Source organism: Ramlibacter sp., assembly GCF_035554825.1.
GTDB lineage: Bacteria > Pseudomonadota > Gammaproteobacteria > Burkholderiales > Burkholderiaceae_C > Ramlibacter.
In genome coordinates this window covers 1-52,808 of sequence record NZ_DATMHS010000044.1, presented here as the reverse complement: position 1 = coordinate 52,808, position 52,808 = coordinate 1, and the positions used below count along the sequence as shown (strand labels likewise).

The 52,808-nt window shown below is 71.9% G+C and carries 59 protein-coding genes and 1 pseudogene; 31 read left to right on the top strand and 29 right to left on the bottom strand.

The genetic code is table 11. The annotated features are described in order from the left end of the window. The first annotated feature begins 15 nt into the window (after positions 1-15). Entirely contained in the window at positions 16-1,281 is a 1,266-nt protein-coding gene (locus VNT59_RS04850; protein ID WP_325497184.1) for an MFS transporter, read from the top strand. Between the two features lie 6 nt (positions 1,282-1,287). Here the strand turns inward: VNT59_RS04850 and VNT59_RS04845 are convergent, their stop codons facing one another. Continuing rightward, the gene (locus tag VNT59_RS04845; RefSeq protein ID WP_325497182.1) at positions 1,288-1,740 is read right to left on the bottom strand and encodes an FKBP-type peptidyl-prolyl cis-trans isomerase; all 453 of its coding nucleotides are present in this window, start codon (positions 1,738-1,740) and stop codon (positions 1,288-1,290) included. 29 nt (positions 1,741-1,769) lie between these two features. Continuing rightward, positions 1,770-2,024, bottom strand: a complete 255-nt coding sequence (locus VNT59_RS04840) for a hypothetical protein (protein WP_325497180.1) — start codon at positions 2,022-2,024, stop codon at positions 1,770-1,772. A gap of 198 nt (positions 2,025-2,222) precedes the next feature. Between VNT59_RS04840 and VNT59_RS04835 the strand changes: the two genes are divergently transcribed. Beyond that, a complete protein-coding gene (locus tag VNT59_RS04835) occupies positions 2,223-3,617 on the top strand; it encodes an amidase (protein WP_325497179.1) in 1,395 nt (464 codons plus the stop codon). An 85-nt stretch (positions 3,618-3,702) separates the two neighbouring features. Here the strand turns inward: VNT59_RS04835 and VNT59_RS04830 are convergent, their stop codons facing one another. Together VNT59_RS04830 and VNT59_RS04825 are read right to left on the bottom strand one after the other, a co-directional pair. Then, positions 3,703-4,965 (bottom strand): phospholipase D-like domain-containing protein, encoded by a 1,263-nt coding sequence (locus VNT59_RS04830; RefSeq protein WP_325497177.1) that lies wholly within the window; start codon positions 4,963-4,965, stop codon positions 3,703-3,705. A 94-nt stretch (positions 4,966-5,059) separates the two neighbouring features. Continuing rightward, complete coding sequence (locus VNT59_RS04825; RefSeq protein ID WP_414708338.1) at positions 5,060-5,503, bottom strand: VOC family protein; 444 nt, start codon at positions 5,501-5,503, stop codon at positions 5,060-5,062. Positions 5,504-5,701: 198 nt separating this feature from the next. Here VNT59_RS04825 and VNT59_RS04820 point away from each other — a divergent pair, with 198 nt between their 5' ends. Both VNT59_RS04820 and VNT59_RS04815 read left to right on the top strand, forming a co-directional pair. Further along, positions 5,702-6,097 (top strand): hypothetical protein, encoded by a 396-nt coding sequence (locus VNT59_RS04820; RefSeq protein ID WP_325497175.1) that lies wholly within the window; start codon positions 5,702-5,704, stop codon positions 6,095-6,097. Between the two features lie 94 nt (positions 6,098-6,191). After that, positions 6,192-6,560 carry a cytochrome C gene (locus tag VNT59_RS04815; RefSeq protein WP_325497173.1) on the top strand — a complete coding sequence of 123 codons (369 nt, stop codon included), beginning with the start codon at positions 6,192-6,194 and terminating at the stop codon, positions 6,558-6,560. 139 nt (positions 6,561-6,699) lie between these two features. Here VNT59_RS04815 and VNT59_RS04810 read toward each other — a convergent pair whose 3' ends face one another. Next, entirely contained in the window at positions 6,700-7,338 is a 639-nt protein-coding gene (locus tag VNT59_RS04810) for a class I SAM-dependent methyltransferase (protein ID WP_325497171.1), read from the bottom strand. 250 nt (positions 7,339-7,588) lie between these two features. Between VNT59_RS04810 and VNT59_RS04805 the strand changes: the two genes are divergently transcribed. The 10 genes from VNT59_RS04805 (at position 7,589) to VNT59_RS04760 (ending at position 16,398) form a co-directional block, all read left to right on the top strand. Then, a complete protein-coding gene (locus VNT59_RS04805; protein WP_325497169.1) occupies positions 7,589-9,628 on the top strand; it encodes a penicillin-binding protein 1A in 2,040 nt (679 codons plus the stop codon). Next, positions 9,625-10,317 (top strand): aspartate/glutamate racemase family protein, encoded by a 693-nt coding sequence (locus tag VNT59_RS04800; RefSeq protein ID WP_325497167.1) that lies wholly within the window; start codon positions 9,625-9,627, stop codon positions 10,315-10,317. The genes VNT59_RS04805 and VNT59_RS04800 overlap by 4 nt, the downstream gene beginning before the upstream one ends. 145 nt (positions 10,318-10,462) lie before the next feature. Continuing rightward, positions 10,463-11,314, top strand: a complete 852-nt coding sequence (locus VNT59_RS04795; protein ID WP_325497165.1) for a hypothetical protein — start codon at positions 10,463-10,465, stop codon at positions 11,312-11,314. Between the two features lie 78 nt (positions 11,315-11,392). Further along, positions 11,393-11,974, top strand: coding sequence for a DUF2889 domain-containing protein (locus VNT59_RS04790; protein ID WP_325497163.1), 582 nt, complete (start codon positions 11,393-11,395; stop codon positions 11,972-11,974). Positions 11,975-12,045: 71 nt separating this feature from the next. Further along, a complete protein-coding gene (locus VNT59_RS04785) occupies positions 12,046-12,693 on the top strand; it encodes a glutathione S-transferase (RefSeq protein ID WP_325497161.1) in 648 nt (215 codons plus the stop codon). A gap of 126 nt (positions 12,694-12,819) precedes the next feature. Further along, the gene (locus tag VNT59_RS04780; RefSeq protein WP_325497159.1) at positions 12,820-13,314 is read left to right on the top strand and encodes a J domain-containing protein; all 495 of its coding nucleotides are present in this window, start codon (positions 12,820-12,822) and stop codon (positions 13,312-13,314) included. Between the two features lie 40 nt (positions 13,315-13,354). Further along, positions 13,355-14,140, top strand: a complete 786-nt coding sequence (locus VNT59_RS04775) for an SDR family oxidoreductase (protein WP_325497157.1) — start codon at positions 13,355-13,357, stop codon at positions 14,138-14,140. 122 nt (positions 14,141-14,262) lie between these two features. After that, positions 14,263-14,802: a YidB family protein gene (locus tag VNT59_RS04770; protein ID WP_325497155.1), complete on the top strand. Its 540-nt coding sequence runs from the start codon at positions 14,263-14,265 to the stop codon at positions 14,800-14,802. Between the two features lie 329 nt (positions 14,803-15,131). Beyond that, a complete protein-coding gene (locus VNT59_RS04765) occupies positions 15,132-15,974 on the top strand; it encodes a hypothetical protein (protein ID WP_325497153.1) in 843 nt (280 codons plus the stop codon). Between the two features lie 67 nt (positions 15,975-16,041). Next, positions 16,042-16,398 (top strand): translation initiation factor Sui1, encoded by a 357-nt coding sequence (locus tag VNT59_RS04760; protein ID WP_325497151.1) that lies wholly within the window; start codon positions 16,042-16,044, stop codon positions 16,396-16,398. Between the two features lie 10 nt (positions 16,399-16,408). Here the strand turns inward: VNT59_RS04760 and VNT59_RS04755 are convergent, their stop codons facing one another. Continuing rightward, positions 16,409-17,125, bottom strand: coding sequence for a hypothetical protein (locus VNT59_RS04755; protein WP_325497149.1), 717 nt, complete (start codon positions 17,123-17,125; stop codon positions 16,409-16,411). A gap of 180 nt (positions 17,126-17,305) precedes the next feature. Between VNT59_RS04755 and VNT59_RS04750 the strand changes: the two genes are divergently transcribed. From VNT59_RS04750 to VNT59_RS04740, 3 genes are all read left to right on the top strand, one after another. Continuing rightward, a complete protein-coding gene (locus tag VNT59_RS04750; RefSeq protein ID WP_325497147.1) occupies positions 17,306-19,081 on the top strand; it encodes a sensor domain-containing diguanylate cyclase in 1,776 nt (591 codons plus the stop codon). A gap of 216 nt (positions 19,082-19,297) precedes the next feature. Beyond that, positions 19,298-20,935 carry a multicopper oxidase domain-containing protein gene (locus VNT59_RS04745; RefSeq protein WP_414708340.1) on the top strand — a complete coding sequence of 546 codons (1,638 nt, stop codon included), beginning with the start codon at positions 19,298-19,300 and terminating at the stop codon, positions 20,933-20,935. After that, a complete protein-coding gene (locus tag VNT59_RS04740) occupies positions 20,932-21,348 on the top strand; it encodes a hypothetical protein (protein ID WP_325497143.1) in 417 nt (138 codons plus the stop codon). Before VNT59_RS04745 ends, VNT59_RS04740 begins: the two co-directional genes overlap by 4 nt. Positions 21,349-21,401: 53 nt before the next feature. Here the strand turns inward: VNT59_RS04740 and VNT59_RS04735 are convergent, their stop codons facing one another. From VNT59_RS04735 to VNT59_RS04685, 11 genes are all read right to left on the bottom strand, one after another. Next, positions 21,402-22,223, bottom strand: coding sequence for an aldo/keto reductase (locus VNT59_RS04735; protein WP_325497141.1), 822 nt, complete (start codon positions 22,221-22,223; stop codon positions 21,402-21,404). 76 nt (positions 22,224-22,299) lie between these two features. Further along, positions 22,300-22,674 carry a RidA family protein gene (locus VNT59_RS04730; RefSeq protein WP_325497139.1) on the bottom strand — a complete coding sequence of 125 codons (375 nt, stop codon included), beginning with the start codon at positions 22,672-22,674 and terminating at the stop codon, positions 22,300-22,302. A 57-nt stretch (positions 22,675-22,731) separates the two neighbouring features. Further along, complete coding sequence (locus VNT59_RS04725) at positions 22,732-23,718, bottom strand: dipeptide ABC transporter ATP-binding protein (protein ID WP_325497137.1); 987 nt, start codon at positions 23,716-23,718, stop codon at positions 22,732-22,734. Continuing rightward, on the bottom strand, positions 23,715-24,743 hold the full coding sequence (locus tag VNT59_RS04720) for an ABC transporter ATP-binding protein (RefSeq protein WP_325497135.1): 1,029 nt from the start codon (positions 24,741-24,743) through the stop codon (positions 23,715-23,717). Before VNT59_RS04720 ends, VNT59_RS04725 begins: the two co-directional genes overlap by 4 nt. An 8-nt stretch (positions 24,744-24,751) precedes the next feature. Then, positions 24,752-25,639, bottom strand: coding sequence for an ABC transporter permease (locus tag VNT59_RS04715; RefSeq protein ID WP_325497133.1), 888 nt, complete (start codon positions 25,637-25,639; stop codon positions 24,752-24,754). 5 nt (positions 25,640-25,644) lie between these two features. Continuing rightward, complete coding sequence (locus tag VNT59_RS04710) at positions 25,645-26,580, bottom strand: ABC transporter permease (RefSeq protein ID WP_325497131.1); 936 nt, start codon at positions 26,578-26,580, stop codon at positions 25,645-25,647. A gap of 10 nt (positions 26,581-26,590) precedes the next feature. Next, complete coding sequence (locus tag VNT59_RS04705; protein WP_325497129.1) at positions 26,591-28,174, bottom strand: ABC transporter substrate-binding protein; 1,584 nt, start codon at positions 28,172-28,174, stop codon at positions 26,591-26,593. Positions 28,175-28,188: 14 nt separating this feature from the next. Continuing rightward, on the bottom strand, positions 28,189-29,673 hold the full coding sequence (locus VNT59_RS04700; protein ID WP_325497127.1) for a M81 family metallopeptidase: 1,485 nt from the start codon (positions 29,671-29,673) through the stop codon (positions 28,189-28,191). 11 nt (positions 29,674-29,684) lie between these two features. Then, positions 29,685-31,271 (bottom strand): ABC transporter substrate-binding protein, encoded by a 1,587-nt coding sequence (locus VNT59_RS04695; protein ID WP_414708339.1) that lies wholly within the window; start codon positions 31,269-31,271, stop codon positions 29,685-29,687. A gap of 32 nt (positions 31,272-31,303) precedes the next feature. Then, a complete protein-coding gene (locus tag VNT59_RS04690; RefSeq protein ID WP_325497123.1) occupies positions 31,304-32,773 on the bottom strand; it encodes a M81 family metallopeptidase in 1,470 nt (489 codons plus the stop codon). Between the two features lie 26 nt (positions 32,774-32,799). Continuing rightward, on the bottom strand, positions 32,800-33,942 hold the full coding sequence (locus VNT59_RS04685; RefSeq protein ID WP_325497121.1) for an FAD-binding oxidoreductase: 1,143 nt from the start codon (positions 33,940-33,942) through the stop codon (positions 32,800-32,802). Positions 33,943-34,168: 226 nt separating this feature from the next. Here VNT59_RS04685 and VNT59_RS04680 point away from each other — a divergent pair, with 226 nt between their 5' ends. Beyond that, positions 34,169-34,876 (top strand): XRE family transcriptional regulator, encoded by a 708-nt coding sequence (locus tag VNT59_RS04680; protein ID WP_325497119.1) that lies wholly within the window; start codon positions 34,169-34,171, stop codon positions 34,874-34,876. A gap of 152 nt (positions 34,877-35,028) precedes the next feature. Further along, positions 35,029-35,403, top strand: a complete 375-nt coding sequence (locus VNT59_RS04675) for a YXWGXW repeat-containing protein (RefSeq protein ID WP_325497117.1) — start codon at positions 35,029-35,031, stop codon at positions 35,401-35,403. Positions 35,404-35,424: 21 nt separating this feature from the next. On the opposite strand, the gene VNT59_RS04670 is transcribed toward VNT59_RS04675, so the two are convergent. The 3 genes from VNT59_RS04670 to VNT59_RS04660 form a co-directional block, all read right to left on the bottom strand. Next, positions 35,425-36,327, bottom strand: a complete 903-nt coding sequence (locus VNT59_RS04670; protein WP_325497115.1) for a dienelactone hydrolase family protein — start codon at positions 36,325-36,327, stop codon at positions 35,425-35,427. Positions 36,328-36,424: 97 nt separating this feature from the next. Then, entirely contained in the window at positions 36,425-37,669 is a 1,245-nt protein-coding gene (locus VNT59_RS04665) for an MFS transporter (RefSeq protein WP_325497113.1), read from the bottom strand. 10 nt (positions 37,670-37,679) lie between these two features. Beyond that, on the bottom strand, positions 37,680-38,678 hold the full coding sequence (locus VNT59_RS04660) for an LLM class flavin-dependent oxidoreductase (protein WP_325497111.1): 999 nt from the start codon (positions 38,676-38,678) through the stop codon (positions 37,680-37,682). Between the two features lie 60 nt (positions 38,679-38,738). Here VNT59_RS04660 and VNT59_RS04655 point away from each other — a divergent pair, with 60 nt between their 5' ends. Then, complete coding sequence (locus VNT59_RS04655) at positions 38,739-39,974, top strand: MFS transporter (protein ID WP_325497109.1); 1,236 nt, start codon at positions 38,739-38,741, stop codon at positions 39,972-39,974. Here the strand turns inward: VNT59_RS04655 and VNT59_RS04650 are convergent. Further along, positions 39,946-40,230 (bottom strand): DUF4389 domain-containing protein, encoded by a 285-nt coding sequence (locus VNT59_RS04650; RefSeq protein ID WP_325497107.1) that lies wholly within the window; start codon positions 40,228-40,230, stop codon positions 39,946-39,948. The two genes, VNT59_RS04655 and VNT59_RS04650, sit on opposite strands and share 29 nt — an antisense overlap. Before the next feature lie 33 nt (positions 40,231-40,263). Continuing rightward, positions 40,264-40,704: a universal stress protein gene (locus VNT59_RS04645; RefSeq protein WP_325497105.1), complete on the bottom strand. Its 441-nt coding sequence runs from the start codon at positions 40,702-40,704 to the stop codon at positions 40,264-40,266. Between the two features lie 151 nt (positions 40,705-40,855). On the opposite strand from VNT59_RS04645, the gene VNT59_RS04640 reads away from it, so the two are divergent. The 3 genes from VNT59_RS04640 (at position 40,856) to VNT59_RS04630 (ending at position 43,388) form a co-directional block, all read left to right on the top strand. Next, positions 40,856-41,407 carry a hemerythrin domain-containing protein gene (locus VNT59_RS04640; protein ID WP_325497103.1) on the top strand — a complete coding sequence of 184 codons (552 nt, stop codon included), beginning with the start codon at positions 40,856-40,858 and terminating at the stop codon, positions 41,405-41,407. Between the two features lie 110 nt (positions 41,408-41,517). After that, entirely contained in the window at positions 41,518-42,597 is a 1,080-nt protein-coding gene (locus VNT59_RS04635; protein WP_325497101.1) for a L,D-transpeptidase, read from the top strand. Positions 42,598-42,599: 2 nt separating this feature from the next. After that, a complete protein-coding gene (locus VNT59_RS04630; protein WP_325497099.1) occupies positions 42,600-43,388 on the top strand; it encodes a M23 family metallopeptidase in 789 nt (262 codons plus the stop codon). Here the strand turns inward: VNT59_RS04630 and VNT59_RS04625 are convergent. Beyond that, complete coding sequence (locus VNT59_RS04625) at positions 43,345-44,613, bottom strand: YbfB/YjiJ family MFS transporter (RefSeq protein WP_325497097.1); 1,269 nt, start codon at positions 44,611-44,613, stop codon at positions 43,345-43,347. The genes VNT59_RS04630 and VNT59_RS04625 overlap by 44 nt on opposite strands. Positions 44,614-44,841: 228 nt before the next feature. Between VNT59_RS04625 and VNT59_RS04620 the strand changes: the two genes are divergently transcribed. Next, entirely contained in the window at positions 44,842-45,156 is a 315-nt protein-coding gene (locus tag VNT59_RS04620; protein WP_325497095.1) for a hypothetical protein, read from the top strand. A gap of 10 nt (positions 45,157-45,166) precedes the next feature. Beyond that, positions 45,167-45,619 (top strand): thioredoxin TrxC, encoded by a 453-nt coding sequence (gene trxC, locus VNT59_RS04615; protein ID WP_325497093.1) that lies wholly within the window; start codon positions 45,167-45,169, stop codon positions 45,617-45,619. On the opposite strand, the gene thpR is transcribed toward trxC, so the two are convergent. Beyond that, complete coding sequence (gene thpR / locus VNT59_RS04610; RefSeq protein WP_325497091.1) at positions 45,612-46,139, bottom strand: RNA 2',3'-cyclic phosphodiesterase; 528 nt, start codon at positions 46,137-46,139, stop codon at positions 45,612-45,614. The two genes, trxC and thpR, sit on opposite strands and share 8 nt — an antisense overlap. Positions 46,140-46,197: 58 nt before the next feature. Between thpR and VNT59_RS04605 the strand changes: the two genes are divergently transcribed. From VNT59_RS04605 to VNT59_RS04595, 3 genes are read left to right on the top strand one after another with little or no spacing between them, the layout of a single operon-like run. After that, positions 46,198-46,587, top strand: coding sequence for a hypothetical protein (locus VNT59_RS04605; RefSeq protein WP_325497089.1), 390 nt, complete (start codon positions 46,198-46,200; stop codon positions 46,585-46,587). Continuing rightward, a complete protein-coding gene (locus VNT59_RS04600) occupies positions 46,584-46,847 on the top strand; it encodes a DUF5985 family protein (protein WP_325497087.1) in 264 nt (87 codons plus the stop codon). The genes VNT59_RS04605 and VNT59_RS04600 overlap by 4 nt, the downstream gene beginning before the upstream one ends. Positions 46,848-46,849: 2 nt before the next feature. Continuing rightward, a complete protein-coding gene (locus VNT59_RS04595; RefSeq protein WP_325497085.1) occupies positions 46,850-47,107 on the top strand; it encodes a DUF5985 family protein in 258 nt (85 codons plus the stop codon). Positions 47,108-47,113: 6 nt separating this feature from the next. Here VNT59_RS04595 and VNT59_RS04590 read toward each other — a convergent pair whose 3' ends face one another. Together VNT59_RS04590 and VNT59_RS04585 are read right to left on the bottom strand one after the other, a co-directional pair. Beyond that, positions 47,114-47,740: a CDP-alcohol phosphatidyltransferase family protein gene (locus tag VNT59_RS04590; RefSeq protein WP_325497083.1), complete on the bottom strand. Its 627-nt coding sequence runs from the start codon at positions 47,738-47,740 to the stop codon at positions 47,114-47,116. Between the two features lie 114 nt (positions 47,741-47,854). Beyond that, a complete protein-coding gene (locus VNT59_RS04585) occupies positions 47,855-48,298 on the bottom strand; it encodes a hypothetical protein (protein ID WP_325497081.1) in 444 nt (147 codons plus the stop codon). Between the two features lie 160 nt (positions 48,299-48,458). On the opposite strand from VNT59_RS04585, the gene VNT59_RS04580 reads away from it, so the two are divergent. Both VNT59_RS04580 and VNT59_RS04575 read left to right on the top strand, forming a co-directional pair. After that, complete coding sequence (locus tag VNT59_RS04580) at positions 48,459-48,899, top strand: signal peptide prediction (RefSeq protein ID WP_325497079.1); 441 nt, start codon at positions 48,459-48,461, stop codon at positions 48,897-48,899. 54 nt (positions 48,900-48,953) lie between these two features. Continuing rightward, positions 48,954-49,292 carry a hypothetical protein gene (locus VNT59_RS04575; protein ID WP_325497077.1) on the top strand — a complete coding sequence of 113 codons (339 nt, stop codon included), beginning with the start codon at positions 48,954-48,956 and terminating at the stop codon, positions 49,290-49,292. Positions 49,293-49,301: 9 nt separating this feature from the next. Here VNT59_RS04575 and VNT59_RS04570 read toward each other — a convergent pair whose 3' ends face one another. Continuing rightward, positions 49,302-50,429, bottom strand: coding sequence for an ABC transporter substrate-binding protein (locus VNT59_RS04570; RefSeq protein WP_325497075.1), 1,128 nt, complete (start codon positions 50,427-50,429; stop codon positions 49,302-49,304). Positions 50,430-50,554: 125 nt separating this feature from the next. Between VNT59_RS04570 and VNT59_RS04565 the strand changes: the two genes are divergently transcribed. Next, on the top strand, positions 50,555-51,811 hold the full coding sequence (locus tag VNT59_RS04565; RefSeq protein WP_325497073.1) for an MFS transporter: 1,257 nt from the start codon (positions 50,555-50,557) through the stop codon (positions 51,809-51,811). Between the two features lie 27 nt (positions 51,812-51,838). Here VNT59_RS04565 and serB read toward each other — a convergent pair whose 3' ends face one another. Together serB and VNT59_RS04555 are read right to left on the bottom strand one after the other, a co-directional pair. Continuing rightward, positions 51,839-52,549, bottom strand: coding sequence for a phosphoserine phosphatase SerB (serB, locus tag VNT59_RS04560; protein WP_325497071.1), 711 nt, complete (start codon positions 52,547-52,549; stop codon positions 51,839-51,841). Positions 52,550-52,574: 25 nt separating this feature from the next. Continuing rightward, positions 52,575-52,808 (bottom strand): annotated as a pseudogene (locus VNT59_RS04555) (hypothetical protein); the annotation flags it as partial.

The window sequence follows — 52,808 nt, the reverse complement described above, 5'->3', positions numbered from 1 at the left end:
GAGAAAGATTCCCACGTGTCCCGACTTCGACCCGGCAGCTGGTATTTCGGCTGGAACATCGTTGCCGCCGCCAGCTTCCTCACGCTGCTCACCGTGGGCATGCGCATGGGCATCGGCCCGTTCTTCCTGCCGATGGCGCGCGACCTCGGCTTCAGCCGCAGCCTGCTGGCCGGCATCGTGGCCGCGGGCATGCTGTGCTACGGGCTGGGCATGCCGCTGGCGGCGCACATCGCCGGGCGCTGGGGCACCCGCACGGTGCTGTTGCTGGGCACGGCGATCGTGGTCGGCTCGACGATCTGGACGGTGAACGCGCGCGGCCCGCTGTCCTTCCTGCTGGCGTTCGGGGTGCTGATGTCGGTCGGCCTTGCCTTCACCGGGCCGGTGGCCCTCACGCCCGTCATCAGCCACTGGTTCTCGCGCCGGCGCGGCATGGCGCTGTTCTTCCTGTCGACCGGTTCGATGGCCGGGATCGCCGTGATGACGCCGGTGCTGACCCAGTCGATCCAGGCCTTCGGCTGGCAGCACACCTTGCTGGGCTTCGCCGTCGCGTTCGCGCTGTTCACGGTGCCGATCGCCCTCCTGGTGATCCGCGACGAGGCGCCGCCCCACGCCGACCTGCTGCCCGAACAGATCGCGGCGATGGGGCACCCGCAGGCGCAGGCGGCGAGCGAGCCGCTGCACTTCGCGGCCGCCTTGCGCACCGGGCCGTTCTGGAAGATCTGTCTGGGGCTGTTCGCTTGCGGCTTCAGCATGAACCTGCTCGGCACCCACGGCATGCCGATGCTGATGGACCATGGCTACGACGCGACGACGAGTTCGCTGGGCATCGGCCTGATCGGGCTGGTCGCCATCTTCGGCACCATCGTGCTGGGGCGCTTTTCCGACCAGCTGCCGCGCCGCAACCTGCTGGCCTTGATCTACCTGATCCGTGGCCTGGGCTTCTTCGCGCTGCTGCTGGTCGGCTCGCACTGGGAGCTGTACCTGGCCGCCAGCATCGGCGGGCTGGTGTGGGCCGGCAGCATCGCGCTGTCGTCGGCGATCCTGGCCGACGTGTACGGCGTGCGGCTGGTGGGCATCCTCTACGGCTGGGCCTACCTCGGCCACCAGGTCGGCGCCACCGTCAGCTCATGGCTCGGCGGCTGGGGCTACGAGCGCTTCGGCACCCACTGGGTCGCGTTCGGCAGCGCCGGTGCGCTGCTGTTCGCGGCGGCGGCCATCTCGATGCGGCTGCCGCGCAAAGGCTTCACGCTGATGGCGCCGCGGCTGGCGCCCAGCCGCTGAGGCCCCTTACTTCGCGCCGATGGCCAGCAGCTCGACGTCGAAGACCAGCGTCGCGTTGGGCGGCACCAGGCCGCCACCGGCGCCGCGCGAGCCGTAGGCGGTCGCGGGCGGGCAGGTCAGCTGCGCGCTGCCACCCACCTTCATGCGTTGCAGGCCCTCGGTCCAGCACGCGATCACGCCGTTGAGCGGAAAGCTCGCCGGCTGGTTGCGCTTGTACGAACTGTCGAACTCGGTGCCGTTGACCAGCTTGCCGCGGTAATGGACCTGCACCGTGTCGCTGGCCTTGGGACTGGCGCCCGTGCCCGTCTTGGTGTGCTTGACGACGATGCCGGTCGGCAGCGTCTCGCTGGCGCCGCCCTTGGCGCCCGAAGCGGCGGGCGCGGCCGGCGCGGCCGCGAGGGCGAGGCCGGCGGCGAGCAGCGCGGCGGCGGACAGGAGGGCGGAAAAGGTGTGCTTCATCGATCGTTCCTGGGACAACAGGAACGATCTTACCGTCGCCGGATGCCGCCGCCGACCGGGGTCCAGCGCATGATGCTGCCCATGGTCTGGTGGCCGTGCGCCGCGCGCGCCACCAGCGCCGCGCCGATGAACGTGCCCAGCGTGCGCACCGACAGCGAGGGGTGCTTGCGCGTCGCCAGCCAGGCCGCCAGCCCGGCGCCGAGCGCCACCCAGTGCTCGCCGGGGAAGAGAGGCCGCGGGTTGTCGTAGCGCTCGATGGCTTCGGGTTTGGACGGGGTCTCCATGGTGTTCCTTCCGATCGCGACCGAGCGTAGCCGCAGCCGGCGCGGCCGCGCTTCGGACAACCGGTCGCCTTGCTGTCAGTCCCTGCGGATGGGCACTGCATCGGCTCGGCGGGCGAGGCGGCGCGGCGCCCCGGGTTACAGTCGCGGCAGCCCCGGGCCGCCGGCGCCCCGGGCGTCTTCACCGGCAAGGAACAACCCATGGCATCGAACGACCTCGCGCGGCTGCCCGTGCACCGGCTCTCCGAGGAACTCATGGCGCGCCGGCTCTCGCCGGTCGACGTGGTGGACTGGTATCTGGCCCGCATCGCGGCCCACGAGCCGAAGCTGCATGCGTATGTCGAGGTGTACGGCGACGACGCCCGCCTCGCCGCGCGGGGCGCCGAGGCGGCGATCCGCTCCGGCCATGCGGTCGGCCCGCTGCACGGCATCCCGGTCGCGCTGAAAGACCTGATCGAGCTGGAAGGGCGCATCGTCACCGGCGGCAGCGAAGCGTGGCGCGGGCGCCGGGCGACGCGCACGGCCACGCTCGCGCGCAAGCTGGTCGCGCAAGGGATGATCGTGCTGGGCAAGACGCACACGGTGGAATTCGCGATGGGCGGCTGGGGCACCAACACGCGGCGCGGCACGCCCTGGAATCCGTGGGACCCGGCGCGCCCGCGCACGCCCGGCGGCTCGAGCAGCGGCTCGGGCGTCGCGGTGGCCGCCGGGCTCGCGCCGTGGGCCGTCGGCACCGACACCGGCGGTTCGGTGCGGCTGCCTTCGTCCTGGTGCGGCATCGCGGGCCTGAAGACCACGGTGGGCCGCATCAGCACCCACGGCGTGCTGCCGCTCAGCCCCACCCTCGACACGCCCGGTCCGATGGCCCGCTGCGTCGAGGACGCCGCGCTGCTGTACGCCGCCATGCAGGGGGCAGACCCGCTCGACCCGCGCACGCAGGGCCTGCCGTTCACCGATCCGATGCCGCAGCTGCGGCGCGGGGTGCGCGGGCTGCGGCTGGCGCGCATGCCGGAGGTCGAGCGCGCCGTCGCGTCGGCCGAGGTGCTGGCGGCGTACGACGCGTCGCTGGCCGAGCTGGAGCGGCTGGGGGCGCAGATCGTGCCGGTCAAGCTGCCCTTCCTGTTTTCGGACGTGGCCGCGACCAACCTGCTGATCATGGCGGCCGAGAGCTACGCGCTGCTGCACGAACTCATCGACGACGAGCAGGCGCCGCTCGACCCGCACGTGCGGCCGCGCATCGCGGCCGGCCGCGCGATCACGGCGCGCGCCTACTACGAGGCCCTGCAGGCGCGCGAAGCGATGAAGCGCCAGTTCGCCGCCGCGCTGGACGGCGTCGATGCGCTGCTGACGCCGACGACGGCAACCACCGCTTTGCCGGTCGAGGAGGTCGACCAGACCACGGGCCCGGCGCACTACACCCGCTTCGGCAATTTCCTCGACCTGTGCGCGCTGGCACTGCCCAACGGCGCCGGCGCCGGCGGGCTGCCGACCTCGCTGCAGATCGTGTGCCGCGGCTACGACGAGGCCACCGCCCTGCGCATCGGCTGGGCCTACCAGGAGGCCACCGGCTGGCATCTGCGGCAGCCGCCGCAGTAGCGCCCCGGCAGCCGGATGGCGCGCGTCGCGCGCGGCGGGGCTCGGGTCGGCCGCCCTGCCAACGGCGCGCGGCGTCCGGCGCGCGTCACAGCAGCTCGTTGCCGAGGTAGAACACGTTGTCGATCAGCTTGTGCCACAGGCCGCGGCGGCGCCAGCGTTCCAGTTCGATCTCCTGCGCCCGCGCCACGTACCGCTCGAAGATGGCGTCGAACCGGCGCGCGAGCGGCGGGTCCATGATGCCCAGCGTGATCTCGTCGTTGGTCTCGAACGAGCGGTCGTCGAAATTGCTGGAGCCGATCGCGCTCCAGACGCCGTCGACGGTCATGATCTTCTGGTGCAGCAGCGTGTGCGGGTACTCGAACAGGCGCACGCCGCAGCGCAGCAGCTTCTCGAAATTGCGGTGCCCGGCGTGCTGCACCATCGGGTTGTCGGAGCCGCTGGTGGACGGCATCAGCACGCGCACGTCCACGCCGCGCTCGACGGCCGCGCCCAGCGCCTCGATCGCGTCGGGTTCGGGGATGAAGTAGGGGTTCTGGATCCAGATGCGCTTGCGGGCCAGGCAGATCGCCGTGTGGTGCAGGATCTTCACCGCCGGCGCCGAGTTCTCCGGCTTGAGGAAGGCGGCGTGGATCAGCACCTCGCCGGCCGGCGCCAGCGCCGGGAAGAAGTCCTCGCCGACGAACAGTTCGCCGGTCTCGCCGCACCAGTTCTCGCTGAACACGCCCTGGATGGTGTGCACGATCGGGCCGTGCAGATGCAGGCTCACGTCGGCGACGTGCTGCCCGTCCTCGGCGTTGCCGGCCCATTCGTCCTTGACGCAGTGGCCGCCGACGAAGGCCTCGCGGCCGTCGATCACGCACAGCTTGCGGTGGTCGCGGTCGTTGAGCACGCCCAGGTTGCGCAGCGAACGCTTGTGGAAGTACTCGACGCGGCACCCGGCGTCGCGCATCTTCTGCACGGCGGCCTTGCTGGCCCGCTTGGAGCCGGTGGCGTCCAGCAGCACCCGCACCTTGCAGCCGGCGCGGGCGCGCCCGGCGAGCGCGTCGGACACCCGCCGTTCGAGCTCGCCCGTGTCCCAGAGGAAGGTTTCGAAGTGGACCGACCTGGTCGCCGCGCCGATGCGCTGCGTCAGCACGTCGAAGAACGCGCCGTTCTCGATCACCGTCACGCCGTTGCCGGGCACGGGGGTGCCGAGCGTGAGCCCGGCCAGCGTCGGCACCAGCTGGTCGATGCCAGCGTCGCACTGGATGTGCAGGTCCGGGTCGCGGTGCCGGCGGATCGACCAGATCACCAGCCCCAGCAGGAGCGCGAGCCCGACGGCCAATCCGACCCAGAAAGACAGATTCATCGTTGCGGCCTCCCTCGCCGCGCGGCGTGGGCCGCGGCGAGGGACGAGCATACCGCCGGGTTGCGGCGCCCGGTGACGGGGGCGCCGGCGGCCGTCATTTCGCGAACAGCGAGTCCATGTTGGCGAACGCCTTGATCTCGATGGCGTTGCCCGACGGGTCCAGGAAGAACATCGTCGCCTGCTCGCCCACTTCGCCCTTGAAGCGGATGTAGGGCTCGATCACGAACCTGGTGCCGGCCGCCTTCAGGCGTTCGGCCAGCACTTCCCACTGGGGGATCGACAGCACCGCGCCGAAATGGCGCACCGGCACGTCGTGGTCGTCGACCTTGCTGGACTGGCGGTGGCCGCATTCGGCGGGCGCGAGGTGGGCGACGATCTGGTGGCCGTAGAAGTTGAAGTCGATCCACTCGGCGCTGCTGCGCCCCTCCGGGCAGCCGAGCAGCTCGCCGTAGAAGCGGCGGGCGGCGGCGAGGTCGTGGACCGGGAAGGCCAGGTGGAACGGGGGCATGGCGGCGGACTGGGGCAGGAGAGCGGACATCGGGGACGGCGGGAAGGGGTGGACGACACCGGACGGCGGGCGCCGCCGGCAAAAACCGCGAATTATCCCTGTCCCGCGGCGAGCGCGTCCGGCCGCGCGCCTGGGTGATGTAGGTATCTTCCCCATGCAGGATTTCACCTGTGGCGGCGGTTGACAATCCTCAAGCGTGGCGGCGCGGCGCTTCATAGCATTGCCCACATGACCTACCTGCTGATCCATCTGCTCGTGCTCGCTGCCGTGGCAGCGGCGGGGGTCCTGCTCTACGCGCAGTTGCTGAAATCCGGCTGGGGCGACGACTCCCTCGTGCCGGCGCCCGGCATCGATTACCACGCGCTGCAGGCGCACTGGCGCGGCGTGGGCCAGGCCCGCGACTGGGACAGCTTGCGGGCCCAGGTGCGGCGCTGGCAGGAGGCGGCCGGCGCGGCCGCCGCCGCCGAGGCCCAGGCGGAGCAGGTCGCCCGCAACCTGAACGCCGCGGTGTTCCGCTTCGCGGTGCCGGGCGAGCCGCTGGCCACGGGCGGCGTGCGACCGCCGGCCGTCGAGCACGCCGGCTGTCCAGCCCGCCGCCGGCTGCACGGCGGGCGCCTCGCCTGACGCGCGGGCGCTGGGCCGTGTCCGTGCTCGCGCGCGGGCGGCGGCGTTGATCCAGCGCATGGCCGCGTCGGCGGTGGCTGCCTAGCATCCGCGCATGTCCGATCGACGCAGTGGCCGCGGCAGGCGCCAGGCGCTGGCCGCGATGCTCGGTTCCTTCGCCTTCGCGCTGCCGGCCGCGGCGCTGGCGGCGGCCGGCGCGCCGGCCACGCCCTCGCGCGGGGAGCTGCTCTATTCCATCCATTGCATCGAGTGCCACAGCACCCAGGTGCACTGGCGCGAGCTGCGGCTGGCGAGCGACTGGCCGACGCTGAAGGCGCAGGTGCTGCGCTGGCAGGCCATCGGCCAGCTGGGGTGGAGCGAGGCGGAGGTCGGGGACGTCACCCAGTATCTGAACGAGACCATCTACCACTTCGTGCAGCCGCGGGCGCAGGCCCGAAGTGGCTCCCCCGCCGGCTCGCCCTAGGACGGACGGTATAGTCAGGCGGTGCCTTTCGACACCGAACCGCTTCGCTCCCGCCGCGTCTTCGCCGGCGAACCTGGCGGCGTGCAAGCGCGCCGGGACGCGCGGCCGAGTTCGCGCCGCGGCCCCAGGACCGGTCAGCTCAATGCGTGCGCTTGACCCAGGTGAACACCCGCACCGGCGGGACGTTCACCAGTTCCCATTGCTTGTCGGGCTCGCCGAGGTAGGGCGTGACGAAGCCCGCCACGTGGGCCCGCACCTGGTATGCCACGAAGCGGCCGCCGGGCCGCAGCACTTGGGCGATGGCGGCCGCGATGCGGTCCGACACCGCCGGCGGCATGGTGGAGAACGGAATCCCCGACACGATGGCGTCGGGCGGGGGCAGGTGATGGGCGTGCAGCGCCTCGGCGATGCGTTCGGCACTGCCGAGTTCGAGCAGCAGGCGCGGGTCGCGGATGGTCGCCTGCAGGTGCTGGTGGAAATCGCGGTCGAGTTCGATGGCCAGCAGGCGGGCGCCCGGGACCATCGCCTGGAGCATGGCGGCGGTGGTGCCGCCGGTGCCGGGCCCGAGTTCGACCACGGTCTGGGCCTCGCGGACGCCGGCCTGCCGCACCAGCCGCTGCTCCAGCCAGCGCGAGCTGGGGATCACGGAGCCGACCTGGGCCGGGTTGCGCACGAAGCCGCGCAGGAATTCGAAGCTGTCGCGCAGCTGGCCGGTGCCGAGCGCGTTCGGGGGCAGGGTTCCCTGGCCGATCGGCCGGCCGGCTGGTTGGTCGTTCATCGTTCTGGCGATCTTCTGTTCGTGAGACAGCCGCAAAGCCGCGGGCAAGCCCGCCCGGATCGCGGGCAGCGGCCATTCTGGTGGTGCCGCGACCGTGCGCCTGTCGGACAGTTTCGCTTGTGTCCCGGCGCTTGTCGACCTGGCTCCCGGCGGCGGACCGATCGCCGCGTCGTGCCGGCGACAGCGGCGTCCTCTGTTTCTGGCCGCAGTCCTACATCGGCTGCCGAGCCCCGGCCCTAGGCTCGCGGCCATGATTCCGGCCGTTCGCCGCGCCGCCGATGTCGCGCTCGAGCAGCTCGGGCGGCTGCGCGATCTGGTGCGGCGCCACCCGGTGCGCGCGGCACTCGCGCCTCCGGCGCTGTTGCTGCTCTACATCCTGATCCTGATTCCGCTGACGCCCGGCACCGCCGACCTGCGCAAGGCGAAGTCGGAGCTGCCGACGCAGGTGATGTCGGCCGAGGGGGTGGTGCTGGCCGTCTTCAAGCGCGTCAACCGCGAGTGGGTGCCGCTCAACCGGATCTCCCCGCATGTCGTGAACGCGCTGATCGCGACCGAGGACCATCGCTTCTACGAACACCACGGCATCGATCTGCGGCGCACCGGGGCGGCGCTGCTCAGCACGCTGGGCGGCGAACGCCAGGGCGGCTCGACGATCACGCAGCAGCTCGCGCGCAATCTCTATCCCGACGAGATCGGCCGCGCGGCGTCGCTGCACCGCAAGGCCAAGGAAGCGGTGACGGCGCTGAAGATCGAGGCCGTGTACACCAAGAGCGAGATCCTCGAGACCTACCTGAACACGGTGCCGTTCCTCTACAACGCGTTCGGCATCGAGATGGCCGCCCGCACCTACTTCGACAAGTCGGCGCGGCAGCTGGACGTGCTGGAAAGCGCCACGCTGATCGGCATGCTCAAGGGCACGAGCTATTACAACCCGGTGCTCAATCCGGAGCGGGCGCTCGATCGGCGCAACATCGTGCTGGCGCAGATGGCCAAGCGGGGCAAGCTCGACCCGGCCAGGCTCGCCGGCTTGCAGAAGCGGCCGCTGCGGGTCGACTTCGAGCGCCAGCCCGAGCCGCTCGGGCCGGCGCCGCACGTCGCGCGCATCGTGCGGCAGTGGCTGATCGGCTGGGCCGACCGCAACGGCTACAACATCTACGCCGACGGGCTGGTGGTGCGCACCACCGTCAGCATGCGCCTGCAGAAGGCGGCCAACCAGGCGGTGGCGCGCCAGACGGCGCAACTGCAGGCCCTGGCGAACGGCCGTACCAGGCGCGGCGAGGAAGCGCCGGTGCTGCAGGCCGGCTTTCTGGCCGTCGATCCCCGCACCGGGCAGGTGAAGGCCTGGGTGGGCAGCCGCGACTTCGACCAGGAGCAGTTCGACCACGTCTCGCAGGCCCGCCGGCAACCGGGCTCGACCTTCAAGCCCTTCGTCTACGGCGCGGCATTCGCGGCCGGCTTCAGCCCGGCCATGACCTTCGTCGACGAGCCGGTCTCGTTCGCCTCGGGCGGTGAGGTGTGGACGCCCGGCGACGTGGCGCCGCCGACGCACCAGCCGATGACGCTGCGCGACGGACTGGTCCACTCGAAGAACACCATCACGGCGCAGCTGATGGACAAGATCGGGCCGGTGAAAGTGGCGCAGCTCGCGCGCGCGCTGGGCGTGCGCCAGAGCAAGCTCGAGCTGGTGCCGTCGCTGGCGCTGGGCACCAGTCCGGTGACGCTGCGCGAGATGGTCGCCGCCTACGGCTCGATCGCCAACGGCGGCGAATACATCGAGCCGCAGCTGGTGGTGCGGGTCGAGGACCGCGAGGGCCGCACGCTGGAGGGCTTCATCGCGCGCCAGCCCGAGCGCGCCATGCCGCGCGCCAGCGCGCTCACGCTCGTGAACGTGATGCGCGGCGTCGTCGACGAGGGCACCGGCGTCGCCATCCGCCAGCGCTACGGGATCTCGGCGGACGTGGCCGGCAAGACCGGCACCACGCAGGACAACAGCGACGGCTGGTTCATCCTCATGCACCCGCAGCTGGTCGCCGGCGCGTGGGTCGGCTTCAACGACAACCGCGTCGCCATGGGGCCGTGGGGGCAGGGCGCCCGCAGCGCGCTGCCGATCGTCGCCGACGTGTTCCAGCAGTCGCTGCGCGCGCGCTGGATCGATCCGCGCGTCGAGTTCGACATCCCGCGGCCGCGGCCGAGGCCACCGCCGGAGCCGGCGCAGCCCGGTCGGGTCCACGACCCCGTGATGGACCTGGTGACGGACATCTTCCGCGGCATCCTCAAGCAGCTGCAATGACCCGGCACATCGGCATCGTGGCCTGCTCCGCGGAAGGCGCCGCGCTGTGCTACCGCACCATCTGCGCCGAAGGCGCGCAGCTGCTGGGGGCCCACCGCCATCCCGAAGTCTCCATGCACACGCCGCCGCTGTCGGCGTACCTGGAGCGGATCGAGGCGAACGACTGGCCCGGCGTCGGCGAACTGATGCTCGCCTCGGCGCGCAAGCTCGCGGCGGCCGGGGCCGACTTCCTGATCTGCCCCGACAACACCATCCACCAGGCGCTGCCGCTGGTGGCGGCGCGCTCGCCGCTGCCGTGGCTGCACATCGCGCAGGAGGTGGCGGCGCAGGCGATGCAGCGGGGTTTCCGGCGGCTGGCACTGACGGGCACCAGGTGGCTGGTCGAGAGCGAGGTCTATCCCTCCCAGCTGGCCCGGCACGGGATCCAGTACCTGCGACCCGACGCGGCCGAGCGCGAGGAGATCAACCGGATCATCATGGACGAGCTGGTGTACGGCGTGTGCACGCCCGAGGCGGTGGCCTGCCTGCAGGGCGTGCTCGGCCGCATGAAGGAAGCGGGCTGCGACGCCGTGGTGCTGGGCTGCACCGAGCTTCCGTTGATCATGAACGACGCCAATTCGCCGCTGCCGACGCTGGACTCGACGCGGCTGCTCGCGCGCGCCGCGCTGCGGCGCGCCGTCGGCGGCTGACGGCGCGGCCGCGGCCTTGATGTCGGTCAACGCGGGCGTCACCGCGCGGACCAGAATGGGCCGGTCGCCCGCCGGGCACGCAAGGCTTGCCATGACACATCGCCGCTCACATCTGACTTCTCTGGCCGCGTTATTGACCCTGTCGATGGTTGTTGCCGCCTGTGGCGGCGGCGGCGGCGCCCCGGCCGCGGCCGTGCCGGAGACCACGGCTGGCGCGGCGGTCACCGGCAACGCAGTCAAGGGCCCGGTGAGCGGGGCGACGATCCGGGCGTTCGGCCTGGCCGGCGGCCTCCAGGGGCCGCAGGTCGGCAGCGCCGTGACCGACGCCCAGGGCGCGTTCGCGATGCAGCTCGGCGCGCACGCCGGGCCGCTGCTGCTGCAGATGACCGGCGGCAGCTACATCGACGAGGCGAGCGGCGCCACGGTGACGCTGGCCCCGGGCGAGATGATGACGGCGGTCCTGTCGTCGCTGCCGCCCGGCACCACGGCCACCGTGCAGGTCACGCCGCTCACCGCCATGGCGCAGGCGATGGCGGCGCGCATGCCGGGCGGGATGACGCCGCCCAACATCGACGCGGCCAATGCGGCGATCGGCAACTACTTCATGGTCGGCGACGTCCTGCACACGCGGCCGATCAATCCGCTGGCGACCGGATCGGCCGTCGGCGCGTCCCCGGCGATGATCAACTACGGCATGGCGCTGGCCGGGATGTCGCAGTACGCCAGCAGCGCCGGCGTGCCGTCGTCGGGCTTCGTCGGCGCGATGATGCTGGACGCCGCCGACGGGGTGCTCGACGGGCGAGCCGGCACCACGGCGATCACCATTGGCCCGGGGATGATGGGCGGCGCCATGATGCAGTCCGGCGCCGGCGGCGCGGGGCTGGCCACGGCGATGGGCGCGTTCATGCATTCCGCCGGCAACCGCTCGGGCGCCGATCCGGCGGCCATGACGCAGCTGATGCAGCAGCTGGCGACGCAGGGCGGGCGCATCCGCTAGCAGGGTCGCCGCGGGCCGCCGGCGGGGCGGCGGGCGCCGTTCTGGGAAAATCGGACGCTTTGCGCCGTCCGCCTGCCCATGCCCCTGCCGCCCCCGCAACCCCGAACCCATCTGCACACCCGCCAGGTCGTCTACCGCGGCTACCACCGCGAAGACGGCCTGTGGGACATCGAGGCCGAACTCACCGACGCCAAGACCTACACCTTGCAGCGCACCGAACGCGGCGCCATGCCGCCGGGCACGCCGATTCACGGCATGGCGATCCGCGCCACCGTGGACGACCACCTGACGATCCGGGAGATCGCCACCTCGATGGACCACACGCCGTTCGACGAGTGCCAGCAGGGGCACGATCCGATGCAGGGCATGGTCGGCGCGACCATGGGGCCGGGCTGGCGGCAGGCAATCGAGAAGGCGCTGGGCAACAGCAAGGGCTGCACCCACCTGCGCGAGCTGCTGTTCAACATGGCGACGGCGGCCTACCAGACGATTCCCGGCTACCGGCATCACCTGCGGCGGCAGGCCGGCCTGCCCGAGCCCGAACTCGAGAAGCCGCCGTACCACGTCGGGCGCTGCATCGCCTGGGACGTCGACGGCGCGGTGGTGCAGCGCCATTACCCGAAGTTCGCCGGCTGGCAGCCGCTCAAGCGCCGCGGCTGACCGCTGTCGCCGCGGCGGCAGGGCCGGCGGCGAGCGCGCGACTACACTGCCGCGTTTTCAAGGAGACGACGATGATCAAGCTGCACGGTTTTGCGGTTTCGAACTACTACAACAAGGTCAAGCTGGCGCTGCTGGAAAAGGGCGTGCCTTTCACCGAGGTGCACCAGGGCACGCGCAGCACCGAGGAAGCCGTGCTGGCCGCCTCGCCGCTGGCCAAGATCCCCTTCATCACGACCGGGCAGGGCGCCCTGTGCGAGAGCCAGCCGATCCTCGAGTGGCTGGAAGACGCCTATCCGCAGCCGCCCCTGCTGCCGGCCGACCCGTTCGCCGCCGCCAAGGTGCGCGAGCTCACGATCTTCATCGACTGGCACCTGGAGATGACCGCGCGGCAGTTGTACGGCGCGGTGTTCTTCGGCGGAACGCCGCTGTCCGAGAGCAACAAGGCGCGCATCCGGCAGGAGCTGGAGAAGTCGATCGCCGGCTTCCGGCGGCTGGCGAAGTTCGCGCCCTACGTGGCCGGCGATGCCTTCACCCAGGCCGACTGCAGCGCGTTCAACAACCTGCCGCTGGTCGGCATGGCCACCAAGGCGGCCTATGGGGAGGACCTGCTGCTGGCGGGCGGCGTCGACTACAAGGGGTACGTCAAGCTGGTGGCGCAGCGGCCGTCGGCGCAGCGGGTGGCCGACGACCGCAAGGCGGCGCAGGCGAAGGCGGCCTGAGATCGTCGCGGCCGCCGCGCGTTCCTTCGGGGCCACACCGGCCCGCGCCGACGTCCGCGCGGGCGCCGCGGCGCTTGCCCGCGCGAGCGCCGCGCTGCTATCGTTCGCGTACCGCGCCGCGAGCGAATGACCAGACCGCGCCTCCACAGCCACTACGACACCCTGCGGGTGGAACGCGGCGCCTCCGCTGATGGCGTGCGTACCGCGTATCGCCGGCTGGCGCAGAAGTTCCATCCCGACAAGCACCAGGGCCGCAGCGCCGCGGCGCTGGTGATGGCCCAGATCAACCAGGCCTACGAGGTGCTCTCCGATCCGGCGCAGCGCAGCGCCTACGACGAATGGCTGGCGAGCGAGGACGCGCGGCTGGCCGGCCGCGGCGCGGACGCGGTGGTGTTCACGCCGGACCGTTTCGGCTGGGGCGCCTGGCTGGTGTGGGCGACGGCGTCGCTCGCCGTGCTGACCGTCGGCTATGTCGTGATCGCGACCTGGGCGCCGGCGCCCGCCGCGGTGCGCCCGGCCGCGCAGGCGCAGGTCCCGCAGCGCGCCCAGGCCCAGCCGGCGGCAGGCGATACTGCATCCGCCCAGCCAGCGCCGGCGCCCCGGCCGGCGAAGTCGCTTTGAACCACCGCGCCGGCCGCGTGCGGCGCCCACAGGAGGTCGCGTGAATCCATCATCCAGGGTCGCCATCGTCACCGGTTCCGGCACCGGCGTCGGCGCTGCCACCGCGCTGGGGCTTGCCCGGCGCGGCTGGAACGTCGTCATCAACTATTCCCGCAGCGCGGCCGAGGCGCGCGAGACGGAAGCGGCGTGCCGGGCCGCGGGCGCGCAGACGCTGCTGGTGCAAGGCGACGTCTCGCGCGACGCCGACTGCCGCGCCCTGGCGCAGGCGGCCGTCGACCGCTGGCAGCGCCTCGACGCGCTGGTGAACAACGCCGGCGTGTCGGTCTTCGGCAAGGACGCGGAGTGGGACGCGCTGGACGCCCGCGCCTTCGAGCGCGTGATGGGCGTGAACGCCGTCGGCACGTTCCAGATGGTGCGGGCCTGCGTGCCCCACCTGAAGGCGGCGCGGGGCGCCATCGTCAACGTGTCGTCGGTGGCCGGGTCGCTGGGCATCGGCTCGTCGGTGCCGTACGTCGCGTCCAAGGGCGCCATCAACGCGATGACGCTGCACTTCGCCCGCGCCCTGGCGCCGGAGATCCGGGTCAACGCGGTCTGCCCGGCGCTGATCACGTCGCGCTGGTTCAGCGACGCGATGGGGCCGGCCGCCTACGAGCAGATCAAGGCCCGGTCGGAGGCGGTCTCGCCGCTGCAGCGGGCCTCGAGTCCGCAGGACGTCGCCGAGGCGATCATCTGGCTGATCGAGGGCGCCCGCACCGTCACCGGCGAGCTGATCCAGCTCGATGCCGGGTTGCACCTGGGCGGCGCCCCCGCACTGCCGAAGGCCTGAGGGCGGCCGCGGCGCTGCGCGACGGCCGAGCCGCGGCGGCCCACAGCAAGGCCCGGCCGCCACCTACGTGCCGCGCCGGGCGCGCTCGGCTATGGTGTGCCTTTCCGCGCAGGAGCACAGGCATGGGCAACGATTTCATGGGACGGATTCTGGGCAACATCCTCGGCGGGTCGCGCGCGCATCAGCAGTCGCCGATGGCCGGCCCGGGCGGACTGGGCGACCTGCTCGGAGGCGTCCTGGGACGCGGCGGCCTGCCGATGGGCCGCGGTTCGCCGCTGGGTGGCAGCCGCGGCGCGTTGCTGGCGATGCTGCTGCCGCTGGCGATGCAGTGGGTGCAGCGCAACGGCGGGATCGGCGCGGTGGTCGACCGGTTCCGGCGCCAGGGGTACGGCGCCCAGGCGAACTCGTGGGTGTCGACCGGGCGCAACGAGCCGCTGGCGTCGCAGCAGGTGCGCGAGCTGGTCGGCGGCGAGGAGCTGTTGCAGCTGGCACAGCAGCTCGGCGTCGAGGAGCAGGAAGTGGCGAGCGGATTCGCCGAGATCCTGCCGCAGGTGGTCGACCACGCGACCCCGCAAGGCTACGTGGCGCCCGACGCCGACCAGGTGCTGGACCAGGGCCGCATGAGCCTCGAGCAGGCCCTGGACCAGTTGCGCATGCACTGAGCGCGCGCTCGGGCGTCCCCGATCCAGGGCCGTTGCACGCGCTGGCGCGGCCGTCGACGCCTCGACCGCGGCGCTGCGCTCGACAGGGCCATGCCGACCGGAGCGCGAACCGCGTCCCGGGACCCATCGCCCGCGACTTTCGTTCGACCCCATGACGGCGGTGCGGCAGCCCGCACGCGCAGCCCCCACGCTGGGGAACTGCTGAGGTTGCGGGCCGGTTGCGTGTGGAATGTTTCGCGCCGGCGCGCTCATCTGCCCAATCCATTGAAACAGCGCTGAACTTCACTGTTGACGGCCGCTCTCTTGGTCTTTTGTCGGAAAGGGACTACATGACCAGTCAGAGATGGGCCGCGTGTTCGGCTGTTGCCGGGGTCGCGACTGTCGGGCTCGCCTGTCTTCTCGCGCTGGGCTCGGGCCTGCGGCCCCCGCTGGCCGTGCCGCCGCTGCTGCGTGGTGCCGCGCCGCCGGTGCTGGCCATCGCGCCGGGCGCCAGCCCGATGCCGGCCCAGGCGCAGCAGCAGCCGGCGCCGCCATCGGCCGGCGACGGCTACTACGAGCAGCTGCGCAGCCGCCTGCGCTGGGTGCAGACGCGCATCGGCAGCGACACGCTGCTCACGCCCGACCTGCGCTCCCGGATGCTGCTGGCCAAGTCGGCCGCCAGGCGCGCCCGTCTCGACGAAGTGGGGCTGAGCTTCATGGACGTCTACGGCATCATCAATGCCGAGACCTCCTGGGTGCCGCGCCTGGGCGCGAGCAAGGACGGCACGCCCAACCTCGGCATCGCCCAGTTCGAGCCGGCAACCGCGCGCGCCCTCGGCCTGCGCAATCCCAACGATCCGGTGGAAGCGATCCACGCCGCCGCGCTGCACATGAAGGAGGCCGCGATCTGGAGCGAGAACCGCCTCGACGGCCTGAAGCTCAGCGCCGTGGAACGCGCGGAGAAGCTGCGCGAAGGGGTGTCGATCTACTACAACCTTTCCAGCCGCGGCCGCGCCGCCTGGAACGGCCGCAACACCCGCCAGCTGCCGCGCGAGACGCAGCTGCACATCCTCAACGCGCGCATCGGCGCGCGGGAAGCCGCGCTGGCGGAAGCGCAGCTGCGGGCGGCCAGCTTCCGCCGCGCCAACGACGACGCCGTGCTCACCGCCGGCGATCTGCATAGCGGCGGCTGAGCGGGCGGCCCCGGCGGCGCGCTACAGTGACGCATCAGGACGATCGGGGAACGGTTGGATGGCGGCGATGAAGCCCCGCGCGGGCGGGTTGGTGTATTCGACGGACGGCGGGCGCATGTGCCCCGCCTGTCGCCGACCGCAGGCGCAGTGCAGCTGCCGCCCGGCGGCGCGGCGGCCGGCGGGCGATGGCGTGGTGCGCGTGTCGCGCGAGACCAAGGGCCGCGGCGGCAAGACCGTGACCCTGGTGCGCGGGCTGGCGCTCGAGGAGGCGGCCCTCGTGGCCCTCGGCCAGAAACTCAAGGGCGCCTGCGGCTCCGGCGGCACCGTCAAGGATGGCGTGATCGAGGTGCAGGGCGAGCACCGCGACCGCATCGTGCAGCTGCTGCTGGTCCAGGGATTCCAGGCGAAGCTGGCCGGCGGTTGAAGCCGGCGTTTCAGGCAGGGCGGCGCACCGAACCCAGCGGCGCCGGCTGGGTCTTCAGGTACATCGGTTCGGTGACCTCCGTGCCGCCGGGTCCAGCGGCATGCCGCTTGAGTTCGGCATCGCGCACCGCCAGCAGCCTGTCGAGGTCCGAGCGTACCGAATCGGGCGCGTCGGCCGGCGACGGTTCCGGCTTCGGGGGGACGATGCGGACCGGACCGGCGATGACCTCGGCGCTCACCGGCACCGCTGGGGCCGCCGGTGACGGCGGCGCGGCCGGCCGCGAATCGGCCGTCCAGAACCCGGCTTGCGGCAACGGCGGGCAGTCGGCCTCATCGGGCAGGTCGAACTGCCAGGAGATCCCCAGCAACCAGTCCACCGCCGTCGGGTCGTAGCCGAGCAGGCGCACGACCAGGCTGTTCTGCAGGGCGACCGCGTGGGTCAGCAGCCGCGGGTCCCAGTGCTTGACCACCAGGCGCCAGTGCATGCCGGGCTCGCGCCCGCGCGAGGTCGCCATCAGCATTTCGGAGCCCAGCCAGGCTGCCGGGATGCCGTGGCGGGTCAGCGTCTTGGAAAGCGCGGCGCGCATCATGTCGCGTCGGATCCCGGCCAGCTCGGCCGCGGCGAGCCGGCGGTCGGGGGACGACTCCGGTCCGACCTGGGTGAACATGCGCGAAACCTGGGTCGCCTTCGCGTCCTCGCGCCCGAACAGTTGCCTCAACAAATTCATTGCAGTCCCCATTGGGCGAATCCGCGCGCGGACTCGGCCGGAAGCTGTTATTGTGGTGCATAACGTAACAAAATGTGTTTCCGTTGACGCCGAGCTGTCGTTTTTTCGGCGCAGCGAGGCGGCGGTCGAGCCAAGGCGCCGCCGGCGAGGTACAACGCGGTCGAGAGGACGACAAGACGAATGGCTGATGGCGGCTGCACGGACGCTGGTAGGGGCAAGGCCTGGCGCCGGCTCGCCGCCGGGCTGTTGGCCTTGATCGCCGGCTGGGCCGGCGCGCAAGCCGGCCCGGAGCGGGTGGACCAGCAGACGCTTCGAGCCACCGAGTTCTGGGCCGACGGGTCGGCCACGGCCGGCCTGCAGGAGGCCCGGACGGCGTTCGAGCTGGGGCGCGGGCGGGCCCCGGCCAGCAACGAAGTGATGCCGCTCGGGCCCGGGCGGGCCGTGTGGTACCGGCTCACGTTCGCGCCGGTGGCCGCCGCCTCGCAGGCCGTGCTCGCGTTGCCGATTGCGGCCATCGACAGCGTCGAACTGTTCCGCCCCGATGGCACGAACGGCTGGCAGGTGCAACGTGCCGGCGACATGCTGCCGGTGGGCCAGTGGCCGGTGCGCTACCTGCATCCCGCGTTCGTCTTCACGCTGCAGCCCGGGGAAGCCGCGGCAACGACATACCTGCGCGTGCAGCACAGCCATCCGATCGCCGTCGAGTGGGTGCTGCGCGATCCCGCCGCCTTCAACGAGGCCAACAAGCTGTGGCACCTGCTGCTGGGCGGCTACCTGGGATTCCTCGCGCTGGTGGTCGTGCTGGCCGTGGTGCATGCCGCGCTGTGGCGCGACGTCATCCATCTGTATTACGGCGCGCACGTGGTGCTGGTCGGCCTGGTCGTGCTGTCGCTGACGGGCCTGACCGGCGAGTACCTGTGGCCATGGCAGCCGTGGTGGAACGACATCGCGCCGGCGGTGCTGGCGGCCGCGGCGCTGGGCGGCCTCGGGCTGTTCGTGCGCGAGCTCGTCGCCGAGCGCGGCCGGCAGTTGCTGTCGTCGGCGCTGCTGGCGCTCTCGGCGGCCAGTTTCGCCATTGCGCTGGCCTATCTGCTGTTCGGCCGCCGGCCGGTGTTCATCGCGCACAACATCAATGCCGCGGTCAGCCTGGCGGTGTTCGTCTGCGTCGTCGGCTGGTACGCGCTGCGCCAGCCCAAAGTGGGCCTGTGGGTGCTCGCCGGCCTGGCAGGCCTGACCGCCGGCGCGCTGTTCCCGGTGCTGCGCAACCTCGGGCTGCAGCCGCCCGCCCTGGTCGCCCAGTACGGCCTCCAGGCCGGCGCGGCGCTGGAAATCCCGCTGGTGCTGATCGGGCTGTATTTCCGCAGCCGTGAGCGGCGCGACAACCAGGTGCGGGTGCACGCGCTGTCGCGGACCGACCCGCTGACGGGCGTCGGCAGCCACCGCGTGCTGATCGAGGGGCTCGAGCAATTGCTGGAGCGGCACCGGCGCGACCCGCTCGCCGGCGCCGTGCTGCGCGTGCGGGTGAGCAATCTCGGCGCGATCGCCAGCCAGTACGGGCGCGAAGCGGCCGAAGCGGCCCTGGTCCGCGCCGCCGAATGCGTGGCGCACGGCGCCCGCGAAGGCGACACCGTGGCGCGCGAGCAGGGCGGCGATCTGGTGCTGGTGATGGAGGGGCGGCTGTCGCGCGATCAGGCCATCGCCGCGGCGCGTGACCTGATCGCCGGCGGTCTCAAATTCTCCGGGCGCCTGCCGCCGGGGGTCACCCTGTCGTTGCAGGTGGCAGGTGCCTGCGCGCCGTTGCCCCAGGGCAATGGGCAATTGCTGCTGGCGACGCTGGGCCAGCTGCTGCAGGACATCGCTGCCGACCCGAGCGGGCGAGCCCTGCGCGTGGTGCAGGGCGAGCACGCCGGCGGACCGGCGCGCGGGGCGGGGGCCATGCCGCGCGCGGCCGGGTGACGCCGCCGGCGGCCCGCTGCGTCGTTCGTCGAGGCAGTGCCGCAGCCCGGCGCGCTTTCGGCCCCTCACACACGGTGCAATCGTCTGCGGCTAGACTCCCGTGACAAAAAAAGGGAGCGACCGATGCACATTGTTGACCTTTCAAGGGTCGGCCCGCATGGGGCTGGCGCGTTGACCATCCGTACCGCGCGCCTGGGGCTGGCCGCGGCGCTGGGCCTGCTGCTGCTGGCGTGCCGGCCGAGCGAGCCGCCGGTCGCTGCCACGGCGGGGGCCGCACCGGCCGCCGCAGCCGCGGTTCCGGCCAGCGGGGGTGCCGCCGGCGGCGATCCCTACGACGCCGCCAAGATGGATTTCAAGACGCCGCCGGCCACGGTCAGCAGCGAACGCCACAGCGGGCCGTTCGCGGCCGGTTCGTCGCTCAACCCGGGGCCGCTGGTCAAGCCGCTCGATCCGGCGCCGGTGAAGGAAATCCGGCTGGACACCACCCACAAGATCATCGAGATCGCCCCGGGCGTGAAGTTCAGCGGTTGGACATTCGGCGACCAGGTGCCAGGGCCGGTGGTGCGGGTGCGCGTCGGCGATCGCGTCAAGTTCACCATGACCAACCGCTCGGACGAGCCGGTGCCGGGCGTGCGCGTGACGGCGGCGCCGATGATGCACTCGATGGACTTCCACTCGGCGATGGTGGCGCCCAACGACAAGTACCGCTCGATCGCGCCCGGACAGACCATTTCCTTCGAATTCACCGCCAACTACCCCGGCGTGTTCATGTACCACTGCGGCACGCCGATGGTGCTGGAACACATCGCCTCGGGCATGTACGGGATGATGGTGGTCGAGCCGCGCGGCGGCTACCCGACCAAGGTCGACCGCGAATACGCGGTGGTGCAAAGCGAGTTCTATACCAAGCCCGATCCCGAGAAGCGCAAGGTCGACGGCCAGCCGTTGTACGTGCTGGACGGCGCGCGCGTGCGCTCGAAGGCGCCGACCTACACGGTGTTCAACGGCCGCTACAACAGCATGGTGGAAAAGCCGCTGGAGGCGAAGCCGGGCGAGCGCGTGCGGCTGTTCGTGATGAACGTGGGGCCGTCCAACACCTCCAGCTTCCACGTGGTCGGCACGATCTTCGACCGGGTCTGGATCGACGGCAATCCCGACAACCAGTTCCGCGGCATGCAGACGGTGCTGCTCGGCTCGTCGCAGGGCGCCGTCGTCGAATTCGTCATCCCGGAAGCCGGCAACTACGTGATGGTCGATCACCACTTCGCCAACGCCTCGCAGGGCGCGATCGGCATCATCGCCGCCGGTGCGCCGCCCGGCGGCGATCCCGAGCACCACAACATCCCGGCCACGGCCGCGCCGACGGACCCGCTGGCGGTGCAGGCCAAGCTCGATTTCGAATCCAAATGCCTGGCGTGCCACACGATCGCGGGCGGCGACAAGCTCGGGCCCGATCTGCACGGGGTCACCAAGCGCCACGACGACGCATGGCTGGCGCGTTGGCTGAAGTCGCCCGAACAGATGCTGCAGACCGATGCGACGGCCAAGGCGCTGCTGGACAAGTGGAAGATCCCGATGCCCAACCAGGGGCTGAGCGACCAGGACATCAAGGCCTACCTCGCGTACTTCAAGTGGGCCGACCAGAACCTGCAGCCCAGAGCCGCGGCGCCGGCCCAGGGCGCGAGCGGGGCCGCGGCGCCGCCGGCAGGCATGGCGCCGCCGACGGCGGCACCGGGCACCACCGTGCCGCCGTCGCGCACGCAGTCGGCCACGCCGATGCCGGGCGGCGCCACCGGCGCCACCGGCGGCATGGGCGGCATGGGCGGCATGGGCGGCATGGCGGGGCACAAGTGAAGCGTCGTCGCCTGTTGCTCGCCATCCCGGGGCTGCTGGCGCTGGCGGCGCCCGCCGCCTGGGGCTGCGGCGTCTGCGTCGAGGACAAGGTCGCCGCGACCTACGACCATGCGGTGCTGCAGCGTGCCGCCGCCAATGGGCAGCTGGTGATGTTCTGCGGCGTGACCGGGCGCGCCGATGCGGCCCGCCTGCGCCAGGCGGCGGCCAGTGTCCGCGGGCTCGATCGGGCCAGCGTTCGCGTCTCGGCGCAGCCGGCCGCCCTCTCGTTCGCGCTCGATCCGCGCCGGCAGTCGCCGCGCCATGCCGTCGCCGCGCTGCAGCGCGCGCTGCCGCCCGGCACGCAGGTCGAGCTGATCAAGCTGGCCGGCGCCGACGGCCTGCAGACGGCGGCGGCCGCGCGAGGAAAGCGCTGAATCAATCGCGTCGTGCGCGCTCGCGACGGCAACGGGATGATTTGTCCGCCAGGCTACAGGCCCAGTGCGGCGAGCCGCGCCCGCCAGAAGGCGGGCGGCGGCAGCTCGCCGGTGCCGGCCGCCGCGTTGTCGCGCATGTGCCCGGGACTGGAGGTGCCCGGGATGACGCAGGTCACCGCCGGCTGCGACAGCACGAACTTGAGCAGCAGCTGGTTCCAGCTGGCGCAGCCGATCTCCTGCGCCCACGCCGGCAGCGGCTGCCGGCGCAGCCCGCGCAGCACCTTGCCGCCGCCGAACGGCAGGTTGACCAGCACGGCGACGCCACGTTCGGCGGCCAGGGGCAGCAGGCGCTGCTCGGCGGCGCGATCGGCCACCGAGTAATTGAACTGCACGAAATCGAGCGGCTCGGCCCGCATCGCCTCCTCCAGCGCCCCGTGCGCGTCGTCGGTGTAGTGGGTGACCCCGATGTAGGAGATGCGGCCCTGCGCCTTCCACTCGCGCAGGGTTGCCAGGTGCGTGCGCCAGTCGACCAGGTTGTGGACCTGCAGCAGGTCCACGTGCTGCGTGCGCAGCAGCCGCAGCGACCGTTCCATCTGCTCGATGCCGGCCTGCCTGCCGCTGGTCCACACCTTGGTGGCGACGAACGCCCGCCCGCGCGAGCCGCCGCGCTCCAGCAGTTCGCCCACCACCTGCTCGGCCGAGCCGTACATCGGCGAGCTGTCGACGACCGTGCCGCCGCTGCCCAGCAAGGCGGCAAGCACCTCGCCGCGCTGCGGCAATTCGGCCGGGGTGCCGCCGACGTCGAAGCCACGCCAGGTGCCCAGGCCGATGACGGGCAGCGGCTGGCCGGAGCAGGGGATGGCGCGGGCGTGCATCGCGCGAAGATAAGCGCGCGCCGGCGCGCGCGCAAGCGGCGCGCGGGGCCGCCACCGGCCGCGCCGGGGGGCGGCTTCAGCGCTCCGGCGCGAACGCCATCACCTCGATCTCGACCTTCGCGTTTCGATAGAGCCTGGCTTCGACCGTGGAGCGGGCCGGCAGGCCGGCGCCGAAGTGCTTGCGGTACTCGTCGTTGAAGGCGGCGAAATCGTCGAGGCTGCCCAGCCACACCGTGGTCTTCACGACGTCGGCCATGCCGCTGCCGAGTTCCTGCAGCGTGGCCGCGATGCGCTCCAGCACGACGCGCGTCTGCACGGCGATGTCGCCCTCGACGATGCTGCCGTCGGCCGCCATCGCCAGCTGGCCGGACAGGAACAGGAAGCCGCCGGCGCGCACCGCCTTCGAGAAGGGGACGGGCAGCGGGGTGGGGAAGCGTTCGATCTGGTTCATGTGCTGGTTTCGTGTTGGGTGCGGGCCAGGACCTGGCCCTTGCGCGCGCCGCCGCCTTCAGCGGAAATGGCAGGCGACCAAATGACCTTCGGCCTCGCGCGCGGTCAACGGCGGTTTCTGTTCCTTGCAGACCGGCTGCGCCAGCGGGCAGCGGGTGTGGAAGCGGCAGCCCGTCGGCGGGTTGGCGGGACTCGGCGGATCGCCCTGCAGCAGGATCCGCCTGACCTTCTGGCGCGGGTTCGGCACCGGCACCGCGGACAGCAGGATCTCGGTGTAGGGATGGCGCGGCGCGGCGAACAGCGTGTCGCGGTCGCCCACTTCGACCACGTGCCCGAGGTACATCACGGCCACGCGGTGGCTGATGTGGCGGACCACGGCGAGGTCGTGCGCGACGAACAGGTAGGCGATGCCGAATTCCTGCTGCAGGTCCATCAGCAGGTTGACGACCTGCGCCTGCACCGAGACATCCAGCGCCGACACCGGCTCGTCGCAGACGATCAGCTTCGGGTTCAGCGCCAGGGCCCGCGCGATGCCCAGCCGCTGGCGCTGGCCGCCGGAGAACTCGTGCGGATACTTGCCCGCGGCCTCGGGCCGCAGGCCCACCTTGGAGAACAGCCACTCCACCCGCTCGCGGCGCTCGGCGGCGCTGCGCACGCCGAAATTGCGCAGCGGCTCGGCCACCGCTTCGCCGGCCGACAGCCGCGGGTTGAGCGAGGCGTAGGGATCCTGGAAGATGATCTGCAGGTGGCGGCGCTGCTGGCGCATCTGCGGCGCCGACAGCGCCAGCAGTTCCTCGCCGTCGAGCTTGACCGAGCCCGACGTCGGCTGCACCAGCCGCAGCACCGACTTGGCGGTGGTCGTCTTGCCGCAGCCGGACTCGCCGACCAGCGACAGCGTTTCGCCGCGGGCGACGTCGAACGACACGCCGTCGACGGCCTGGATCGGCGGGCGCGGCTTCGACAGCCAGCGGCGCGGCGCGGTGTAGTGCTTGGTGAGCTGGCGCACCTGCAGCAGCGGCGCGGCATCGTTGCGGGGCAGGCTCATGCAAGCGCCTCCGCGCCGGCGGACAGCCGGTTCTCCTCGACGGCGAAGCAGGCGACGACGTGGCCGTTGCCCTGCGCCGTGAGCGCCGGCGTCTCGGCGCGGCAACGCGCCTGCGCGTAGGGGCAGCGGGCGGCGAAGGCGCAGCCGCGCCCCAGCTCGTGCGGCGCCGGCACCATGCCGGGGATCTCGGCCAGGCGTTGGCTGTGGGTGTTCATCGAGGGCATGGAGAGCATCAGCGCCCGGGTGTAGGGATGCATGGGGCGGTCGAACAGGTCGACGACGTCGGCTTCCTCGACCTTGCGCCCGGCGTACATCACGACGACGCGGTCGCAGCTCTCGGCCACCACGCCCAGGTCGTGGGTGATCATCACGACGCCCATGCCGAGCTCGTGCTGCAGCTGCCTGAGCAGGTCGAGGATCTGGGCCTGGATCGTCACGTCCAGCGCCGTGGTCGGCTCGTCGGCGATCAGCAGTTCGGGATTGCAGGCCAGGGCCAGCGCGATCATCACCCGCTGGCGCATGCCGCCGGACAGCTGGTGCGGGTACTCGGCGACGCGCCGCGCCGGCTCGGGGATCTGCACCACGCGCAGCATCTCGACGGCCCGCTCCATGGCCTGCCTGGGGCTGGCGTGCTGGTGCAGCTGCACGGTTTCGGCGATCTGGCGCCCGACGGTCAGCACCGGGTTGAGCGACGTCATCGGCTCCTGGAAGATCATCGAGATCCGGTTGCCGCGGATTTCGCGCATCTCGCGCTCGGAGAGCGTGAGCAGGTCGGTGCCGCGATAGCGCACCTGGCCGCCGGCGAAGCGGCCGGGCGGGCGCGGGATCAGCCGCATGATCGACAGCGCCGTGACGCTCTTGCCGCAGCCGGACTCGCCGACCACGCCCAGCGTCTGGCCGGCGTTGACGGTGTAGCTGATGCCGTCGACCGAGCGCACGGTGCCCGACAGCGTGTCGAAGTAGGTGCGCAGGTTGTCCACCTCGAGCAGCGGCCCATCCTGGCGGGGCGGGGCGGTTTTGGCCATGGTCATGGTCACAGCTGGCGGGCCAGGCGCGGGTCCAGCGCGTCGCGCAGGCCGTCGCCCAGCAGGTTGATCGCCAGCACGGTGAGCGCCAGCAGGATGCCGGGATACAGGATGATGTGGAAGGCGACGGCCACGTAGTTGCGGCCCTCGGCCATCATGTTGCCCCAGCTCGGGGTCTGCGCCGGCACGCCGACGCCCAGGAACGACAGCGCGGCCTCGATCAGCACCGCCGAGGCCGCCACGAAGGTGGCCTGCACCACCAGCGGCGCGACGGTGTTGGGCAGCACGTGCCGCCACAGGATGGTGGGCAGGCGCGTGCCGACGGCATGGGCCGCCTCGACGAACAGCTGCTCGCGCAGGGTCAGCGCCAGCGAGCGCACCAGGCGCGCCACGCGGGGAATCTCGGGGATCGTGATCGCGACGATCACGGTGGTGAGGCTGGCCTGCGTCACCGCCATCAGCGCAATGGCCAGCAGGATGCCGGGGATGGCCATCAGGCCGTCCATCACCCGCATGATCGGCCCGTCGGACCAGCGCACGAAGCCGGCCGTGAGGCCGAGCAGCACGCCGGCGACGGTGGCCAGCGCCGCGACCGCCAGGCCGACGATCAGCGACACGCGGCCGCCCCACACGGCGCGGCTGAACACGTCGCGGCCGAGGGCGTCGGTGCCGAAGTAGTGTTCGGCCGAGGGCGCCTGCATCCGGGCGATCGGATCGAGGTCCTGCGGATCGTGGGTGGCGATCCAGGGCGCGGCGAGCGAGATGACGACCACGGCCAGCAGCATCAGCGCGCCGATGATCAGCGTCGGGTGCTTGCGCGCCCAGCGCCAGCGGCGCGCCGGCGGGGCGCCGTCGTCCGCGGGCGGGGCGTCGGGAATGGAAACGGTGGCGGACATGGATTTCAGTACTGGATGCGCGGATCGAAGAGCTTGTAGGAGAGGTCGATCAGCAGGTTGATCAGCACGTACACGCCGGCGGAAATCAGCAGCACGCTCTGGATCACCGGATAGTCGTGGCGCTGCACGGAATCGATCACGAGCCGGCCGACGCCGGGGATGGCGAACACGGTTTCGGTCACCACCACGCCGCCGATCAGCAGCGCGATGCCGACGCCCACCGTGGTGGCGATCGGCACGGCGGCGTTGCGCAGCGCGTGGCCCAGCACCGGCAGCACGCCAAGGCCCTTGGCCCACGCGGTGCGGATGTAGTCCTCGTGCAGCACTTCCAGCACGGTGGCCCGGGTCATGCGCGTGATCAGGGCGATGTAGACCAGCGCCAGGTTCACGCAGGGCAGCACCAGGCTTTGCAGCCAGCGGCCCGGCCCTTCGGCGAAGCGCACGTAGCCCTGCACCGGAAACCATTGCAGCTGGATCGCGAAGCCGTAGATCAGCAGGTAGCCGACCAGGAACACCGGCAGCGAGAAGGCCAGCACCGCGAACAGCATCACGACGCGGTCGATCCAGGTGCCGGCGCGGTAGGCGGCCAGCGTGCCCAGCGGCACGGCGATCAGCAGCGTGATCAGCATGGTGAGCGCCGCGATCGAGAGCGTGGGCTCCAGGCGCTGGCCCAGCAGCTGGGTGACCGGCACCTGGGTGAAGATCGACGTCCCCAGGTCGCCGGTCAGCAGGTGGCCGAGCCAGATCGTGAACTGCTCCCACAGCGGCCGGTCCAGGCCGAGGGCCGTGCGCAGCTTGGCGATGTCCTCGCCGGTCGCCAGGTCGCCGGCGATCAGCGCCGCCGGATCGCCCGGCGACAGGTGGATCAGCAGGAAGACGAGGATCGCGACCACGGCCATCACGGGCAGCGTGGCGACGAGCCGGCGCAGGAAGTAAGCCATCCGGAAGACCCTACTTGTCCAGCACCCAGACGTTGGGAATGCCGGACCACAGCTTCTCGGGGCCCTTGAGCTCCTTGCGCGCCGCGGCGGCCGGCGTGTACTGGCCCAGCACCGCGTACGGCACGACCTCGAAGGCGCGGGCCTGGAAGGCATCGAGCGCCTGCTTGCGCTTGGCCGGCACCGTCTCGCGGATCCAGGCGGTGCGCAGCTCGTCGAGCTTCTTGTCGCAGGGCCAGCCGGGCAGGGTGTTGCCGCAGGCGGCGCTGAGATAGGTGCTGACGATCGGGCTGTTGATGGCGAACTCGTTGGCCACGGTGGCGTAGGCGCTCCAGCCGCCGGACTCGGGCGCGTCCTTCTTCGCCCGCCGCGCGCCGATCGACGACCAGTCCATCGTCACGCCCTCGACGTTCAGGCCGATCTGGCGCATGGTCTGCAGCGCCACCAGCGACAGCGCGTTCAGGTAGGGCACGTCGCTCGTCACCAGCAGCACCACCTTTTCGCCCTTGTAGCCGGCCTCGGCCAGCATCTGCTTGGCTTTGGCGATGTCGGGCGTGCGGAACGGCTCGGCGCCGGCCAGCGTCTCGTTGGCGCTGCCGCAGATGAAGTAGGTGCCGCAATACGGCATGCGCATGTCGAGGGGATAACCCATCGCGGCGTTGAACTTGGCCTGGCTGACCGCCTTCAGCACCGCCTGCCGCACCTTCGGGTTGTTGAAGGGCGGATGCAGCTGGTTCATGATCAGCTGCGCCTGCTGGGTGCCGGCGGACAGCAGCTTCACGTTGGCGTCGGAACGCAGCGGCGTGATGTAGTCGGCGGGGACCTGTTCGATGAAGTCGACCTCGCCCTTCTTGAGCGCCGCGACGGCGCTGTTCGAGTCGGGCAGGTAGAGCCACTCGACGCGGTCGAAGTGCGGCTTCTTGCTGCCGGCCAGACCGCTCGGCGGCTCGCTGCGGGCGACGTAGTTCGGGTTCTTCACGAACACGGTCTTGCTGCCGGGCAGCCATTCGTCGCGCTTGAAGAGGAAGGGCCCGGAGCCGAGCACCTCGGCGATGGGCGCGTTGGTCGGCAGCTTGGCCAGGCGCGCCGGCATCACCACCGGGGGGAAGCCCGAGGGCTTGGCCAGCGCGTCCAGCACCATGCCGAACGGCTCCTTGAGCGTCAGCTTGAAGGTCTTGTCGTCGACCACGGCCCACTGCGCGCCGGCGGACTTCATCGCGCCGCCGAAGGTGTCGCGCGAAGCCCAGCGTTCGATCGAGGCGACGGCGTCGTTCGAGGTGACCGGCGTGCCGTCCGAGAACTTCAGGCCCGGGCGCAGCGTGAAGGTCCAGGCCAGGCCGTCCTTGCTGGTGGAGTACTTGTCCACCATCTGCGGCTGGGCCTTGCCGTGCGCGTCCTGGGCGAACAGGGTGTCGTACACCATGTAGCCGAAGTTGCGCGAGATGTAGGCCGTGGTGAAGGTCGGGTCGAGGATCTTGACGTCGGCGTGGGCCACGAAGCGCAGCGTCTTGGCCTGCGCGTGGGTGACGGCGGGCAGCAGCGCGGACAGCGCGAAGGCGCCGGCGGCCGCGAGGCGGGCGAGGGAATGGGTTCGCATGCGGTGTGTTCCTGTCAGTTGGGGCGGGCCAGCGGCAGCAGCACGGCCGTGGCGACGTCGTCGAGCGGCCAGCGCGGCCGGCGGATCTTGGTGTACGGCAGCGTGGCGGTGTGCGGCGTCGCCGCGCCGGGCGCGCCGACGTAGATCACCTGCGACGCGACCTTGGCGAACGACGCGTGGAAATGCTGGGCCGACTTGACGACGATGAAGCGCTTGGAGGCGAGGTCGCACCCGAGCTGGGTGAAGACGTCGGTGCCCAGCGCCTGGTTGCGGATCGAGACCAGCACGATCTCGATGCCGTCCGCTTCGACCAGCGCGCAGTCGCCCATGTCGGTCGGCGCGCCGGCCAAGCCGGTCATCACCATGTCGGGCCGCAGCGCCTTGACGGTGCAGTCCAGGTCCAGCGGCTGGCCCGACAGCGGGCCGATCTTGCCGCCGATGCGCAGGGCCAGCCGGGCGCCCTGGCCGGCTTCGAACGCGATGCGCACGGCGATCGGGTCCCACATCGGGCCGACGGCGCCGTTGGCCAGCCCGCGCTCGATCATCCGCTTCAGCACGAAGGTGGAGTCGCCGGGCGCGCCACTGCCCGGGTTGTCGGCGCGATCGGCCAGCACCACGGGGCCCTTGGCCGCGGCCACCGCCTCGTCGAGCGCGCTGTCGATGTCCGGATAGCGCACGGCCAGCTGCCCGCGCATGCCGATCAGCTCGGTGGCCAGCTGCATCGCCAGCCGGTCCGCCTGCTGCTGGTCGCCGTCGGTATAGACCAGCACCTTGCTGCCCATGTCCGGCACGTTGCCGTGGGCGAAGCCCTGGCCGATGGAGATCGTCAGCACCCCCTCCCGGCCTTCCAGCGCCTGCACCCGGTCGATGAAGCCCCGGGCCGGCTGGCGCGTGGTGTGGATCGGCACCACCATCTGGCAGTCGACCAGCGCGGCGACCGGCCGGATGCGGCCGGCCGCCTTGGCTTCGCACAGGCTCACCAGTTCGCGGGCGCGCTCCAGCACGTCGGTGTGCGGGTACTCCTTCATCGAGACCAGCACGTCGGCCTGTTGCACCATCCGGGGCGACAGGTGCATGTGCGGATCGAGCTCGGCGCCGACGACGACGGCCGGGCCGACGAGCTCGCGCACCCGGCCCAGCAGGTCGCCTTCGCAGTCGTCGTAGCCGTCGGCCACCATCGCGCCGTGCAGGCCGAGGATGACCATGTCCAGCGGCAGGGCGCCGCGCAGGTCGGCCAGCAGCTCGTCGCGCAGCTGCTCGTAGGCTTCGCGGGTGACGGTGCCGCTCGGCTGGGCGGCCGCCACCATGCCTTCGATCAGCGTCCAGCCGCGCTCGGCTGCCACTTCGCGCAGGGCATACAGCGGTCCGGCGAACAGGTTCAGCTCCTTCGGGTGGCGGCCGGCCGGGAAGTAGCCGCGATCCTTGAAGGACGCGAGCCCGGTCGGCATCGGGGCGAAGGTGTTGGTTTCGGTCGCGAGCGACCCGGTGAACACGCGCATCGTCCGGCCCCTCAGCGATCCAGCATCCACACCGTGGGCATGCCGTTCCACATCTTGTCGAGCCCCTTCAGGTCGGCGCGGGCGGCGAAGGCAGGCGAGTACTGGCCCGCGTTGACGTAGGGCACGGCCTCGTAGGCGCGCTGCTGGAACGCGTCCAGCAGCTGACGGCGCTTGGCCGGATTCGTTTCCTTGAGCCACGCGGTGCGCAGCTCGTCCAGCGGCTTGTCGCACGGCCAGCCCGGCAGGCTGGTGCCGCAGGCGGCGCTGAGATACGCGTTGGTGATCGGCGAGTCGACGTCGAACTGGCCGGCCACGGTGACGTAGACGTTCCAGCCGCCGGCGGCCGGCGCGTCCTTCTTGGCGCGGCGCGCGCCGATCGAGGCCCAGTCCATGTTCTGCGCATCGACATTCATCCCGATGCTGCGCATGGCCTGCACGATCATCAGGCCTTCGGCGTTCAGGTAGGTCACGTCGCTGGGCACCAGCACCACGACCTTCTCGCCCTTGTAGCCGCTCTCGGCCAGCAGCTGTTTGGCCTTGGCCAGGTCAGGCTTGCGGAAGGGCTCGGCGCCGGCGGCGGTCTCGTTCGGGCCGCCGCAGATGAAGTAGCTGGCGCAATAGGTCATCCGCATGTCCAGCGGGTAGCCCATCGCGGCCATGAACTTCTCCTGGCTCACCGCATGGGCCAGCGCCTGCCGCGCCTTCGGGTTGTTGAACGGCGGGTGCAGCTGGTTCATGACGATGAAGCCCTGGTAGAAGCCGGCGGGCTTCACCTTGACGTGCGGATCCTGGCGCAGCGGGTTGATGTAGTCGGGCGGCAGCTGCTCGATGTAGTCGACCTCGCCCTTCTTCAGGGCCGCGGTGGCGCTGTTGGCGTCGGGCAGGTACAGCCACTCGACCCGGTCGAAGTGCGGCTGCTTGCTGCCGGCCAGGCCGCTCGGCGGCTCGCTGCGGGCGACGTAGTTGGGGTTCTTCACGAACACCGCCTTGTTGCCCGGCACCCACTCGTCGCGCTTGAAGACGAACGGGCCGGAGCCGATCGCTTCCGCCAGCGGCGACGTCGTCGGCAACTTGGCCAGCCGCTCGGGCATGATCACCGCCGGGAAGCCCGACGGCTTGGCCAGCCCTTCCAGCACCATGCCGAACGGCTCCTTGAGCGTGAGCGTGAAGGTGCGCGCATCGACGGCCTTCCACTGCGCGCCGGCGTTGCCCATCGCCCGGCCGATGCTGTCGCGCCCGCCCCAGCGCTGCAGCGAGGCGACCACGTCGGCGGTCGTCACGGCGCTGCCGTCCGAGAACTTCAGGCCGGGACGCAGCGTGAAGGTCCACGCCAGGCCGTCCTTGGACGCCGTGTACTTCTCCACCATCTGCGGCTTGGGCTGGCTCCTGGCGTCCTGCGCGAACAGCGTGTCGTACACCATGTAGCCGAAGTTGCGCGAGATGTAGGCGGTGGTGAAGGTCGGGTCGAGGATCTTGAGGTCCGCGTGGGCGACGATGCGCAAGGTCTTGGGTTGCGCCAGGGCCGGCGGCGCGCCGAGCAGGGCGCCCAGCGCCAGGGCCGCGGCCGGGGCCAGCGCGGCGAGCGAGCGACGTTGGATCATGGTGTGTCTCCTTTGGATGTGGTTCGTTTTCAGTCGACGACGGGGGTGGGCTCGATCGGATCGAGCGGCCACTTCGGCCGGCGCACCTTGCGGTAGGGCAGGGTCGTGAGGTCCAGCGTCACGGCGCCCGGGGCGCCGGCATAGATCACGTGATTCGCCACCTTCGAGAACGACGCGTAGAAGTGCTGCGACGATTTCACGACGATGATCTTCTTGGCCGCGAGGTCGACGCCCAGCTGCGTGAAGAGGTCGGTGCCCATCGCCTGGTTGCGCAGCGTGATCAGCACGAGCTCGACGCCGCCCGCCTCGACCAGCGCGCAATCGCCCAGCGGCATGGCGGTGCCGGCCAGGCCGGTCATCACCATGTCGCGGCGCAGCGCCTTGACGGTGCAGTCGAGGTCGAGCGGGTCGCCCGAAAGCGGGCTGATCTTGCCGCCGATGCGCAGCGCCAGCCGCGCGCCCGCGCCGGCCTCGAAGGCGAGGCGCACGGCGATCGGGTCCCACAGCGGTCCGACGGCGACGTTGCCGATGCCGCGCTCGATGATCCGGCGGGTGATGAAGGTCGAATCACTGGCCGCGCCGCCGCCGGGATTGTCGGCGCCGTCGCTGATCACGACCGGGCCGCCGGGCAAGGCCAGCGCCTCGTCCAGCGCCTGGTCGATCGACGGAAAACGGACGTTCAGCTGCTCGCGCATCGCGATCAGCTCGCCGGCGAGCCGGCCGGCCAGCGCCTGCGCGGCGGCCCGGTCGCCGTCGGTATAGACCAGCACCTTGGTGCCCATCTCGGGCACGTCGCCCCAGGCGAAGCCGTGCGAGACGGAGATCGACAGCACGCCGTCCTTGCCTTCCAGCGACTGGATGCGGTCGACGAAGCCGCGTGCCGGCTGGCGCGAGGTATGCATCGTCACGATCATCTGGCAGTCGGCGACGGCGGCAACCGGCCGCACCTTGCCCTCGACCGTGGCGGCGCAGAGGTCGACCAGTTCCAGCGCCCGTTCCAGCACGTCGGTGTGCGGGTATTCCTTGAACGCGACCAGGACGTCGGCGTGGCGCAGCATCTGCGGCGTGAGGTGGTTGTGCGGGTCGAGCTCGGCGCCGATGACCACCTGGGGGCCCACGATCTCGCGTACCCGGGCCAGCAGGTCGCCTTCGCAGTCGTCGTAGCCGTCCGCGACCATCGCGCCGTGCAGGCCGAGCAGCACCATGTCCACCGGCAGCGCGGCGCGCAGGTCCGCGAGCAGCTCCTCGCGCAACTGCTCGTAGGCGGCGCGGGTGGTGGTGCCGCTCGGCTGCGCGCCGGCGACCATGCCTTCGACGAGGTCCCAGCCGAGCTCCTTGCCGCGCAGGCGCGCCGCCCAGAGCGGCCCGGAGAAGAACGTCATCTGGTCCGGGTGATCCCCGGCCTTGAAGTAGCCGCGGTCGCGAAAGGAGGCGAGGCCGGTCGGCATCGGGCCGAAGGTGTTGGTCTCGGTGGCGAGGGATCCGCTGAAGACGCGCATGGCAGGCTGGTGGTGGGGTTGATGACTCAGAGCAGGCGGGCCGGCGACAGCATCGCCTCCGTCAGGCCGAAGGCGGCGATGCGCTGGGGCAGCGGCAGGCCGCGCGCGAGCGCCGCGCAGGCTTCGCCCATCGCGGGCGAGGTCTGGATGCCGTAGCCGCCTTGCGCCGCGACCCAGAGCAAGCCCGGCGCCCGCGGGTCGAAGCCGCCGACGAGGTCGCCGTCCGCGACGAAGGAACGCAGGCCGGCCCAGGTGCGGGCGGGCCGGCGGATGGCGAGGGTGGTCATCTCCTCGATGCGGTGGATCGCCAGCGCGATGTCGAGTTCTTCCGGCTGCACGTCCTGCGGCTCGACCGGATCGGCATTGGCCGGGGAGCCCAGCAGCATGCCGGCGTCGGGCTTGAAGTACCAGTCCTCGGTGACCCCGATCGCCATCGGCCAGTGCGTGACGTCGACGCCGGCGGGCGGCGCGAAGATCATCGCCGAGCGGCGGCGCGGCTGCAGCCCGATCGGCGCCAGGCCCGCGAGCCTGGCCACTTCGTCGGCCCAGGCGCCGGCGGCATTCACCACGACCGGCGCCTGGTAGCGCTGGCCGCCCGCGTCGACCTGCCAGAGGCCGCCCTCGCGGCGCAGGGCCGTCACCGCCGCGTCGCACACCAGCTCGCCGCCGGCGCGCCGCAGGCCGCGCAGATAGCCCTGGTGGATCGCGTGCACGTCCATGTCCGCTGCATCGGGTTCGAGCAGCCCGCCGGCCACCTGTTCGGCGCGGAAGGCGGGGATCAGGGCGAGCACTTCGCCGGCGTCGAGGCGGCGGGCGTTGTCGGTGACGGCGGTCAGCACGGCCCAGTGCGCTTCCAGCAGCGCCTCCTGCCCGGGCGCGGCCACCATCAACGCACCGCGTGGCGACAGCAGCGGGTACTCGCTGAAGCCCGCGGGCGGCTGCTCGAAGAAGGCCCGGCTGGCCATCGTCAGCGCGCGCACCTGCGGCGTGCCGTAGCTTTCCATGAAGAGCGCGGCTGAACGGCCCGTCGAGTGGTAGCCGGGCTGCGACTCGCGCTCCAGCACGATGACGCGCCCGTGCGGTGCCAGCCAGAAGCCGGTCGAGGCGCCGGCGATGCCGCCGCCGACAACGAGGAAGTCGGCGCTACGGGCCGCGGGAAATGCCGTCATGGAGGTGGAGCGCCCGCGCTGGTGGGTCGCGCGGCGGGCCCGGAAGCTGTCGAAAACGCGGCAGTGTAGCGACAAATTTGCGCATCCGCAAATTCGATTGACGCGGCGCCCGGGCAGGCGGTAGGCTTGCGCGGCGCACATTTGCGTTTGAGCGAATCGGCGAATGTGCAATCCCGGTCCGGCGCCGCGCCGGGCCATCGACCCACGAGCGCCCAAAGGAACGGCCTTGGCAGCACAGAAGAACAGTCCGGCGGCGGCCGGCGTGCCCAACACGCTGGACCGCGGCACGTTCGGCAAGCGCCTGCGCGCGGCGCGCAAGCACTACGGCTGGACCCTGGCGCACCTGGCCGAACTGTCCGGCGTTTCGATCACCACGATCTCGCGCGCCGAGCGCGGCCAGCTGGCCCTCAGCTACGAAAAGTTCTCCGCCCTCGGGCGCGCGCTGCGCATGGACATGGGCTCGATGTTCGCCGAAGCCGGCGTGCCGGCGACGCCGTTCGCCGGTCCCGTGCTCACGCGCGCCGGCAAGGGCGTCGTCTACCGCGGCGTCGCCTTCTCCTACGAATTCCTCGGCACCGCCGCGGCGGGCAAGCAGATGAGTCCGATCCTGGGCACCGTGCACGCGCGCCGCGTCGAGGGGCCGGAGGACTTCGCGCGGCACCCGGGCGAGGAATTCGTCTACGTGCTGTCCGGCAGCATCGACGTGCACTTCGAGAGCGGGCAGGTGATGCAGCTGCGGCGCGGCGACTCGCTGTACTTCGACAGCCGCGTGGGCCACGCCTACGTCAGCGTCGGCCGGCGACTGGCCAAGGTGGTCGGCGTGATCACGAGCGAGAGCAACATGATGCGGCAGGCGCGCGAGGGCGAGCCGGCGCCCCCGGCGCCGCGCCGGCGAGCGCGTGCCGGCACGCCGGCGGTCGCCCGCGCAGCGTGACCTGCGCCAGGTGCGCGCGCCGCCCACGCCGCGCGCGGAACCGTTCCGGCCCGCGGCGCCGCCGTTGTCCTACGCAAGCGCGGCCGCGCCGGCGCGACCCTGGATTCCTGTCGGCCTTCGAACCGAAGGCTCAACGCATCCGGGAGATCAACATGTTCAAGAAGATTCTGGTCGCAGCGCTGGTCGCCTCGTCGTTCGGCGCCGCGCCCCTGATCGCTTCGGCGCAGCAGCGGGCCATCGTCATCACGCAGCCGCCACCGCCGCCGCGCGAGGAGCAGATGCCGCGGGCGCGGCACGGCAAGGAATGGGCGCCGGGCCACTGGGCCTACCGCCACGGCGAGTACGTCTGGGTGCGCGGCCACTGGGTCGGCGCGCGCCGCGGCATGCACTGGGTGCCGGATCGCTGGGTCGAGCGCGACGGCCGCTGGGAACTGGTGGCGGGCCACTGGGCGCGCGGGCGGGACCGCGACGGTGACGGCGTGCCGAACCGTTTCGACCGGCGCCCGAACAACCCGAACCGCAGCTGACGCGCGCGCCGGCGGCTGGCGTCAGCCGCCGGCGCCGAGGTTGGCCTCGAAGAACGCAATGGTGCGGTCCCAGGCCAGCTTCGCGGCGGCCGCGTCGTAGCGCGGGGTCGTGTCGTTGTTGAAGCCGTGCTGGGTCCCCGGGTACTGGTACGCCGTGTGCCTGACGCCGGCGGCCCGCAGCGCGGCTTCGTAGGCCGGCCAGGCCGCATTGATGCGCTCGTCGACGGCCGCCAGCTGCACCAGCAGCGGCGCCTTGACGCGTGCCGCCTGTTCCGGCGCCGGGGTGTTGCCGTAGAACGGAACGGCGGCGTTCAATTCCGGCAGGTCGGTGGCCAGCCGGTGCACGATGCCGCCGCCGTAGCAAAAGCCCACCGCCCCCAGCCGGCCGGTGCTGTCGGGCCGCGCGTCCAGCCAGCGCGCGGCGGCCAGGAAGTCGGCGTAGGCCTTGCCCTGGTCCAGCGTCGCGAACGCGGCGCGCGCCTTGTCCTCGTCGCCCGGATAGCCGCCCAGCGGCGCCAGCGCATCGGGCGCGAACGCCATGAAGCCATGCAGCGCCAGCCGGCGGGCGATGTCCTCGATGTGCGGATTCAGGCCCCGGTTCTCGTGGATCACCGGGATCGCCGGCAGCCGGCGGGCGCCGGCCCGGACCGGCCGCACGAGGTAACCCCTGGTCGTCGTGTTGCCCTGGGGTGAGGGGTAGCCGGCCCATTGGGTCTGCAGCCGCGCATCGGTCGGCGCCACCTGTTGGCCGGCCGCGAAGTCGGGGCTGAGCGCCGCCAGCAGGCCGGCCGCCGTGACACCGGCCTTGGCGAACCGCCGCGCCTTGGCGAGGAAGCCGCGGCGGTCCAGGTTGCCGTGGACGTAGGCGTCGAACAGGATCAGCAGTTCCTGGTCGAAGTCCTGGGCAGTCAGGCGTGGCGGCATGCGGCGCTCCTTCCGGAAGAAGGGCGCAGCATACGCCGGCGGCGGTCAAGCTGCCGGCCGGGCGCCGGTGCCCGCATGCCGCGGTCGGGTGCCGGTGTCAGCGGCGCGTGGCGGGCGGCGCCGGCAGCGTGCGGAACGCCAGGGCGCCGAGCACCAGCAGCGCGGCGATCGCCAGCAGCACGGCCGTGTAGGGATCGGTCCGGGCGGCCTGGGCGGCGCTCGCCACCAGGCCGGTGATCCACTGCATCACGGCGACCCCGAGGAACATGGCCATGGTGAACACCGCCATCGCCCGTCCGGTCAGTGCTTCGGAATAGGCGGTGCGAACGTCCGCGTATTGCCAGACGATGAAGCCGGTGAGAAACCCGATCGCGATCGTCAGTGCGACCGCACTCGCGGCGTGCTGCAGCACAGCGAGCAGGGCGAACAGGGCCGCCAGCAGCAGGCTGAAGGCGACGATGCGGCGGCGCCTGGAGGCCGGCGCCGTGTCCCGGTGGCCGAACACCGGTGGTCCCAGCAGCGAAGTGACGGACACCGCCAGCGCCACGTTGCCGGTCTGCAGCAGCGAAAACCCGAAACGCTCGATCAGCATCGGCCCGAGCCACAGGCCGCGCAGCGCGATGAACGAGGCGTAGGTGACGGCCGCCAGCGCCACGATGCCCAGCGTGTGCGGGATCGCCATGAGCGCCGCCGCCTCGCGCAGGGCGGCCCCGATCGGCGCCGACGGCGCGGTGCGAACCGGCGCTGGCTCGCGCACCAGCGCGAAGATCACCAGCCAGGCAGCGGCCGAGCCGCCGGCCAGCACCAGGAAGCCGGTGCGCCACGACCCGGCCTGCACCACCCAGGCCAGCGGGGTGCCGGTGACCAGCAGGCCGACGCCGCCCATTCCGAGCACCAGGCCGGACACCGAAGCGAACCGGGCGGGGGGAAAGCGGCGCGCGATGAACACGGTGCACACCAGAAAGGCCGGCGCGCAGCCGATGCCGGTCAGTGCCTGGCCGAGCACCGCCAGCGGGTAGTTCGGGGCGAAGGCGCTGAGCAGCGCGCCCGCGATCGTCAGCGGAAAGGCCGCCAGCACCGTGCGCCGCACCCCGTACAGGTCGATGCCGATGCCCATCAGCAACTGCGGGGCGCCGAAGGAAAAGTGGAACATCGCGGCGAACATGCCGAGCTGCTGCGCCGACAGCGCGAACTCCTGCTGCAGCTGGGTGGCCATCATGGCGGCGACGGTCCGATACGCCTGGCTCAGGGCGAAGCCGGTGGTCAGCGCCAGCAGCATCACCCACAGGCCGCGGCCGGCAGGCGCACCGGACGCGGCGCGGGGCTCGCGGGCGGCGTCCATGACTGGCCCGTCAGGCGGCCGGGGCCAGCCGCTCGCGCACCTGCGCCGCGATCTCGTAGGACCGCAGCCGCGCGCGGTGGTCGAACATCTGGCAGGCGATCATCAGTTCGTCGGCGCCGGTGCGCTCGAGGAACGCCCGCAGCGCGGCGAGCACGGTGTCGGGCGAGCCGATCGCGGCGCAGGCCTGCACGCTGTCGAGGATCGCGCGTTCGGCGGGCCCGGCCTGTTCGCGATAGCCGGGACGCGGCGGCGGCAGCCGGCCGGGGCGGCCGCTGCGCAGGTTCACGATCGCCTGCTGGGCGGACGTCGCCAGCACCCGCGCTTGCTCGTCGCTGTCGGCGGCAAAGACGTTGTACCCCAGCATCACGTACGGCCGGGCCAGATGCGGCGACGGCTTGAAGGTCTCGCGATAGACGGCGATCGCTTCCATCAGCTGCTGCGGCGCGAAGTGCGAGGCGAAGGCGTAGGGCAGTCCCAGCATCGCCGCGAGCTGGGCGCCGAACAGGCTGGAGCCGAGGATCCACACCGGGACCTTGCTGCCGGTGCCGGGCACCGCGCGCACCCGCTGCCGCGGCTGCTCCGACAGCAGGTCCATCAGCTCCACGACGTCGCGCGGAAACTCGTCGGGGTCGCTGGTGAGGTTGCGCCGCAAGGCGCGCGCGGTCATCTGGTCCGAGCCCGGCGCGCGGCCCACGCCCAGGTCGATCCGGCACGGGTATAGCGACTCGAGCGTGCCGAACTGCTCGGCGATCACCAGCGGCGAGTGGTTGGGCAGCATGATGCCGCCGGCGCCGACGCGGATCGTGCTGGTGCCGCCGGCGACATGCCCGATCAGCACGGCGGTGGCCGCGCTGGCGATGCCCGGCATGCCGTGGTGCTCGGCCAGCCAGAAGCGCCGGTAGCCCCAGCGTTCGGCGTGCTGCGCGAGCTCGAGCGACTGGCGGAACGACTGCGCCGCATCGCCGCCTTCGGTGATGGGCGAGAGATCGAGGACGGAGAAGGGGATCATCGTGGTGCAGGTGGGCCGGCGCCCCCGGCGGGCGGGACCGCGCTCCGGTATGCTGGGTCGATGAGCATAGCCGTTCCCCGCCGCGTCCTGCCGGTGATCGTGCTGTCCCAGTTCGCCGGCACCTCGCTCTGGTTCGCGGTGAATGCCGTCATGCCCGACCTCGAGCGTGCCTGGCGGCTGCCGGCCGGCGCCGTCGGCAGCCTGACGGCCGCCGTGCAGCTGGGGTTCGTCGCCGGAACGCTGGTGTTCGCGCTGCTGATGCTGGCGGACCGCTTCCGGCCGCAGCGGGTCTTCCTGGCCTGCGCGCTGGTGGGGGCCGTGCTCAACGCCTTGATGCTCGCGACCGGCGGCGCCTTCGAGCGGCTGGTGCTGCTGCGCTTCGCGGTCGGCTTCGCCCTGGCCGGGATCTACCCGGTGGGCATGAAGATCGCCGCCAGCTGGTACCGGCAGCGGCTGGGCGCGGTGATGGGGGTGCTGATCGGCGCGCTGGTGCTCGGAACGGCCCTGCCGCACGGGCTGCGCGCCCTGGCCGGACCCGAAACGCCGGCGACGCCGCTGCCGGCCGGGCTGGCGCCGTGGCAGCTGGTGGTCCTGGCGGTCTCCTGCCTGGCGGCGGCCGGCGGCCTCGCCACCGCGTGGCTGGTCCCGGCCAGCCCCCAGGCGCCGCCGGGTGTGCCCATCACGCCGCGCGCCCTGGCGACGATCTGGTCCGACCGCCGGCTGCGGGCCTCGGTGTTCGGCTATTTCGGCCACATGTGGGAGCTGTACGCCTTCTACGTGCTGGTGCCGCTGATCGTGGCCGGCCGGGTGGCCGGGACGGCCGCCAGCGCGGTGTCGTTCTGGACCATCGCCGCCGGCGCGGCCGGCTGTGTCGTGGGTGGGCTGCTGGTGCGCCGCTTCGGCAGCGCCGGCGTCGCGAACTTCCAGCTCGCCACCAGCGCCGCGTGCTGTTTGGCGGCGCCGCTGATGACGGCCGCGCCCTGGCCGCTGTTCCTGGGCTGGTTGCTGCTGTGGGGGACGACGGTGGTCGGCGACTCGCCGCAGTTTTCCACCCTGACGGCGCAGAACGCGCCGCCGGCGGTGGTCGGCAGCGTGCTGACCTTCGCCAACTGCATCGGCTTCGCGATCTCGGTGGTCAGCATCGAGGTGTTCGTCCGCGCCGCGCACTTCTGGCCCCTGGCCTGGATCCTGCCGGGACTGGCGGCCGGGCCGCTGCTGGGACTGTGGATGCTGCGCCCGCTGGTGCGGGGGACGGCCGGCCCGGTGGCTACGGCGCCGCCGCCGGCCAGTCGCTGAAGGGGAAGGGCAGCTGGTCGCTGCCGAAGCTGACGAAGCCGGCGATCTGCCCGAGGTAGCGGCCCAGGGCGGCGCCGAACGCGCGCAACCGCTCGTGCGGGCCGCCGGTCGCAGCCGCCACCACCAGCTGCACCAGGGCGGTGACGACGAGCACCCAGGCGGCGATCTGGAAGGCCACGCACATCAGCACCATCTGCAACGCCCGCAGCCACAGCTTGCGCGGCGGCGTGCCGGGCAGGCTGGTCGTGTCGTTCATCGCAGGCTCCGGGGCCGCGTCGGTCAGGGCGTGTCAGCGCACCACGAGCACCGGGACGGGCGAATGGGCGACCACCTGCGCCGCCACGCTGCCCAGCATCAAGCGGCTGATGCCGGTGCGGCCGTGCGAGCCGACCACCACCAGGTCGGCCTTTTCCTCCTGGGCCATGTCGACGATGCCGCGCATCGCGGTGACGTCCTCGACCAGCCGCACCTCGAGCGCGACCGGGGGGTCGGCTTGCCGGCAGAGCTGCGCGACCTTGGCGTGCGCCTCGGCGGCGTGCTGCTGGGCGGCCGCCATGTAGGCCTGGAAGCCCATGGGGTTGGTCTCGCCGACGCCCAGGTAGGGATAGGGGTCGACGACGTAGAGCGCCGTGAGCTTGGCGCCGTGGCTGCGCGCCAGGTCGACAGCCAGGCTGGCGGCGTGCTCGGAGGCGGCCGATCCGTCGGTACCGAGCAGGATGTGCTTGAACATGGTTGGCCTTGTCAATTGGGCAGGTGTGCCAACCTGATCGTGGTTCACGGGTGGCGGGTCGCGGTTGACATGCGTCAAGCGGGCGGCACATGCGGCCCCCTACAGTGGATTCGCCCCGCAGCGCCTGCTGCGCCAACCGCGGAGACCCACCATGCACGCTTCCACGCCGGGCCAGCAGCCGGTCGACCCGCAGGCGCCGCTCGCCAACTTCTCGCAGTGCCATGACGGCATCACCTCGCAGCTCGAGGCGCTCGCGGGCCTGCCCGAACTCGTCACGGCGGCGCAGCGCGCCCGTGCAGTGGCCAACGGCGCGCTGGCGCTGTTTCGCGACGCCGTGTTCGAGCACCATGCGCAGGAGGAGAAGGACCTCTTTCCGGCGGTGCTGCGCAGCGCCGCGGCCGGTGCCGAGCGCGACCGTGTCGACGCGCTGGTGCAGCGGCTCACTTCCGAGCACCGTGCCCTCGAAGGCTTGTGGAAGCGGCTCGAGCCGTCGGTTGCCGCGGTCGCGCATGGGCGCGGCACCGGGATCGACAGCGGCTTGCTGCACCACCTGGTGCGCGGCTACCTGCAGCACGCGAACTTCGAGGAGCAGCAGTTCCTGCCGCTGGCGCAGCAGGTCCTCGAGCGCGACGGCAACCACCTCGCGGCGCTAGGCCTGGCACTGCACCTGCGGCACCTGCCGCAACCGGTCGGCCACATCTGAGGCGCCGGCCCGGGCGCCCGATCGGAACGTGCCGACCGCGACCGTCGGCGCCAGCCGACAGGGTCGGCGGCGGCGCCACGCTACGGTGGAGCATGACTTGCTTTCCCCCCGTGCCATCCCAACCCGCCACCGGCCCGCGCACCTGCGCAGCCCGGGGCGCCGTCCTCGTGCTCGCGTTGGCGGCCGCGCCGCTGTGGGCCCAGCCCCCGGCGAGCGCGCCTGCGTCGTCCAGCCAAGCCGCCGCGCCTGCGTCGTCCAGCCAGGTCGCCGCGCCTGCGTCGCCGGAGGCGGCGGCGCAGCTGGAGCAACTCAACGGCGACCGGTCGACGCCTCTGCTGGCCGCCGGTGCCCGCGGCGCGGCCGTGGTGCGGGCCCAGGTGCTGCTCGATCGCAACTGGTTCTCGCCGGGCGAAATCGACGGCCACTTCGGCAGCAACATGGCCAAGGCGGCGGCGGGCTTCCAGCGCTCGCGCGGCCTGGCGGCCACCGGCCGCATCGATGCCGCCACCTGGGCCGCGCTGCAGCAGGGGCAGCGCCCGGTGTTTTCCAGCTATGCGCTCACGCCGCAGGACGTGGCCGGGCCATATGCCAGACTCCCTGCCGACCCGATGGAGCAGGGCAAGCTGCCGGCGCTGGGCTACCAGTCGCTCGAGGAAGCGCTCGGCGAGCGCTTCCACATGAGCCCGAAGCTGCTGGCCGAACTCAATCGCGGCCGGCCGCTGCAGGCCGGCGCCGCGGTCGTCGTCGCCGACACCCAGCCCGCCCCGCTCGCCACGCCGGTGACGCTGCTGCGCATCGACAAGAAGCGGCTCACGCTCTCGGCCATCGGTGAGGGCGACCGGCTGCTGGCGAGCTTCCCGGTGAGCATCGGCGGCGCGAGCGATCCGCTGCCGGTGGGGCGGCTGCAGATCACCAGCGAAGTGAAGAACCCGCAATTCACGTACGACCCGCAGTTGCTGCGCACCGCCAAGCCGACCGACGTGAAGACGCAGCTGCCGGCCGGCCCCAACAATCCCGTGGGCCTGGCCTGGCTGGGCCTGAGCAAGCCGCACTGGGGCATCCACGGCACCAGCGAGCCGGGCCAGATGTCGCGCGTGCAGACCAACGGCTGCGTGCGGCTCACCAACTGGGACGTCTTGCGCCTGGCCGACCTGATCAAGCCGGGCGTGCCAGTCGACGTGGAGGGCTGAGCATGGGCCGGCGCTCCGACGTCCTGCGGCGCGGCGCCCTGGCGGCAGCTTGCGGTTTGGCGCTGCTGGCTGCCGGCTGCTGGCGCGAGGAGAACACCGTGGTCATGAGCGGCCGGCAGGCCGCCGAGCGGCCGGCTGCGGCGACGCGGGTGCTGGGCGGACCGCCAGGCCCCGCAGCCGCGCCTGCTGCGCCGGCACCCGCTGCCGCGGCGCAAGCATCGGCGGCCGGTGCTCCCGCGGTGGCACCGGTGCCGACGCCGACGATGCCCGAGACCGTGGCGAAGGCGGAGCAGCGCAGCGGTCCCGCGCCGGCACCCGGCGCCGGCGGCGGCGACGGTGCAGCGCTGCTGGCGGCGCGGCCGCTGGTGCTGCCGGTCGAAGGCGTCCCGGCAAGCGCCCTCAACGACATGTTCGACGAAGGACGGCCCGGGCACCGGCACGAAGCGATCGACATCCTGGCGCCGCAGGGCACCCGGGTGTTCGCCGTCGACGACGGCCAGGTGGCCAAGCTGTTCACCAGCAAGCCGGGCGGTCTCACGGTCTACCAGTTCGATCCGGCCGGCCGGCTGGCGTACTACTACGCGCACCTGGACCGGTATGCCGAGGGCCTGAAGGAGGGCATGAGCGTGCGGCGCGGGGACCTGATCGGGTACGTCGGCACCAGCGGCAACGCGGGCCGGACGCCGCACCTGCACTTCGCCGTATTCCGGCTCGGACCCGAGCGGCGGTGGTGGGAAGGCGACGCCGTCAATCCCTACCCGGCCCTGCGGCAGGCGCGCCCCGCGGGCTGACCGCCATCGGCCAGCGGCGCGCGAGCACGACGTACAGCAGCGCGCCCGCGACCAGCACGGCGGCCGCGACTTCCAGGCTGGCGTCGAAGCCCTGCCGCGGGGTCGCGCTGCGTGCCAGGATCGCCGCGGCAACCAGCGGACCGGCGATCTGGCCGATGCCGTACAGCACGGTGAGCAGCCCCATGAAGCTGTGGCCCGCGGCCGGCCGCAGCCGACGCGCCTCCTGCATCGCGAAGAAGGTGATGGTGGTGAAGGGCAGCCCCAGCAGCGCGCTGCCGAGCGCGAAGCCGGCGACCGTCGGCCAGTGCAGGCCGACCACGATCCCGAGGGCCTGTACCGCGTAGCAGGCGGCGAGCAGCAGCCGCAGGTCGCCCTGCAGCGTGAGTCGGGTGGCCAGCAGCGCCCCCGCGACGACGCCGCCGCCGAAGATCGGCCAGAACAGGTCGAGCCACGGCGACCCAGGCATGGCCTGCCGCGCGATCACCGGCAGGAAGGTGGCGCTGATGATGTAGCCGAAACCGGCCAGGCCGTAGGCGAGGGTGAGCAGCGCCAGCTCGGGCCACCCCGCGCCGGGCTCGGGTGCGCGGGCCGGCCCAGCGGCCGGCGCGCTGCCGCGACCGGCGGGCTCGGCCGGCGCCTCCCCGAACACCGGCCAGACCAGCGCGCTCAGCACGGCCGCCAGCAGGCCGAAGCCGGTCCAGCCGGCCGCCGCCGACTGGCCCCACTGCACCATCGCGCCGGCGGCCAGCCCGCTCACCACGATGCCGCCGCCGGGGCCGGCGTACATCAGCCCGCCGAGGGCCGGCGCGTGGCGGTGCGCGAGCTGCATCAGGCACCAGCCGGAGGTGAACACGAAGACGAAGGCGCTGGCGACGCCGGCGGCGAACCGCAGCGCCGGCCACAGCGCGGGCAGCGGCCACGCCATGGCCGCCGTCAGCAGGCCGGTGGCGGCCAGGCCGGCGCGCAGCACCGCTGCGCTGCGCAGCGGCGGCAGCCACCGGACGCGCCGCCAGATCCACGGCTGGAAGGTGCACAGCAGGGCGCCGACCAGGTAGCCGAGGTAGTTGGCGCTGGCGAGCCAACTGGCCCCCGCCAGGTCGACCGCTCCCTCCGCCAGCATCAGCGGCAGCAGCGGCGTGAAGGCGAAGCGGCCGATGCCCATCGCCACCGCGAGCGACAACATGCCGGCGAAGGCGATCCGGAGGGCGCTGGCTGGGTGGTGCATGCGGAGGAAGGGCGGGCGCGGTCGGCGTCGATGGCATCGGTGCGCGGCCCTGCATCGTACTTGCCCACGGCCGAGCCGGCTCGGGGAGCGGCCTTCGTCGAGGCGATCCGGGTGGCCGCAACGAAGTGTCGGAACTCGGCGGCACGCCTGCGCCGTTCGGCCTGAGCCCATGGTCCTGCGCCCGGCCGCGGGCCTTGCATTCGGCCGCCGCAACCCCAGGTGCCAGGCATGAATACTTCTCCCGTCTCCGTCAACACGACCCTGGTCATGCTCGCCCGGGTGCTGGAGCGGCTGGAGCGCAGCACCCAGCCGGTCGACCCCGAGCAGTTCCGCTCCGTCGTGGCCCGCGTGTCGGCCGAGCTCGCCTCCACGCCGCACGACGCCGGACTCGACGCGGTGCTGGACACCTTTCCGTCGGTCGCCGAGCTGTACGAGAACCTGAACTACACCCACGCCGGCCTGTGCCGGTCGGCGCTCGACCCGGCCCTGGCTGCCGAGCTGGCCGCGCGCGCGGCGATCGAGGCTGCGCGCCGCGCGGCGTGAGGGGCCGGCGATGAGCGAGCCGCTGCACATCGTGTGTCCGCACTGTCACACCACCAACCGGGTGCGGCAGGACGACCTGGCCAAGGCCCCCGGCTGCGGGCAGTGCCACCGGGCCCTGTTCGGCGGACGCTCGGCGGCGCTCGACGAAGCCGCCTTCGACCGCCACATCCAGCGCAACCAGATCCCGGTGCTGGTCGACTTCTGGGCGCCGTGGTGCGGCCCGTGCCGGCAGATGGCGCCCGCGTTCGAGCAGGCGGCCGCCCAGCTCGAACCGCAGGCGCGGCTGGCCAAGGTGAACACCGAGGAAGCCCCGACGCTCGCGGCGCGCTTCCAGATCCGCAGCATCCCGACGCTGGCGCTGTTCGTCGGCGGCCGCGAAGTCGCGCGGCAGCCGGGTGCGATGGGGGCGGCCGACATCGTGCGCTGGGCCAAGTCGCACCTGGGTGCGACGGCGTTCAGCTGAAGCGTTCCAGCACCTCGTAGCCGGCGCCGTTGGGCAGCGAACGCACCAGCGCGTAGCCCTGGCTGGCGTGCCAGGTGTGCTCAGGCGCGGGCTGGGCCGGCGCCGCGCCGGCCGCCTTGCGCGCGAGCGTCACGTGCGCCCGGTAGGGGCGAGTGTCCACCTCCAGATCCAGAGCGCGCAGCGCGCCCGCCAGCCGCGCGTGCAGAGCCAGCAGTTCGTCCGGCGTGCTTTGCATGCGCACCACGGCCAGGCCGCCCGGCCAGAGCTGCACGCGCGCGAAGCGCAACTCGAACGGCACGAACGGCAGGCGAAGGGCAGCGACCAGCTGAGGCACGCGCGCCACCGGCACGTTGCCGAGGAAATGCAGCGTCAGGTGCAGCCGCTCGGACGGCACCAGCGCCGCGCCCGGCGGCCAGCGCCACGACCGCTGCCAGTCCGCCAGCGCGGCGCGGCTGGCCGGATCGGGCCAGACGGCCAGGAACAGGCGCACCGATGGCGACGGACTCGGGCTGGCTGGCATCGCACGATTGTGCCGTGGCTCAGCTGGACCGTTCGACTTCTCTAGAATGCGCCGCACCATGAACAAGAAGGACCTGCCGGACGATGTCAGGCGCTTCATCCTGACCAGCGTTCCGTCGGTGCCCTATCTGGAGGCGATCCTCCTGCTGCGGGCCGAGCCGGACACGGCCTGGCCCATCCCGGCCGTGGCCCGGCGGCTGTACCTGGCCGAGCCGGTGGCGGCGCAGCTGCTGCAGGCGCTTGCCGGCGCCGGCATCGCCCGGACCGAGCCGGGCGCGCCCGACGTGTTCCTCTACCGCCCGGCCTCGCCGGAGCTGGCGGCCATGCTCGACGCCGTCGCCGGCGCCTATTCGGCCAACCTCGTGCAGGTCACGGACCTCATCCATTCCCGCGTCGACCGGCGGGCTCAGCAGTTTGCGGACGCGTTCCGTTGGAGAAAGGACGCATGATGGCCGTGCTCATCTATTCCCTGTGCGCGATCACCTGTCTGGCTGCGTTCGCCCTGCTGCTGCGCGCCTGGAGCGCCACCCGCACCCGCCTGCTGCTGTGGAGCGCGTTGTGCTTCGCCGGGCTGACCATCAACAACATCCTGCTGGTGCTGGACAAGCTGGTGTTCCCGACCGAGGTGGACCTGTCGACCTGGCGGCTGGTCACCGCGCTGGTCGCCGTGCTGCTGCTGTTGTTCGGTCTGATCTGGGAAGAGGAGTGACGATGAACCAGATGCTGTCGGGCGCCATCGCCGTCTCCTCGCTGCTGGCCGGGCTGTTCTTTCTGCGCTTCTGGCGCAACACGGGCGACCGCTTCTTCCTGTACTTCGCCCTCTCGTTCGCGCTCGAGGGGCTCAACCGCGTCGCGCTGGGCCTGCTGGCCCACGTGAGCGAGGACAACCCGCTCTTCTACTCGGTGCGGGTGATGGCCTACGGCCTGATCGTGCTGGCCATCTGGCAGAAGAACCGGCGCCGGCCGTAGCCGCGCCTACAGCTTGGGAATGCGCACCGTGCTGCTGATCATCAGGCTGCCCGACAGCACGAACAGCAGCGCCAGCGGATGCAGCTGCCACGGGCCAAGGTCGAACGCGCCGCCGTAGAGGGCGTCGCCGATGCGGCCCTGCCAGGCTGCATAGGCCAGCACCCCCGTCAGCACCACGCTGGTCGGAATCGGGGTGCCTTCGAAGTACTTGACCTTGTCGCCGCCCCCGGACAGCTGCTCGGCCGTCACGTTGTAGCGCGCCAGCCGGCTGACGCCGCAGCAGACGAAGTAGATCAGCGCCGCGACGTCCCAGCCGCCCTGCAGCCCGGCGGCGAACGCCAGCGCCGCCGGCGCCACCCCGAACGAGATCACGTCCGAGAGCGAATCGAGCTCGCGCCCCAGCGGCGAATGCTGGTGGCGGGCGCGGGCGATGCGGCCGTCGAGGACGTCGAAGGCGAAGGCGGCCGGCGCCAGCGCGGCCGCGGCGAAGAAGTGGAACAGCGCTTCGCTGGCCATGAACGCCATCGCGAAGAACACGGCGCCCACGCCGCAGGCCGCGTTGCCGAGCGTGAAGAAGTCCGCGAGGTGGAAGCCTCGCAGCATGGAGAAGTGGCGGGGCGCGGCACGTTGCATGGCATTCATCCTTTGTCGAGCTGACATTAGATGCCGATGCGGCCGGCGGCCGTCGGACCCCGGCACCTCGGCCTGTCGGTGCCCGCCGACGATTCGGCGGAGGCGGCCGGATGCTCAGACCGCGCCCGGCAGCACGGCTTCGGCCGCGGGCGCGTCGCGCTCCTGCGCGACGCGCAGCACCTGGAAGATCATCAGTAGCACACCGGCGAGCGCCGACAGCGCGCCGACCGCCAGCACCGGCTCCAGCTGGGCCTCGGGCAGCACGCCGCCGAACATCAGCACCAGCCCCAGCGACAGCACCAGGGCGCCCAGCTGGTGGCAGATGGTCTGCACCATCGCCAGCCGGACGGGCGTTGCCTTGAGCCACACCTGATACACGATCGCATAGAGTGTCGATACCACGAAACCAAGCAGCATCACGTGCGCGTGCGCCGGCCGTTCGACGTGGTTGTGCGAGATCGCCATGTAGATGCCGAGCAACATGCCCAGCGCGGCGAACGTGAGGCCGAAGAGAAGGTGCCAGCGGGCGATGCCGCCGATCCTGGTGGGTTGCTGCATGTCTGTCTCCTGTTGGTTCGTTGCCCCGCGACCGCCTGCAAATGGGCCGCAAGGTTGCGGATGCTAGTGCGGCGGCGCCGGCTTGTGAATGGGGCCTTGGCGGCCGGGCGGGCCTGGAACGCGACTTGCCCGGCGGGCCGGTCAGGGGGTGCATGAACGCATGAGACGGTGGTGGCGATATGCGTGGCCCGCGGGCTATTCGATGCTCGGGCTGGTGCTGGCGTGGTGCGTCGTGGCCTGCGGCGGCTGGTGGCGCCTGCGCGGCGGGACGCTGGAATGCGGCGGCGGGCGCCTGGGCGCGCTGGCCGCGCGGCTGCCGCCACGGTTGCGTTTCGCGGCGATCACGCTCGGCCACGTCATCCTCGGGACCGACGCCGCCACCCTCGACGCGGCGCGGGTCCACGAACAGGTGCACGTGCGCCAGTACGAGCGCTGGGGGCTGCTCTTCGGGCCGGCCTACCTGGCCTCCAGCGGCGTGCAGCTGCTGCGCGGGCGCCGGCCCTATCTGGACAACCGGTTCGAGCGGGAGGCCTACGCGGTGGCGGCGCGAACCGGCGCGGCCGACGGGGACAAGGCCGCGCGGGGGGCGGCGCGACCGTAGGCTGGCCCACCATCGCCCGCGCGAGCGGGGGCCGCCGCCGGGTAGCATCGGCGCATGCCCCGAGGCCAGCGACAGCGCGAGCACTACCACGTGTACGTGGTGGAACTGGCCGACCAGGTGTGGAACTCGGCGCGCTTTCGCAGCGCCAACCCCGACTGGCGGCTGGGCAAGCCCTTCGTCTACGTGGGCATGACCGGGCTCGACCCCGACCTGCGCTTCGACCGCCACAAGGCCGGCATCAAGGCCAACGGCTTCGTGCGGGACCACGGGCTGCGGCTGCTGCCGCAGCTGTACGAACGGTACAACCCGATGCCGTACCAGACGGCTCGCGCGATGGAAGTGGAGCTGGCGATCGCGCTGCGGCGCGCCGGCTATGGCGTGTGGCAGGCCTAGGCCGCAGCCTTACTGGCGGATCTTGCCGGCGCCGCTGACGATCGACAGCTCGACGAAGTGCGAGCCGGTGTGCATGCCGGGCTTGAAGCCGACCACGTAACCGCCCAGGTTCAGGTTGTCCATGCCGTCGAGTGCGGCGACCATGCCCTCGCGGGTGGCCTTGCCCTTCTGGCGGCGCACCGCTTCGACGATCACCTTGCCGGCGATGAAGCCTTCCATCATCGCGTAGCTCACCGGCACTTCGAGCTTGTCGTGCTTGGCGACCAGGTCGAGGAATTCCTTGGTGAGGCGGCTGGAGATCTTGTACGGGCTGGGCGTCACCTGCGCGATCGCCACGCCCTGCATCTGTTCCTCGGCCAGCCGCTTGGACATCTGCTCGATGTCGGCGCCGGAGTGGGCGAAGAGCTGGGCCTTGCCGCCGTCGGCGCGATAGCCCTCGATGAAGGCGCCGGCGGCGGCGCCGGTGGACACCATCAGGATCGCCTGCGGCTTGCTGGCGATGAAGGCCCGTACCGCCGGATCCACCTTGGCCGTGCCGGTGGCGTAGCCGGCCTTGGTCAGAATCGTCGCGCTCGCCTTCTTGGCCGCCTCGTCGGCGGCGGCCAGCAGCGCGGCGGCGCCGGGGCCGTCTTCGTAGAACAGGCCCAACCGAGTGATCCCGATGGTGGCGAGATGCTCGGTCAGCTTGTTGATCTCGTCGCGCAGCGAGGCCCGCACGTTGAAGAGGTAGGGCGAATCGGGGCGGATTTCCGCCGTGCGGTAGCCGACCAGCGCGATCTTGTCCTTTTCCAGGATGCCGGAGCTCACCAGGTCGGCGATGTTGCGGCTGCCGAAGAAGCCGGCCAGCACCATCGGCTTTTCTTCCGCGAGCAGTTGCCGGGTGAGGGCGATGGTGTCGTCGGGCCGTCCGCCGTCGTCCTTGCGCACCAGAGTGAACGTGTTGCCGGCGACGCCGCCCGCCGCATTGGTGGCGCTGAATGCGAGCTGCATGCCGACGGCGTAGGCGCGGCCCTGCGAAGCTTCCATGCCGGACATGGGTCCGACCTGGCCCACGAGGATCTGGCCCGCGTGCGCCACGCCCAGCGCGGCTGCCGCGCCCGCCAGCGCCAGGCCGGCCATCCAGTTCACTGCTTTCATCCTGCTCTTCTCCAGTCGCGCAGTTATACCGCAAGCTGATCCGTGCGCCTGCGGCCGCGGGCCCGGGAATGTGGAAAAGCAACGGCCGGCGGCGGTCTTTCGCGCTTCTCGTGTCCAATAGGCCGATGCCCGCGCCGCCCGCCGCCGCCGCCGTCATCGAATCGCCCTACGCGTGGCTGCGGTTGGCGACCTCGCTGCTGCTGATGACGATCGGCGGGTCCGGCATGTATTCGGTGACCGTGGTGCTGCCGCGCATCCAGGCCGAATTCGGCGTCGCCCGAGCCGACGCCTCGCTGCCCTACACGCTGACGATGATCGGTTTCGGCGTCGGCGGCATCCTCATGGGGCGGCTGGCGGATCGGTTCGGCGTGCTGGTGCCGGTCGGCCTCGGCGCCGTCGGCCTCGGGGCCGGTTTCGCCGCCGCCGGACTGGCGCCGAACCTGTGGGTGTTCTGCGCGGCGCAAGGCCTGCTGATCGGGCTGCTCGGCACCTCCGCCACCTTCGCGCCGCTGGTCGCGGACACCTCGCAGTGGTTCGATCGGCGCCGCGGCATCGCCCTGGCCATCTGCATGAGCGGCAACTACGCCGCCGGCGCCGTCTGGCCGCCGGTGATGCAGCACTTCATCGACAGCGTGGGCTGGCGCCAGACCTACCTCGGCATGGGGTTGTTCTGCGTGGCCACCATCCTGCCGCTGACGCTGGTGCTGCGGCGGCGGCCGCCGCTGCATCCGATCGCGCCGGCGGGCGCGGCCGCCGTGCCGGGCGGGGAGCGGCCGATGGGGCTGGCGCCGGGCACCGCGCAGATCCTGCTGGCCGTGGCCGGGGTGGCCTGCTGCGTCGCCATGTCGATGCCGCAGGTGCACATCGTCGCCTACTGCGGCGACCTGGGAATCGGCGCGGCGCGCGGCGCCGAGATGCTTTCGCTGATGCTGGGCCTGGGCGTGGTCAGCCGGCTGGCCTCGGGTTGGATCTCGGACCGCATCGGCGGCTTGCGCACGCTGCTGCTCGGCTCGCTGCTGCAGGGAATCGCGCTGCTGCTGTTCCTGCCGTTCAACGGCCTGGTGTCGCTGTACGTCGTCTCCGGCCTGTTCGGCCTGTTCCAGGGCGGCATCGTGCCTTCGTACGCGCTCATCGTGCGCGAGCACTTCTCGCCGCGCGAAGCCGGCGCGCGCGTGGGCACCGTGCTGATGGCGACGCTGTTCGGCATGGCGCTGGGCGGCTGGCTGTCCGGGGCGGTCTTCGACTGGACCGGCTCCTATCGCGCGGCGTTCCTCAACGGCATCGGCTGGAACCTGCTCAACCTGGCGATCGCCGGGTTCCTGCTGTATCGCGTGACGCGGCTGGCGCGGCCGCGCCTGGCAGCCGCGGCCACGCAGGCGTGACCGGCGCCCGGGCTCGCACGCCAGACCTCAGCGCAGCACGTCCAGCAGCCGATCCAGGCCCCCCTGGTTGATGGCAACCATCGCCTGTTCGCGCACCTTCGGCTTGGCGTGGTAGGCGACCGAGAGGCCCGCCTCGCCCATCATCGGCAGGTCGTTGGCGCCGTCGCCGACGGCGATCGCCTGCCGTGGCGAGATCCCCAGCTGCTGGCACGTCTGGAGCAGCATGCGCCGCTTCTCCTGGCCGTCGCAGATGTCGCCCCAGGGCTGGTCGACCATGCGGCCGGTCAACGCGCCGTGCTCGATCTCGAGCACGTTCGAGCGGGTGAAGTCGATGCCGAGCCGGTCGCGCACCCGGTCGGTGAAGAAGGTGAAACCGCCGGAGACCAGCAGCACCTTCAGCCCCGCCGCCTTGCAGGCGGCCACCAGCCGCTGGGCGCCGGGATTGAGCTGCAGCCGCTGGTCGTAGACGTGCTGCAGGTGCTGCACCGAGACGCCTCGCAGCAGCGCGACGCGCTGGCGCAGGCTTTCCTTGTAGTCGGCGATCTCGCCGCGCATGGCCGCCTCGGTGATCGCCGCCACCTCGGCCTTCTTGCCGGCGGCCGATGCGATCTCGTCAACGCACTCGATGTTGATCAGCGTGGAGTCCATGTCGAACGCGATCAGGCCGAAGTCGGCGAGGGCGAGGGGCGGCGTGAAGCCCTGGACGACGAGGCCGGGCGCGAATTCGAGGGAGGACATGGGGAAGGGGCGCAGTGCGGAGATGTTAGCGATTGAGGGACAGGGCGTCCGACCAGGTGGCGAGCCAGCGGGGCCGGTAGGCGACGAAGATCGAGCACAGCATGCCGGTCACGAAACCGTCGCCCCAGGCGGTGAGCCAGTGCGCGACGGCGGACAGGTTCGTGCCGACCCCGGGCAGCGCGTGCCCGCTCCACTGCCGTAGCAGGCTCGCCGCGAACAGCGACAGCACCGAGCCGAGGAACGCGCGGCCCAGCAGGTA

Bases quoted from the DNA above. Each gene is read 5' to 3' on its own strand.
- VNT59_RS04790 (WP_325497163.1), top strand. From the start codon at position 11,393: ATGCCCCTGCCGCCCCCGCAACCCCGAACCCATCTGCACACCCGCCAG.
- VNT59_RS04830 (WP_325497177.1), bottom strand. From the start codon at position 4,965: ATGAATCTGTCTTTCTGGGTCGGATTGGCCGTCGGGCTCGCGCTCCTG.
- VNT59_RS04675 (WP_325497117.1), top strand. From the start codon at position 35,029: ATGTTCAAGAAGATTCTGGTCGCAGCGCTGGTCGCCTCGTCGTTCGGC.
- VNT59_RS04725 (WP_325497137.1), bottom strand. From the start codon at position 23,718: ATGAGCCTGCCCCGCAACGATGCCGCGCCGCTGCTGCAGGTGCGCCAG.
- VNT59_RS04590 (WP_325497083.1), bottom strand. From the start codon at position 47,740: ATGCAACGTGCCGCGCCCCGCCACTTCTCCATGCTGCGAGGCTTCCAC.
- VNT59_RS04645 (WP_325497105.1), bottom strand. From the start codon at position 40,704: ATGTTCAAGCACATCCTGCTCGGTACCGACGGATCGGCCGCCTCCGAG.
- VNT59_RS04565 (WP_325497073.1), top strand. From the start codon at position 50,555: ATGCCCGCGCCGCCCGCCGCCGCCGCCGTCATCGAATCGCCCTACGCG.
- VNT59_RS04670 (WP_325497115.1), bottom strand. From the start codon at position 36,327: ATGCCGCCACGCCTGACTGCCCAGGACTTCGACCAGGAACTGCTGATC.
- VNT59_RS04625 (WP_325497097.1), bottom strand. From the start codon at position 44,613: ATGCACCACCCAGCCAGCGCCCTCCGGATCGCCTTCGCCGGCATGTTG.
- VNT59_RS04630 (WP_325497099.1), top strand. From the start codon at position 42,600: ATGGGCCGGCGCTCCGACGTCCTGCGGCGCGGCGCCCTGGCGGCAGCT.
- VNT59_RS04585 (WP_325497081.1), bottom strand. From the start codon at position 48,298: ATGCAGCAACCCACCAGGATCGGCGGCATCGCCCGCTGGCACCTTCTC.
- VNT59_RS04620 (WP_325497095.1), top strand. From the start codon at position 44,842: ATGAATACTTCTCCCGTCTCCGTCAACACGACCCTGGTCATGCTCGCC.
- VNT59_RS04595 (WP_325497085.1), top strand. From the start codon at position 46,850: ATGAACCAGATGCTGTCGGGCGCCATCGCCGTCTCCTCGCTGCTGGCC.
- VNT59_RS04750 (WP_325497147.1), top strand. From the start codon at position 17,306: ATGGCTGATGGCGGCTGCACGGACGCTGGTAGGGGCAAGGCCTGGCGC.
- VNT59_RS04570 (WP_325497075.1), bottom strand. From the start codon at position 50,429: ATGAAAGCAGTGAACTGGATGGCCGGCCTGGCGCTGGCGGGCGCGGCA.
- VNT59_RS04755 (WP_325497149.1), bottom strand. From the start codon at position 17,125: ATGAATTTGTTGAGGCAACTGTTCGGGCGCGAGGACGCGAAGGCGACC.
- VNT59_RS04805 (WP_325497169.1), top strand. From the start codon at position 7,589: ATGATTCCGGCCGTTCGCCGCGCCGCCGATGTCGCGCTCGAGCAGCTC.
- VNT59_RS04800 (WP_325497167.1), top strand. From the start codon at position 9,625: ATGACCCGGCACATCGGCATCGTGGCCTGCTCCGCGGAAGGCGCCGCG.
- VNT59_RS04710 (WP_325497131.1), bottom strand. From the start codon at position 26,580: ATGGCTTACTTCCTGCGCCGGCTCGTCGCCACGCTGCCCGTGATGGCC.
- VNT59_RS04700 (WP_325497127.1), bottom strand. From the start codon at position 29,673: ATGCGCGTGTTCACCGGGTCGCTCGCGACCGAAACCAACACCTTCGCC.
- VNT59_RS04575 (WP_325497077.1), top strand. From the start codon at position 48,954: ATGCCCCGAGGCCAGCGACAGCGCGAGCACTACCACGTGTACGTGGTG.
- VNT59_RS04650 (WP_325497107.1), bottom strand. From the start codon at position 40,230: ATGAACGACACGACCAGCCTGCCCGGCACGCCGCCGCGCAAGCTGTGG.
- serB (WP_325497071.1), bottom strand. From the start codon at position 52,549: ATGTCCTCCCTCGAATTCGCGCCCGGCCTCGTCGTCCAGGGCTTCACG.
- VNT59_RS04840 (WP_325497180.1), bottom strand. From the start codon at position 2,024: ATGGAGACCCCGTCCAAACCCGAAGCCATCGAGCGCTACGACAACCCG.
- VNT59_RS04605 (WP_325497089.1), top strand. From the start codon at position 46,198: ATGAACAAGAAGGACCTGCCGGACGATGTCAGGCGCTTCATCCTGACC.
- VNT59_RS04810 (WP_325497171.1), bottom strand. From the start codon at position 7,338: ATGAACGACCAACCAGCCGGCCGGCCGATCGGCCAGGGAACCCTGCCC.
- VNT59_RS04735 (WP_325497141.1), bottom strand. From the start codon at position 22,223: ATGCACGCCCGCGCCATCCCCTGCTCCGGCCAGCCGCTGCCCGTCATC.
- VNT59_RS04825 (WP_414708338.1), bottom strand. From the start codon at position 5,503: ATGTCCGCTCTCCTGCCCCAGTCCGCCGCCATGCCCCCGTTCCACCTG.
- VNT59_RS04845 (WP_325497182.1), bottom strand. From the start codon at position 1,740: ATGAAGCACACCTTTTCCGCCCTCCTGTCCGCCGCCGCGCTGCTCGCC.
- VNT59_RS04640 (WP_325497103.1), top strand. From the start codon at position 40,856: ATGCACGCTTCCACGCCGGGCCAGCAGCCGGTCGACCCGCAGGCGCCG.
- VNT59_RS04760 (WP_325497151.1), top strand. From the start codon at position 16,042: ATGAAGCCCCGCGCGGGCGGGTTGGTGTATTCGACGGACGGCGGGCGC.
- VNT59_RS04660 (WP_325497111.1), bottom strand. From the start codon at position 38,678: ATGATCCCCTTCTCCGTCCTCGATCTCTCGCCCATCACCGAAGGCGGC.
- VNT59_RS04815 (WP_325497173.1), top strand. From the start codon at position 6,192: ATGTCCGATCGACGCAGTGGCCGCGGCAGGCGCCAGGCGCTGGCCGCG.
- VNT59_RS04780 (WP_325497159.1), top strand. From the start codon at position 12,820: ATGACCAGACCGCGCCTCCACAGCCACTACGACACCCTGCGGGTGGAA.
- VNT59_RS04685 (WP_325497121.1), bottom strand. From the start codon at position 33,942: ATGACGGCATTTCCCGCGGCCCGTAGCGCCGACTTCCTCGTTGTCGGC.
- VNT59_RS04770 (WP_325497155.1), top strand. From the start codon at position 14,263: ATGGGCAACGATTTCATGGGACGGATTCTGGGCAACATCCTCGGCGGG.
- VNT59_RS04690 (WP_325497123.1), bottom strand. From the start codon at position 32,773: ATGCGCGTCTTCAGCGGATCCCTCGCCACCGAGACCAACACCTTCGGC.
- trxC (WP_325497093.1), top strand. From the start codon at position 45,167: ATGAGCGAGCCGCTGCACATCGTGTGTCCGCACTGTCACACCACCAAC.
- VNT59_RS04600 (WP_325497087.1), top strand. From the start codon at position 46,584: ATGATGGCCGTGCTCATCTATTCCCTGTGCGCGATCACCTGTCTGGCT.
- VNT59_RS04795 (WP_325497165.1), top strand. From the start codon at position 10,463: ATGGTTGTTGCCGCCTGTGGCGGCGGCGGCGGCGCCCCGGCCGCGGCC.
- VNT59_RS04730 (WP_325497139.1), bottom strand. From the start codon at position 22,674: ATGAACCAGATCGAACGCTTCCCCACCCCGCTGCCCGTCCCCTTCTCG.
- VNT59_RS04720 (WP_325497135.1), bottom strand. From the start codon at position 24,743: ATGGCCAAAACCGCCCCGCCCCGCCAGGATGGGCCGCTGCTCGAGGTG.
- VNT59_RS04835 (WP_325497179.1), top strand. From the start codon at position 2,223: ATGGCATCGAACGACCTCGCGCGGCTGCCCGTGCACCGGCTCTCCGAG.
- VNT59_RS04715 (WP_325497133.1), bottom strand. From the start codon at position 25,639: ATGTCCGCCACCGTTTCCATTCCCGACGCCCCGCCCGCGGACGACGGC.
- VNT59_RS04580 (WP_325497079.1), top strand. From the start codon at position 48,459: ATGAGACGGTGGTGGCGATATGCGTGGCCCGCGGGCTATTCGATGCTC.
- VNT59_RS04820 (WP_325497175.1), top strand. From the start codon at position 5,702: ATGACCTACCTGCTGATCCATCTGCTCGTGCTCGCTGCCGTGGCAGCG.
- VNT59_RS04665 (WP_325497113.1), bottom strand. From the start codon at position 37,669: ATGGACGCCGCCCGCGAGCCCCGCGCCGCGTCCGGTGCGCCTGCCGGC.
- VNT59_RS04655 (WP_325497109.1), top strand. From the start codon at position 38,739: ATGAGCATAGCCGTTCCCCGCCGCGTCCTGCCGGTGATCGTGCTGTCC.
- VNT59_RS04765 (WP_325497153.1), top strand. From the start codon at position 15,132: ATGACCAGTCAGAGATGGGCCGCGTGTTCGGCTGTTGCCGGGGTCGCG.
- thpR (WP_325497091.1), bottom strand. From the start codon at position 46,139: ATGCCAGCCAGCCCGAGTCCGTCGCCATCGGTGCGCCTGTTCCTGGCC.
- VNT59_RS04785 (WP_325497161.1), top strand. From the start codon at position 12,046: ATGATCAAGCTGCACGGTTTTGCGGTTTCGAACTACTACAACAAGGTC.
- VNT59_RS04705 (WP_325497129.1), bottom strand. From the start codon at position 28,174: ATGCGAACCCATTCCCTCGCCCGCCTCGCGGCCGCCGGCGCCTTCGCG.